At 58.2% G+C, this 57,671-nt stretch carries 50 protein-coding genes and 1 tRNA gene (1 of these 51 cut by a window edge); 18 read left to right on the top strand and 33 right to left on the bottom strand.

What is annotated here, in order from left to right; translation table 11 throughout:
• Both J2129_RS00730 and J2129_RS00725 read right to left on the bottom strand, forming a co-directional pair.
• On the bottom strand, positions 1–239 hold the 5' end (the start) of the coding sequence (locus J2129_RS00730; protein WP_209628681.1) for a glycosyltransferase. It extends 478 nt beyond the left edge of the window; the window shows 239 of its 717 coding nt (coding positions 1–239); its start codon is at positions 237–239; its stop codon lies off the left edge, out of view.
• A complete protein-coding gene (locus J2129_RS00725; protein WP_209628679.1) occupies positions 232–1,464 on the bottom strand; it encodes an NAD(P)/FAD-dependent oxidoreductase in 1,233 nt (410 codons plus the stop codon). The genes J2129_RS00730 and J2129_RS00725 overlap by 8 nt, the downstream gene beginning before the upstream one ends.
• Positions 1,465–1,597: 133 nt before the next feature.
• Between J2129_RS00725 and J2129_RS00720 the strand changes: the two genes are divergently transcribed.
• Both J2129_RS00720 and J2129_RS00715 read left to right on the top strand, forming a co-directional pair.
• Positions 1,598–2,779, top strand: a complete 1,182-nt coding sequence (locus J2129_RS00720) for a tubulin/FtsZ family protein (RefSeq protein WP_209628677.1) — start codon at positions 1,598–1,600, stop codon at positions 2,777–2,779.
• Positions 2,780–2,786: 7 nt separating this feature from the next.
• The gene (locus tag J2129_RS00715) at positions 2,787–3,932 is read left to right on the top strand and encodes a hypothetical protein (RefSeq protein ID WP_209628674.1); all 1,146 of its coding nucleotides are present in this window, start codon (positions 2,787–2,789) and stop codon (positions 3,930–3,932) included.
• Positions 3,933–4,369: 437 nt separating this feature from the next.
• Here the strand turns inward: J2129_RS00715 and J2129_RS00710 are convergent, their stop codons facing one another.
• The gene (locus J2129_RS00710; protein ID WP_209628672.1) at positions 4,370–4,930 is read right to left on the bottom strand and encodes a hypothetical protein; all 561 of its coding nucleotides are present in this window, start codon (positions 4,928–4,930) and stop codon (positions 4,370–4,372) included.
• Positions 4,931–5,459: 529 nt separating this feature from the next.
• Here J2129_RS00710 and J2129_RS00705 point away from each other — a divergent pair.
• Positions 5,460–5,756: a hypothetical protein gene (locus J2129_RS00705; RefSeq protein WP_209628670.1), complete on the top strand. Its 297-nt coding sequence runs from the start codon at positions 5,460–5,462 to the stop codon at positions 5,754–5,756.
• Between the two features lie 202 nt (positions 5,757–5,958).
• On the opposite strand, the gene J2129_RS00700 is transcribed toward J2129_RS00705, so the two are convergent.
• The 11 genes from J2129_RS00700 to J2129_RS00650 all read right to left on the bottom strand — a co-directional run bounded on the left by J2129_RS00700 (position 5,959) and on the right by J2129_RS00650 (position 17,756).
• On the bottom strand, positions 5,959–6,606 hold the full coding sequence (locus J2129_RS00700; RefSeq protein WP_209628668.1) for a DUF5803 family protein: 648 nt from the start codon (positions 6,604–6,606) through the stop codon (positions 5,959–5,961).
• Positions 6,543–7,748, bottom strand: a complete 1,206-nt coding sequence (gene thrC / locus J2129_RS00695; RefSeq protein ID WP_209628666.1) for a threonine synthase — start codon at positions 7,746–7,748, stop codon at positions 6,543–6,545. The genes J2129_RS00700 and thrC overlap by 64 nt, the downstream gene beginning before the upstream one ends.
• Before the next feature lie 219 nt (positions 7,749–7,967).
• Positions 7,968–8,681 carry a metal-dependent hydrolase gene (locus J2129_RS00690; protein ID WP_209628664.1) on the bottom strand — a complete coding sequence of 238 codons (714 nt, stop codon included), beginning with the start codon at positions 8,679–8,681 and terminating at the stop codon, positions 7,968–7,970.
• Positions 8,678–9,418, bottom strand: coding sequence for a carbon-nitrogen hydrolase family protein (locus J2129_RS00685; RefSeq protein WP_209628662.1), 741 nt, complete (start codon positions 9,416–9,418; stop codon positions 8,678–8,680). Before J2129_RS00685 ends, J2129_RS00690 begins: the two co-directional genes overlap by 4 nt.
• Positions 9,419–11,056: 1,638 nt before the next feature.
• On the bottom strand, positions 11,057–11,941 hold the full coding sequence (locus J2129_RS00680; protein ID WP_209628660.1) for a thiamine pyrophosphate-dependent enzyme: 885 nt from the start codon (positions 11,939–11,941) through the stop codon (positions 11,057–11,059).
• Positions 11,942–13,099, bottom strand: a complete 1,158-nt coding sequence (gene porA / locus J2129_RS00675) for a pyruvate synthase subunit PorA (protein ID WP_209628658.1) — start codon at positions 13,097–13,099, stop codon at positions 11,942–11,944.
• Positions 13,100–13,102: 3 nt separating this feature from the next.
• Positions 13,103–13,363 carry a pyruvate synthase subunit PorD gene (gene porD / locus J2129_RS00670; RefSeq protein WP_209628656.1) on the bottom strand — a complete coding sequence of 87 codons (261 nt, stop codon included), beginning with the start codon at positions 13,361–13,363 and terminating at the stop codon, positions 13,103–13,105.
• Positions 13,363–13,905, bottom strand: a complete 543-nt coding sequence (locus tag J2129_RS00665; protein WP_209628654.1) for a pyruvate ferredoxin oxidoreductase subunit gamma — start codon at positions 13,903–13,905, stop codon at positions 13,363–13,365. The genes porD and J2129_RS00665 overlap by 1 nt, the downstream gene beginning before the upstream one ends.
• 343 nt (positions 13,906–14,248) lie before the next feature.
• Complete coding sequence (locus tag J2129_RS00660; protein WP_209628653.1) at positions 14,249–15,121, bottom strand: methanogenesis marker 12 protein; 873 nt, start codon at positions 15,119–15,121, stop codon at positions 14,249–14,251.
• Positions 15,122–15,635: 514 nt separating this feature from the next.
• A complete protein-coding gene (locus J2129_RS00655; protein WP_209628650.1) occupies positions 15,636–16,793 on the bottom strand; it encodes a cofactor-independent phosphoglycerate mutase in 1,158 nt (385 codons plus the stop codon).
• Between the two features lie 24 nt (positions 16,794–16,817).
• A complete protein-coding gene (locus J2129_RS00650) occupies positions 16,818–17,756 on the bottom strand; it encodes an NAD-dependent epimerase/dehydratase family protein (protein WP_209628648.1) in 939 nt (312 codons plus the stop codon).
• Between the two features lie 148 nt (positions 17,757–17,904).
• Between J2129_RS00650 and J2129_RS00645 the strand changes: the two genes are divergently transcribed.
• From J2129_RS00645 to mch, 5 genes are all read left to right on the top strand, one after another.
• Positions 17,905–18,771, top strand: coding sequence for a DUF368 domain-containing protein (locus J2129_RS00645; protein ID WP_245320525.1), 867 nt, complete (start codon positions 17,905–17,907; stop codon positions 18,769–18,771).
• Positions 18,772–19,181: 410 nt separating this feature from the next.
• Positions 19,182–20,726 carry a beta-ribofuranosylaminobenzene 5'-phosphate synthase gene (locus tag J2129_RS00640; RefSeq protein ID WP_209628644.1) on the top strand — a complete coding sequence of 515 codons (1,545 nt, stop codon included), beginning with the start codon at positions 19,182–19,184 and terminating at the stop codon, positions 20,724–20,726.
• Between the two features lie 47 nt (positions 20,727–20,773).
• The gene (locus tag J2129_RS00635; RefSeq protein WP_209628642.1) at positions 20,774–21,382 is read left to right on the top strand and encodes a hypothetical protein; all 609 of its coding nucleotides are present in this window, start codon (positions 20,774–20,776) and stop codon (positions 21,380–21,382) included.
• Positions 21,383–21,441: 59 nt separating this feature from the next.
• A complete protein-coding gene (locus J2129_RS00630) occupies positions 21,442–22,575 on the top strand; it encodes an ORC1-type DNA replication protein (RefSeq protein ID WP_209628640.1) in 1,134 nt (377 codons plus the stop codon).
• Between the two features lie 62 nt (positions 22,576–22,637).
• Entirely contained in the window at positions 22,638–23,582 is a 945-nt protein-coding gene (gene mch, locus J2129_RS00625; protein WP_209628638.1) for a methenyltetrahydromethanopterin cyclohydrolase, read from the top strand.
• Between the two features lie 660 nt (positions 23,583–24,242).
• On the opposite strand, the gene J2129_RS00620 is transcribed toward mch, so the two are convergent.
• Positions 24,243–24,902 (bottom strand): nitroreductase family protein, encoded by a 660-nt coding sequence (locus tag J2129_RS00620; protein ID WP_245320523.1) that lies wholly within the window; start codon positions 24,900–24,902, stop codon positions 24,243–24,245.
• A complete protein-coding gene (locus tag J2129_RS00615; protein ID WP_209628637.1) occupies positions 24,899–25,234 on the bottom strand; it encodes a hypothetical protein in 336 nt (111 codons plus the stop codon). The genes J2129_RS00620 and J2129_RS00615 overlap by 4 nt, the downstream gene beginning before the upstream one ends.
• Positions 25,235–25,267: 33 nt before the next feature.
• On the opposite strand from J2129_RS00615, the gene J2129_RS00610 reads away from it, so the two are divergent.
• The 3 genes from J2129_RS00610 to J2129_RS00600 all read left to right on the top strand — a co-directional run bounded on the left by J2129_RS00610 (position 25,268) and on the right by J2129_RS00600 (position 27,507).
• Positions 25,268–25,873, top strand: coding sequence for a PH domain-containing protein (locus tag J2129_RS00610; protein WP_209628636.1), 606 nt, complete (start codon positions 25,268–25,270; stop codon positions 25,871–25,873).
• Positions 25,874–26,070: 197 nt separating this feature from the next.
• Positions 26,071–26,144: transfer RNA gene (locus J2129_RS00605), tRNA-Val, on the top strand.
• Between the two features lie 985 nt (positions 26,145–27,129).
• Complete coding sequence (locus J2129_RS00600; protein WP_209628635.1) at positions 27,130–27,507, top strand: DUF1059 domain-containing protein; 378 nt, start codon at positions 27,130–27,132, stop codon at positions 27,505–27,507.
• A 42-nt stretch (positions 27,508–27,549) separates the two neighbouring features.
• Here the strand turns inward: J2129_RS00600 and J2129_RS00595 are convergent, their stop codons facing one another.
• Both J2129_RS00595 and J2129_RS00590 read right to left on the bottom strand, forming a co-directional pair.
• Positions 27,550–30,768, bottom strand: coding sequence for a PAS domain S-box protein (locus J2129_RS00595; RefSeq protein WP_209628634.1), 3,219 nt, complete (start codon positions 30,766–30,768; stop codon positions 27,550–27,552).
• A 224-nt stretch (positions 30,769–30,992) separates the two neighbouring features.
• Positions 30,993–32,786 carry a chloride channel protein gene (locus J2129_RS00590; RefSeq protein WP_209628633.1) on the bottom strand — a complete coding sequence of 598 codons (1,794 nt, stop codon included), beginning with the start codon at positions 32,784–32,786 and terminating at the stop codon, positions 30,993–30,995.
• A 1,251-nt stretch (positions 32,787–34,037) separates the two neighbouring features.
• On the opposite strand from J2129_RS00590, the gene J2129_RS00585 reads away from it, so the two are divergent.
• The 3 genes from J2129_RS00585 to J2129_RS00575 all read left to right on the top strand — a co-directional run bounded on the left by J2129_RS00585 (position 34,038) and on the right by J2129_RS00575 (position 35,825).
• Positions 34,038–34,178 carry a hypothetical protein gene (locus tag J2129_RS00585; protein ID WP_209628632.1) on the top strand — a complete coding sequence of 47 codons (141 nt, stop codon included), beginning with the start codon at positions 34,038–34,040 and terminating at the stop codon, positions 34,176–34,178.
• A 239-nt stretch (positions 34,179–34,417) separates the two neighbouring features.
• A complete protein-coding gene (locus tag J2129_RS00580) occupies positions 34,418–35,290 on the top strand; it encodes a formate/nitrite transporter family protein (protein WP_209628631.1) in 873 nt (290 codons plus the stop codon).
• A 25-nt stretch (positions 35,291–35,315) separates the two neighbouring features.
• Positions 35,316–35,825, top strand: a complete 510-nt coding sequence (locus J2129_RS00575; RefSeq protein ID WP_209628630.1) for a nucleotide-binding protein — start codon at positions 35,316–35,318, stop codon at positions 35,823–35,825.
• Between the two features lie 821 nt (positions 35,826–36,646).
• Here the strand turns inward: J2129_RS00575 and J2129_RS00570 are convergent.
• Genes J2129_RS00570 through J2129_RS00555 form a run of 4 tightly spaced genes read right to left on the bottom strand, consistent with a single transcriptional unit; the run spans position 36,647 to position 43,556 of the window.
• Positions 36,647–38,245 carry an ATP-binding protein gene (locus J2129_RS00570; RefSeq protein WP_209628629.1) on the bottom strand — a complete coding sequence of 533 codons (1,599 nt, stop codon included), beginning with the start codon at positions 38,243–38,245 and terminating at the stop codon, positions 36,647–36,649.
• Positions 38,220–39,245 carry a DNA double-strand break repair nuclease NurA gene (locus J2129_RS00565; RefSeq protein ID WP_209628628.1) on the bottom strand — a complete coding sequence of 342 codons (1,026 nt, stop codon included), beginning with the start codon at positions 39,243–39,245 and terminating at the stop codon, positions 38,220–38,222. Before J2129_RS00565 ends, J2129_RS00570 begins: the two co-directional genes overlap by 26 nt.
• Positions 39,242–42,421: an SMC family ATPase gene (locus J2129_RS00560; protein WP_209628627.1), complete on the bottom strand. Its 3,180-nt coding sequence runs from the start codon at positions 42,419–42,421 to the stop codon at positions 39,242–39,244. Before J2129_RS00560 ends, J2129_RS00565 begins: the two co-directional genes overlap by 4 nt.
• On the bottom strand, positions 42,408–43,556 hold the full coding sequence (locus tag J2129_RS00555) for a DNA repair exonuclease (protein WP_209628626.1): 1,149 nt from the start codon (positions 43,554–43,556) through the stop codon (positions 42,408–42,410). Before J2129_RS00555 ends, J2129_RS00560 begins: the two co-directional genes overlap by 14 nt.
• A gap of 116 nt (positions 43,557–43,672) precedes the next feature.
• On the opposite strand from J2129_RS00555, the gene J2129_RS00550 reads away from it, so the two are divergent.
• Both J2129_RS00550 and pscS read left to right on the top strand, forming a co-directional pair.
• Positions 43,673–43,855: a hypothetical protein gene (locus J2129_RS00550; RefSeq protein WP_209628625.1), complete on the top strand. Its 183-nt coding sequence runs from the start codon at positions 43,673–43,675 to the stop codon at positions 43,853–43,855.
• The gene (pscS, locus tag J2129_RS00545) at positions 43,852–45,036 is read left to right on the top strand and encodes an O-phospho-L-seryl-tRNA:Cys-tRNA synthase (protein WP_209628624.1); all 1,185 of its coding nucleotides are present in this window, start codon (positions 43,852–43,854) and stop codon (positions 45,034–45,036) included. The genes J2129_RS00550 and pscS overlap by 4 nt, the downstream gene beginning before the upstream one ends.
• Before the next feature lie 1,211 nt (positions 45,037–46,247).
• Here pscS and thiI read toward each other — a convergent pair.
• Genes thiI through J2129_RS00530 form a run of 3 tightly spaced genes read right to left on the bottom strand, consistent with a single transcriptional unit; the run spans position 46,248 to position 48,546 of the window.
• Complete coding sequence (thiI, locus tag J2129_RS00540) at positions 46,248–47,435, bottom strand: tRNA uracil 4-sulfurtransferase ThiI (protein ID WP_209628623.1); 1,188 nt, start codon at positions 47,433–47,435, stop codon at positions 46,248–46,250.
• Position 47,436: 1 nt separating this feature from the next.
• Positions 47,437–48,165, bottom strand: coding sequence for an ATP-dependent sacrificial sulfur transferase LarE (gene larE, locus J2129_RS00535; RefSeq protein WP_209628622.1), 729 nt, complete (start codon positions 48,163–48,165; stop codon positions 47,437–47,439).
• Between the two features lie 42 nt (positions 48,166–48,207).
• Positions 48,208–48,546, bottom strand: a complete 339-nt coding sequence (locus J2129_RS00530; RefSeq protein WP_209628620.1) for a NifB/NifX family molybdenum-iron cluster-binding protein — start codon at positions 48,544–48,546, stop codon at positions 48,208–48,210.
• Positions 48,547–48,698: 152 nt separating this feature from the next.
• Here J2129_RS00530 and J2129_RS00525 point away from each other — a divergent pair, with 152 nt between their 5' ends.
• Both J2129_RS00525 and J2129_RS00520 read left to right on the top strand, forming a co-directional pair.
• Positions 48,699–49,292 (top strand): DUF2150 family protein, encoded by a 594-nt coding sequence (locus tag J2129_RS00525; protein ID WP_245320522.1) that lies wholly within the window; start codon positions 48,699–48,701, stop codon positions 49,290–49,292.
• Positions 49,289–49,741 (top strand): DUF5814 domain-containing protein, encoded by a 453-nt coding sequence (locus J2129_RS00520; RefSeq protein WP_209628616.1) that lies wholly within the window; start codon positions 49,289–49,291, stop codon positions 49,739–49,741. The genes J2129_RS00525 and J2129_RS00520 overlap by 4 nt, the downstream gene beginning before the upstream one ends.
• 5 nt (positions 49,742–49,746) lie before the next feature.
• Here J2129_RS00520 and J2129_RS00515 read toward each other — a convergent pair whose 3' ends face one another.
• The 8 genes from J2129_RS00515 to J2129_RS00475 form a co-directional block, all read right to left on the bottom strand.
• The gene (locus tag J2129_RS00515) at positions 49,747–50,166 is read right to left on the bottom strand and encodes a DUF86 domain-containing protein (RefSeq protein WP_209628614.1); all 420 of its coding nucleotides are present in this window, start codon (positions 50,164–50,166) and stop codon (positions 49,747–49,749) included.
• Entirely contained in the window at positions 50,159–50,575 is a 417-nt protein-coding gene (locus J2129_RS00510) for a nucleotidyltransferase domain-containing protein (protein WP_209628612.1), read from the bottom strand. Before J2129_RS00510 ends, J2129_RS00515 begins: the two co-directional genes overlap by 8 nt.
• Positions 50,576–50,667: 92 nt before the next feature.
• A complete protein-coding gene (locus tag J2129_RS00505) occupies positions 50,668–52,050 on the bottom strand; it encodes an ATP-binding protein (RefSeq protein WP_209628610.1) in 1,383 nt (460 codons plus the stop codon).
• A gap of 360 nt (positions 52,051–52,410) precedes the next feature.
• Positions 52,411–52,557: a type II toxin-antitoxin system HicB family antitoxin gene (locus J2129_RS12960; protein WP_348632270.1), complete on the bottom strand. Its 147-nt coding sequence runs from the start codon at positions 52,555–52,557 to the stop codon at positions 52,411–52,413.
• A 416-nt stretch (positions 52,558–52,973) separates the two neighbouring features.
• Complete coding sequence (wecB, locus tag J2129_RS00490; protein ID WP_209628604.1) at positions 52,974–54,035, bottom strand: UDP-N-acetylglucosamine 2-epimerase (non-hydrolyzing); 1,062 nt, start codon at positions 54,033–54,035, stop codon at positions 52,974–52,976.
• Between the two features lie 207 nt (positions 54,036–54,242).
• Positions 54,243–54,560 (bottom strand): DUF86 domain-containing protein, encoded by a 318-nt coding sequence (locus tag J2129_RS00485; RefSeq protein WP_245320520.1) that lies wholly within the window; start codon positions 54,558–54,560, stop codon positions 54,243–54,245.
• A complete protein-coding gene (locus tag J2129_RS00480; protein ID WP_245320518.1) occupies positions 54,553–54,879 on the bottom strand; it encodes a nucleotidyltransferase family protein in 327 nt (108 codons plus the stop codon). Before J2129_RS00480 ends, J2129_RS00485 begins: the two co-directional genes overlap by 8 nt.
• Before the next feature lie 941 nt (positions 54,880–55,820).
• Positions 55,821–57,266 (bottom strand): flippase, encoded by a 1,446-nt coding sequence (locus tag J2129_RS00475; RefSeq protein ID WP_209628600.1) that lies wholly within the window; start codon positions 57,264–57,266, stop codon positions 55,821–55,823.
• Positions 57,267–57,671: the final 405 nt, after the last annotated feature.

Raw genomic sequence — 57,671 nt, 5'->3', positions numbered from 1 at the left:
TTCAGGGCCTTGCCGCGGCCAAGTCTCTCGTCGGCATGGAGGAGGCGGACTCTCGGGTCTTTCCGGTGCCAGGCCTCCACGAACTCAGGGCTCCCGTCGGTGCTGCCGTCCTCTGCGACGATCACCTCGAAAGCATCGGTGATCTCTGCAAGGGCGGTGGCAGATCCTGGGATTGCCTTTTCAAGTGCGGTTCTGTCATTGAAGACGGGGAGAATGACTGAAACTCCTTCTTCAGTCATCGTGGCCTCCCCTGATCCGGTCGGCCACCTCAAGCCCGGCAATGATCGACCCTTCCATCGAGCGTTCAGGGTAGTTGGGACGCGAGAACATCCCGGCAAGGTACAGCCCGCGCCCCTCGTAGGCCGGGATGAGCCCGGCAAATCCGGTGGTGTACACCGGGCCGGCAAAGTGTTCGACAGCAAGCTCGCTCCAGTGGATCGCCTCTTCAGGTATCGAGAACCTCCGCCTGAAGTCGGTGAGCATCCGCTCTTTCAACCCTGGCACCGGTTCGCCGGCAAAATACGAGGCAAGATAGACGATGTCCTCGCCGTAGCGTGATCGAGGCGCAAAGTTGGTGTGAGTGACCACGGCCCCGTACGGCGCCTTGTCCTTCATATTCAGCCAGTAGATCCCGTTGGTCACGTCCCGGTCAAGCCCGATGGTCATGCAGGCCGCGCCCTGGTACGGGATGGAGGAGAAGGTCTCGTCCCCGCTGATCCGCCTGATCTCCTGCGGGGGGATGGTGGCGAGCACGGCATCATATGCCTGGCCGTTCACCAGCCACTTCTCACCCTTCTGTGCAAGGGAGGTGACCGGGGTTCCCTTCTCGATCGTACACCCTTTCTCGAGAAGCCGCTCTTCAAGGCCATCGATGAGGAGGTGCCAGCCCCCGTTGAGGTAGCCGAGCCGCTCCCCCTCGACCCCGCGGTCAGACCTGATGGCAATCCTGGAGATGAGCCATGCGGCTGAGACTTCGTCGCGCCGGTCTCCGAATTTGCTACGGAGGAGCGGTTCGAAGAATGAGGTGTAGATGCGCTCGCCGAGGTGTGTTCTGATATATTCCCCGGCCGGGACATCGTCAAGGGGAGCGAGATCGATCCCCTTTGCCCTGAGGGTGAGCACCCCCAGACGGGCTTTATCGAGAAAGGAGAGGTGGGGGTAGCGCACGATCTCCATGGGACTTGTCAACGGGTGGACCTTGCCGTCCACATAATATCCAGTCGAGCCCTTGAGCCACTCAAGACGATCCTTAAGCCCGAGATCGTCCAGAAGGGAGAAGAGATGATGGTCGCCAGCAAAGCAGTGGTGATAGTACTGCTCGATCCAGTAGCCGTCTCTCTGGTACGACGCCATACATCCCCCGAGAAGTGGTTTTTTCTCAAGGATGGTAACCTCAGAGGTCTCTGAGAGGGGGAGGGCGGCGACAAGGCCGGTGAGCCCACCTCCTATGATACAAATATCCATATTCTGCAATACTGTGTATCATCAAAAGCGCATAAGAAAGTTTTTGAACTCTGGAGAGAACTGTACTATTAGCTAGATACCAGCTACATAGTGTCCTTGCATCTGTGGTAGCCGACTGGATGGTGTAAACTGAATGAGGGTATTTTTCATAGGATTCGGTCAGGCTGGCGGTAAAGTCGTTGACATGTTCATCGAGCAGGATCGAAGATCCGGCTCGAATAACTTCAGGGGTATCATCGTCAACACCGCTCGCACTGACCTGATGGGACTGAAGAACATCGAGATGAAAGATCGGATTCTGATCGGTCAGACCGTCGTGAAAGGGCACGGGGTAGGTACCGACAATGTCACCGGCGCCAGGATCGCCGCCGACGAGATCGATTCGATCATCAACGCGATCGATACGCGGGGCACCCATGACATCGATGCCTTCGTCATCGTCGCCGGGCTTGGCGGGGGTACCGGGTCAGGTGGGTCTCCGGTTCTCGCCCGCCACCTGAAGCGGATTTACCGTGAACCTGTCTATGCCGTGGGTCTTCTCCCGGCCCCTGAGGAGGGAAGACTGTATACTTACAACGCAGCCAGGAGTCTTTCGACCCTTGTCCATGAGGCAGACAACGTCTTTGTCTTCGACAACGCCGCCTGGAAGAACGAGGGCGAGAGTGTTAAAAACGCCTATTCCAGACTGAACGAAGAGATTGTCCGTCGTTTCGGCGTCCTCTTCCGTGCCGGCGAGGTTGGGAAGGCGGGCGTCGGCGAGATGGTCGTCGACTCCTCTGAGGTGATCAACACCCTGAGAGGCGGCGGGATCTCCAGCGTGGGATATGCCGTTACCGAGGTCGTGAGCGAGCGGACCAAGAAGAAGAAGGGGCTCTTCGGTGGTCTGCGCGACACGTTTGCGAAGGAAGAAGATACCGCTGAAGAGGTGCTGACCGGAGAAGACAAGTCGGCGAAGGTGATCGCCCTGGTCAGGCGTGCGATGCTTGGCCGTCTCACTCTCCCCTGCGATTATTCGACTGCAGAGCGCGCGCTCGTGCTGGTGGCGGGCAATTCGTCTGAGATGGACCGGAAAGGAGTCGAGAAGGCGAAGAGCTGGGTCGAAGAGAATATCGCAGGTGTCGAGGTGCGTGGCGGCGATTACCCCGTGGACAGCAACTATGTCGCGGCGGTCGTCGTCCTCTCCACCATCGGCGAGGCGCCGAGGGTGCGTGACCTCTTTGAGATCGCAAAGCAGACCAAGGAAGAAGTGATCAGATCAAAAGAGAAGCGTACCTCAATGTTTGACGATGCAGGGATAGACCCGTTGTTCGAGTGAGGGAAAGATGAAACAGATTGTCGGAGTGTTGATTGGACTGCTTGTTGCTCTCTGCTGTGTCCAGGGGGCAGCAGCATCGAGTTATGTCGATGGAGGAAATTATGACCTTAGCAGGGCGCCTGACGTGGACCCCGCGTCTGGCGACCTCACCCCCGGCCAGAAAGCAACGGCCGGAATGACCATCAACTTTGAGGGCAGCGGAGATGACACCTTCCCTGATGATGAGGTTCTTGAATTCTACTCTGAATTCGAAAACCCTAAGTGGACTTATTCCCTGGAAGTGGATGGAAGAGATGTTTTCCGTGATCCAAAGGTCTCTTCGTCCAGATATCTCCGTATCCTCGGATGGGATCTCGCCTATCCTAAAGACAACACAGATGTCGTTCTGAAGGTGACCTTTGAAGGAAAAGCTCCGACAGTGACCAGCAACCAGGAGAAGGTGCTGGTCAGGATCACCCAGGTCAACGATGAGGAGAAGGTCGTTTCAAACAGTGAATACACCCTGAAACGTAAGGTTGTAAGCCCTCAGAACGTAGATTCAAATCTCAAGACTTCTAAGGGCCGGCTTGATGCCCTGGGGACTGAGATCGAGGAGAAACTAAAACTCGGGGTCGACACTGCAACCGCCCAGAAAAAGTACGATGAGGCGAAGGCCGCGCTCAACAGGGCCGACGCCACCACCGACTATGCCGCAGCAGCTGCGGACCTGACCACCGCAAAGGAGGCAATGGATACCGCCGAGTCCGAACTCTCGAAAGCATGGGCCAGGACAGAGATCGACGATGCCCAGGCAAAGATCAATGAGATCGATGGCCTGGTCACCTACTTCGAGAACGAGAGAGGCATGAAGACTGACCAGCGGGTGGTCAGTCTTAAAACACAACGCGATATCGCGGCCCAGTCCCTGTCTGCAGCAAACGACAAGATGAATGATAAGAACTATGCTGCAGCCAGGATAAAGGGAGAAGAGGCCGACAAGAAGGCATCTGATACGCTGGACTTCGGGAACGCCCTCAAAGAAGAGGTCGGCGCGGGGTTCTCCCTTGAACTTGGTTCATGGCCCCTTTATATTGGAATCGGGGTGCTGGTGGTCCTGATTATCGTCGGGGTCGTGCACTTCAGGGGCCGGAGAAAGTGGGACGAACTGGGATAATATTTCATCCTTTTTCAGCTCCATTCTGCCATCCAGGCATTGATCTCTTTTTTTGGGCTCTGTAGAATCTGGCATGAACCTTCCGGGTTCACGCATATGAGATGAAAATTTCTTGTCGCGTGGTCTCTCTTTTTCAAGACTGAAGAGCAGGGGAGGATCATGTTCACTCGACGCAACCGTCTTTCTTCGTCATGGAAGGGGTCAGGGGGGTGCACCCTCGCCGGGGCGAGACGGCAGGAAAGATCCTACGAGTGGGGGCAGCACGTCGGATCATCATGCCTTCCCACACCCTCGTGCCGGGGGCACGTGCCGCTCAGAGGACCACAAGGATCAAGATTTAGGACCCAGAATCGCCCCCCTCAGCGCGTATGATGGGGAAGGCAGGGAGTCCACACTCACACAGAGAATTGGTGAAGGTCTCTACAGGGGCCATTTAATCAGAATATTCCATCTCCACTTTTCGGAGTGAGGAGCATACATAATTCTGAGAGTGACGAGAGACCTTCCATGGCGTCTCCAGACCGGCGCCACGGAGTTGTCCAGTTCATCCACTTATCATCATCGTCTTCTCTCTCTGGTTCAACTGCCTCTGCCGAATCATCAATAGCCGTCAGATGTACTGTATAGCCTTGAAAAGAATCTATTTTCATCCCCGACTCAAAGAAACAGAGACTTGCATTTTTATCGAGAACCACCAGCCCCGGGGTTCTTTCCACCTCTTCAGGACTCATCGTGTAATTGGGTTCTTCGATGATGATCTCTTTGTTATACATCGACATATCACGCGGTTCAACCCATTGATCAAAAGAATCAATCCAGCTTCCGCCAGACTTATCAGCACTGACCTGTGGAACAAAGATCGCTCCGATGAGGACTACTCCCAGAAGCACACCCCAAAATCGTGCTCCGATATGTTTTCTCATTGTTCTTTCTCCCACCTTTCCAGTGGAAAAATGATACCCTCTTCTGAATAGTGTTCTCTCTCCCTTCACCCCCATCTGGAACTCCCGAGTGTCTGGAGGATGCTGGCAGGATTTCGTTCAGGAGATCAATGACCTTCCTACACGAGGAGATATATCCACAGGCATATATCATTTATGGGCTCTGTAATAATCCTCAAAGTTGTTATCTCTGCGGGGGGTGCACCCCCAGGTTCCCGGCGTCACGATAGAACTGGGGAGCGCACCCCCCCTTCATGTCCATCGATTGTGCCTTCCCCTCAATCTTCATCCTTGGGGGTCCAGGGGTGGAGGTCCCAGGCGCGAGACGGCGACACACGTCTCGCGAAACGCATATCCATACACTCCCTAAAGCCTGAACATTCCCTCAAACCGAAGCACTCCTTTCCAGAAATTTTGAATGCATATCTTCTGCCGGGGGTGTGCCGCCCCCCAGTCCCCCTGCCTCACAATTGGGAGAATGAAGGTAACCTTGAAGCAGACGGCATGCACTCGATCCAGAATAGATGACCCTCGCCAGATCTATCCTTCAGCGATTCCCCTCCAATCGCCATTCCCTGGGGGTCCGGTGGAGGAGAGGGTTTCGAATTTCTGGAAGGATGCATTTCAGTTCGAGAAGATATTCACCCCAGGAGAGTTCTGGGATATGCTCATCGAGTGTATCGTACTTGGCCTTCTCATCGCAGCGATATCGGTCGTGGCCTACACCAGGAGGGGTGACGAGGAGGTAGTCGGGCACCGGTGCTGCTCAGGAAGAGCAGTGCCCAATACCTGGCGGGCTCCTGATCGGGATCGACCCGGCGATCTTCCATGCAGAGGCAAACTCCACCCACCAGGCAGAGATCAGTCTCTCGGCATCTCATGAGTGCAGGCCAGGCACCTATACCTGAAACAGGACGCCGGGATCGCGAAACGCTGGATCGAGGTCACGGTCGTCTGAAGATGTCCTGAATTGAAGGAGAAAAAAGAAACTAAGAACCCTGTATTGAAGATGCCCCAGGGCGGCGGCAGGCACGAGGGCGGTGGCCCCGATGAGCCCAGGGGTTCCAGGGTTGAGTCGGTCTTAGTTAGGGCTTTTCAGGCGGAGGGATCTCAGGCGGCCTCTGCCGGCGGAGGAGCAGGTACGGGAAGAGGAGCACCGCCGCAACCGCCACCCAGACAGAACCGAAGATATAGAGAAGTTGTTCCTGACCTGAGTCATAGAAACGGACTTCAGCGTACCGGGTATTCTCCCACTGGACCATAGTAGTCCCGTTTTCTTCCTCCTTTACCTCGGCACCGGTGCTTGTCCACCCGAGGAGGGGGTTGGAGACCATGAGATCTTCTGGCAGGGTGAGGGTGATATTGGAAGGTTCGGTCATGAGGACCTGGAGGTCTCTGCTCTTGACCTCGGCCTCATAGCCCACGGTCACGTTGCCCTGCTCGAAAGAGACGGTATTTTTATTCTCCCAGGTATAGGTGCAATTTGTCCCGCATTCCCCGGAGACCGTGACATTCTCCACCTCCAATGTGAGGGTCTCACCAAGATGCCCTGGTTTCCAGAAGGAGTATTCACTCTCGTTGACAAGGGTGACCGCCCCCTGGTAGGCATCGCCTCCAGGGAGCACCTCGACCGTTGCATTGAAGGCCGAGACTGGCACCGCAAGCGTGATTATAAGTGCAAGACAGAGAGCAAGGCCTGCTCGGTGGCCTCGATCTCGATCGGAGGCTGACATTGTTTGATCACCGTCTCTGGATCTTTGAGGAGGTGCCCGGTCACGACACAGACAATCCGCTCGTCCCTGTCGATCGCCCCTTCCTCAACAAGTTTCTTGATCCCCGCGACCGAGGCCGCAGAGGCGGGTTCGACCCCGATCCCCTCCTTCTGGGCAAGATCGCGCTGCATGCTGAGGATCTCTTCGTCGGTCACCGCCGCGGCCGTGCCGCCGGTCGCCCTGATCGCGGTCAGGGCCTTCTCGGCATTGACCGGTGCGCCGATCCTGATCGCGGTGGCCACGGTCTCAGGGTTTGCCTGGGGCACGACCTCAGGGAGACTGCCTTCGACGGCCTGCACCACAGGCTGCGAACCGGCCGCCTGGATCCCGGTCATCATCGGGAGGCGGTCGATGAACCCGAGACCTTCGAGCTCGCGCAGCCCCTTGTAGGCCGCGGAGATGTTGCCTGCGTTCCCGACCGGGAGGACGAAACGGTCGGGGACGTCGCCGAGCTGGTCGACGGCCTCGAACGCGATGGTCTTCTGTCCTTCAAGACGGTAGGGGTTGACCGAGTTCAACAGATAGATCCCGTGTTTGATACAGAGCTCGCGGACCAGTTCAAGGGCGCGGTCGAAGTTGTCTTTGATTGCGATCACTTTGGCGCCGTGCATCAGGGCCTGGGCGACCTTGCCGAGGGCGACTTTGCCTGCCGGGAGGAGGACGACTGCCGGGACGCCGGCTTTCGCCGCGTATGCAGACAGACTGGCCGAGGTGTTGCCGGTGCTCGCACAGGCCACGCTCTTCATCCCGAGCTGGAGGGCCATCGAGACCCCGACGGTCATCCCCCGGTCCTTGAATGAGCCGGTCGGGTTCATCCCTTCATGCTTGGCATAGAGGTGCGGGAGACCGAGTTCTTTCCCGATCCGATCCAGGTGGTAGAGGGGCGTGCCCCCTTCCTGGAGGCTGACCGGTTTGATGGTGACCGGGAGGAGTTCCCGGTAGCGCCAGACCGAGAGGGGGCGGCGGGCCCACTCGTCCTTGGTCACGGAGATGGTATTCAGGTCATATTCGACGGTGAGCAGGTGTCCACACTTCGGGCATGTATAGATGATCTCGCCGGGCGCGTATTCGGCACCACAGTGGATGCACGAGAGACGATACATAGGAGAATGTTGGTCGTCCGGGTAGATGAAAATTCGGCTTGGGGGAGGAGATCAGGATTGGTCTGGGTTGGTGCCAGTGCCGAAAATTTCGGCCGGGTGATGGACGATCCTGATCCTTCATGAAGACGATACAACCCTCTCCAATCTTCTCTTCTCCAGGAGAGAGGCGAGAGTGGTCTTGATCAAGGGGCCGTCGCACCCCAGGCGAAATCCATCACCCTATCTCCCAAACCGACTGACGATCAGGAAGACCACCCAGAGCACGCCGGCGGTCGCCGCCCCACTCCAGGGGACGAACTCTGCCGGCACCAGGCCCATGACAGAGGCCGCGAAGATACCGACCGCCCCCGCGCTCATCACCCCGGCATAGAGCATCGGGCGGCGGTCGCCGTTGCCGGTGGTGATCCCCCCCCGTGTCCGGTGCCCTGAGAAGGGGAAGAGCCAGGCAACCCCGCTCTTCGTGCACGAGTCCTCGAGGAGGTGGAAGACCGCTCCACCAAAGAGGCCGAGGAGGAAGGCCACGACGGTCTCGTTCCAGGGGAAGCCAAGCAGTGCCGTCCCGAGGAGCCAGGCATAGAACCCGACGACCAGGGTCATCAGGACGAGCCCGATCACAGAGTGGAGGAGCCCACGGTGCCTGGGCATCCCGCGCTCGCCGAGGAGAAGGATGAAGGGGAGCGAGATCGGGTAGTAAACAAGGTACTTGATCCCGTAGCCGAAGATCGGGAGGAAGTAGACCCGTCTGTTGCGCCTGCCAGGCATACGGGTGTGAAAGATCGCCGAGTCGTTAGCGTCGGCATCGGGAGCAAGCGCACCGATGAAGACCCCGAAGAGGGCGGCGACCGTCCACCCTGGCGGGATAGTGAGCAGGAGCGGGGCCAGGACCGTTGCGGCCGTTGCAAGGCTGATGCTGAGGTGTTCGTCACCTTTCACCGTCTGTCCTCCCACTGTGCATAGAGAGCAGGCCTCCGGTCTCTCATGATCGGGATCGAGGCGCGCATCCCGGCGACCCTCGACGGGTCGAGCGCACCATAGACTATTCTCCCGCGCCGCTCTCCGATCTGATCGCCATCAGGGGCGACGATGCACGACCCACCGTACGCGTTCGCGCCCGCCAGATAACATCCTGCATCAAGGGCCCGTGCCCTTGCCAGGACAGCCCATTGGGAGCGTCTCTCACGCGGCCATGCCGCCGGGACGAGGATGCACTCGACCCCGCACCCGGCATAATGAAGAAAGAGTTCAGGGAACCTGAGGTCATAGCAGATCGCAAGCCCGAAGCGGACGCCGCCGGCATCAAAGACCGCCGGACGGTCGCCTGCCGAGCAGGTCTGATCTTCACCCAGGGGGGTGAAGAGATGGACCTTGGCATAGCGGGCATGGACTTCGCCGTCAGGCCCGACGGCCCAGGCGGTGTTCTGCGGCATCTCCTCTCCTTCCATCGAGGACCCGACGACCCAGACCCCATGACCGGCCGCACTCTCTGCAAGGGCCGGGAGGAGGGAGGGGGCGGCCACCGGGTGCACCGGCGACCACCCCGTCGCAAACTGCTCAGGGAAGAGGACGAGATCGGCCCCGGCGCGGGCGGCGGCGGCGATGCACCGGGCGGCATGCACAAGGCTCTCGGCCACCGTCACCCCTGTCTCGACCTCGGCACAGCAGATCTTCATGACGCCGTCCTGAGATCGGGTCTATTTTCCGGTCTGGTTAAGATGGTCCCTGCGCGTGGGGGAGATGCCGCTGCACGCGACGTGACGACGATGGTCCCCGACGAGATCGCCAGGGATACACGACTCAGGAGGGCGCCGTTCATGGGAAATCAGTTGTAGTTCTGTGGGTTAATGTCTTTCGAAGGTCCGGGGTTTTGCAGAAGAACTCCTCTCTCTATCAGGTTCACCCGCAGATTGACCCGTCGAAAAGGGGAAATGGATGAGTGGTGATGATGGAGCGCTCCCTCCACCCGTCATAGAGCGAGGAGAGGAACCAGGCGGTGAAGCCTCACAGGTGGAGATGAACCCTGATCTCGGAGGGGCGAGCCCACCCCGTCTTCATCTTCCATCAATTGGCCCTGTAGAATTTAGCATGTGGTGAGCGGCCTCAAGCGCACTTGATGACAATGTAACTTTGTAGGGCTCTGTAGAATCGATCATGAACCCCCGGCTCACGCATACGCGATTGAACACGGTCGCGGGTCTCCAGGGCGTGTGGATCCGTACCCGCCCCTTCAGCACAGGACATTATGTGAGATCGCCGCCTCACTGCCGCCCCTCAGTTATCTTCGTCCGTGGGGGTCCGACGGCACCCCCTCAGGCGCGAGACGACGGTGAAGATATGGTGATGAGGGGGCTGATCATTCTGAGAGGATTTCTGGAGTTCGTAGATCAGGTCTGGAGGAACCCGGTGAGGAGAAATCATCATACAAACTTCCGGGTTCATCGTCAGGATCATTTTCATGGAGGTCATCCCAACACTCTCCTGCCCTCCCCCACGCTCCTGCCGGGAGCATGAAGGAAGGCGGTTGAATCATACTCGAACTAAGAAAAAGTGAGTTCTGTAGAAACCCTCACCTATTGTGTGGGGGATGTGTGTCACCTGCCTTCCCACCTCTTTGGCCGGGGGCGCCGCCCCCAGACCCCCGAGATCACGATGCGATCTGGAAGGCAGAATAGATAACCCTAACAAGTGCGTTGCAGTCCACAACCAATCGTGCTCGCGGGGGGTTTGGGGAGCGGCCAAGCCCCCGCAGAGAGAACTGTCCAAAGAGTTTCTACAGAGCCGAGTTTATCAAACCTCTTCAGGACTGATACACAGATTGCAGAGAGATCTCCTGAATGATCGAGCCTTTGCCTTACCGGCCCAAGAGAGAAGAAAGCAAGCGACGGGAAATTTTCATCCAGTATGCTTGAAGCGTGCCCTCGCTTCATGTCCGATTTTACAGAGAGCATATCCCAAAACCCTCTGAGGCCTGAATTGAAACACTCCTTTCCATGAATTTTGAATGCGTATCTTCCTTCCGCCGGGGCGCTGCCGCCCCCGGGGCCCCCCGCAGAAGATAGGGAGGAGGACAGTAATCCCTCTTTCGTGATTATCACAAAGACGCCATCCTCCTCCTATCGCCATCCCGGGGGTGTCCGGGGGCAAGAGCCCCCGGCACGAGTGTGCGGGAAGGCCATAGGTGTTTCTTTAGGTAGGCTACGAGAGGGTGAGGATCTTTCAATCATCATCCATCGCTATATTCTGTAAAGGTAAGGTTGGAGAGTTTGGGGATGAACTCAGAACCAAAAAATTCTACCTGATCAAAAAAGATATTATTTCCGGTCGACGCCAAACACTTCGGCGTTATGATCGGCGATCGCCTGGATCTTGGCGATCTCTTCTTCGTTCTTCTTGGGCCTGAAGAGATGACGGAACCGCTTCTGGACCTGAAGATACTCGTCGACCGATTTGCGGCTCCCGACCTTCCTGACATGCTCCAGTTCACCGTTCACCATCTCGTAGTTGACCCAGAGCCCGGTCTCGACGGCAAGACGACCGATGTTCATCGTCTGCGAACCATCAAAACCCCAGCCCGTGCAGCAAGGCGTGTGGACCTGGATGTAGTTGGGGCCATGGATCTCCATTGCACGCTTCACCTTCCTGATCAGGTCATTCGGGTAGGCCATAGAGGCCGTCGCCACATAACTTGCCCCATGAGAATTCAGGATGGCAGGCAGATCCTTCTTGGGCCGCGGGTTCCCGGTCGAGCACTTCCCCACCGGGGTGGTGGTGGTATTGGCGTCGTACGGCGTCGCACCCGAACGCTGGATCCCGGTGTTCATGTAGGCCTCGTTGTCGTAGCAGATATAGGTGATATCGTGTCCCCGCTCAAAGGCCCCTGAGATGCAGAGCATCCCAATATCAAAGGTGGCACCGTCACCGCAGATACAGACGACATTCTCGTCGCGCCCCTGCTTCTTGAGGGACGACTCGATCCCCGAGGCCACCGCCGCAGCATTCTCGAAGAGTGAGTGGATCCATGGCACGCCCCAGGCTGTCTCCGGGTACGGGGTCGAGAAGACCTCCATGCATCCAGTCGAGGCCACCACGATCGTGTTCGGGCCCGTGCCCTTCAGGATGAGTTTTGCAGCCAGGGCAGGCCCACACCCGCCGCAGGCGCGGTGACCGCACTGGAAGAGTTCTGATTCCTGGTCCATTTAGAGCACCTCCGTCCTCAGTCCATAGAACTGATCGCCGATCCCCTTCTCGGCAAGGTCAACGACCGCTCTGATATCGCGTTTTCTCACGTCACGTCCACCCAGGGCGATGATGTAGTCGAGCACCTCGGCCCCGCTGCTGCCGTAGAGGGCGTCCCTCACCTCAAGGGCGACCGCCCCCTTCTGCCCGATCGAGATGTTCTTGTCCAGAACCGCCACTGTCGAGACACCGGCAAGGGCCGCCTTCACTTCTTCAGACGGGAAGGGCCTGAAACTTCTGATCTTCAGGAGACCGACCTTCTTGCCGTCCTCGCGCATCTCGTCGACCGCGTCCTTGACAGTCCCGCAGATCGAACCCATCGCCACAAGCGCAACATCCGCGTCCTCGAGGCGGTAGCCCTCGATCAACCCTGAATAGTCGCGCCCGAAGGTCTCGCCGAACTCGGCACCGACCTCAGCAAAGACCTTCCGTGCCCGCTTCATCGCCTCCTCGATCTCGTACCTGAACTCTGTGTAATACTCAGGAGTCGCATACATCCCAAGAGACATCGGGTTCTTGGCGTCCAGGATGTTCACTGGCTGATAGGCCGGGAGGAATGCGTCGACCTCTTCCTGGGTGGGGATGTCCACCGGTTCGTAGGTATGGGTCAGGATGAACCCGTCGAAGCAGACCATCGCCGGCAGAAGGACGTCGTGGTTCTCAGCCACCTTGTAGGCGATATAGTGGAGGTCATTTGCCTCCTGGTTGTCCTCGGCATAGAACTGCATCCAGCCCGCGTCGCGCAGCGAGATCGAGTCCTGCTGGTCGTTCCAGATGTTGAGGGGCGCCCCCATCGCACGGTTGGCGATGGTCATCACGATCGGTTGACGCATCCCGGCCACATTGAAGCAGACCTCGAACATCAGGGCCAGTCCCTGGGAGGTGGTCGCGGAGTAGACCCTCGAACCCGCAGCGCTTGCACCAAGACAGGCGGAGAGGGCGGAAAATTCACTTTCAACACAGATATAGTCGGCATCAAGGTCGCAGTCCGCAACCATGCTGGCCAGCGCCTCGACGATATGGGTCTGGGGGGTGATCGGATATGCGGCGATCACCTGGGGGCGGCAACGCTTCACAGCCTCGGCGACCGCGTGGGAGCCTTCAAGAATTTCCATCATTGTTTACTTCTCCTCCTGGACCATCTCGATGTCATCCACTGGACATTCCTCAGCGCAGAGCCCACAGCCCTTGCAGTAGTCGTAGTCCGCGACATAGTATCCGTCTTCACGTTCATACACACACCCTTCGGGGCATACGACTTCACAGAGCCCACATTTCACACACTGTTCGTATTTGAAGACAGGCTTGAAGACGCGCCAGGACCCGGTCTTGTTGTCATGAGCGCGGCCCGGGGGGGCGGCGCACCCGACTCTCAGTGCCATCAGGCCTCACCCTTGATGAGGTTATAGGCATATTCAGCAGCTGCGACGTTCTTGTCGCCGAGCTTTCCAGGGAAGCGAGCCCGCAACGCCTTTTCAAGCGCCGGGAGGGCGATCTCACCTGAGGCCGCGGCAAAGGCGCCGATGAGCGTGGTGTTGGTGATCGGCACGCCGAGGTGCTGGAGGGCGATCGCGGTCGCGTCGATCACGATCACCTTTACCCCTTCGGGGACATCAACCGAGAGCTCCTTTTCTGTGTTGATCAGGGCGATCCCGCCCTCTCTCATCCCGCCAAAGACGTCCACGTCACCGACCAGGGTGCTGTCCTGCACGATCACATAGTCGGGTTCGTAGACCTCACTGCGCAGGCGAACTTTCCTATCATTGAAGCGAACAAATGCCTGCACCGGGGCTCCCCGCCGTTCGACGCCAAAGGACGGGAAGGCCTGGGAGTAGACACCGCCTTCAAACGCGGCGACGGCGATCAGTTCGGCAGCAGTGACAGACCCCTGTCCACCCCTGCCATGGATGCGTAACTCTCTCACTCAGAATACCCCACCTAATTTATCATGATTAATAAATAAGAATATTTTGCCAGCACGCAGCCGTCTGGCCAGAAGGCACCATCTGTGTACATAAGTGTGCCAGTAAAAATCATCATCATCTTCTATCAACTTTACGAAATAACCCGCCCAGACTCAAAATCGTGTAAAATACCCATATATATGGGATCTTTTCCCAGGACGACACACCCCATGACAGAGGCAGTATTGTGTACTATCCGGGAAATTTTCTGACATATTATACCCAAAAAGAGAGGGAATACGATCGAATGAGCCAGTTGCGTGAGAGCGCATCTATGGAAAGAGAGGAGATCTGGAGATATCCTCACCTGTCCAGGGGAAGTCCAAGAACAGGTGCATTTCCGGTAAAAACCGCCCTGGCAATCCCGGCAAGTCCGTGCGCGGCACACCACTCATCATAGACTGCCACCTCGCGACCGAGGAGGGCGCGCACTTCGTCTGCCACCACCGGCGCTTTCGATCCCGCAAGAGCCACCCGCGCATGGGGGTTGAGAAGAAGCATCGAAGCGCATTCCATCGCCGCAAACATCGCAAGGGCGCGGTCCTGCTCGTCAGGAGGAAGGGTGTGGGCAACGCCCGCGTGGAGGAAGGCCTCGTTCGCCGTCTCGAGGCCGACATCGACCCGCCGGATGGCATCGACGTCCAGCGCCCCGTGCTGCGTACCCGGCGCAAAGACACAGGCGTCAAAGGCCCCGACGACTTTTTCATCCGAGACCAGGAGGGTCACGGTGTTTGAAGAGACATCTGAGACCACGACGTCCCTCCCCAGGTCACGACAGACCGCATAGGCGATTCCCAGTTTTTCAGGGCTGGTCTGGTGCGAATATGCCTTAAAGCGCGGGTCGGTAGGGGAGCCGCGGTGGATACCAGGGACCACAACGGCTGGAAGACCGCTGGCGGCCACTTCGTCGAAGACACGCGTCCCGCCGCCGATATGTTTGCCCGCACCTTCCTGCGAGACGACCCCGCGGTGCGTCACCTTTCTGATATCAGTGAAGGCCGAGATCCCGTCACCCATTGAGTAACAGAGTGCGATCCCCTCGATCTCGTCCAGGGGACAGAGGCGTTCGAAGTCATGGACTGAGAACTCGCGCGCGGCCTCACGTGAGATCTTGAAATGCCCCTCCTCGGAGGCAAAGCGCATGGCCGTCGTGCCATGATCGATCCCGATAAACATGGTGTTTCCTGTACCTTTTGCACCTGCCTGCACAAGTACGTTTTCTGGCCTGTGGACTCTGGAGAAGTCCTCGTGTCGACGTTCTGTAGTGGGGGAGTGATCTTCACGATGTGAGTGATCGACTCTGTAGAAACCCATTTTAATGGCTTCCGGTGGGTTTCCAGGAGGCAAAAGCCCCCGGACCCCAGGGATGAAGATAGGGCCGGGAAGGCACACTCAATCGCCATGAAGAGCGTAATGCTGTCTACCGCCTACCTTCGCACGGTGGGGTCGGGGGGCGGCACGCACCCCGGAGAAGAAAACGATCAAGAGGATTTCTACAGAACCCCAAAAAGCCTTTTTTTTACAAAAAAAGATGTTCACAAGTCCTATGCGAATACCAAAGGTTCTCTCCACGATCTTCCCCCTCTCACTGTTGCAAAAAGAGGGCTGAAGACCATTAAGACGGTCTCAAGGAGTGAGCAGGCCACTGACCTGACGACCAAGAGGGGAGCCTTCGATCCCCCAAAAAACTCTACGCACTTCTTCGCCCGAAGAGGAGGGGCAGGAGGTCGGCCGAGGGGCGCAGGCCATAGGCCCCCTTTGCCGCCTCACGCTCTGAGTATTTTGTGGTGGCGTCTCTGCCATGCCCCAGGACCGCAAAGGGGACCGGGTCGCGGGTGTGGGTCTTGATCCTGATCGGCGTCGGGTGATCGGGGAGGAGGGCGAGCGCCCCGTCGAAGTGATCGAGGACCGTGCCGAGCATCCCGTCGACTCCCTCGATCGCCTTCACCTTCTCCTCGACGCTGCCCATGTGCCCGGCCTCGTCGGGTGCCTCCACATGGATATAGAGGAAGTCGAGGTGCTCGATGGCCTTGAGGGCATAGCGCGCCTTCGCCTGATAGTCGGTATCGATGAACCCGGTGGCGCCCGGCACATGGACCACCTCCATCCCGGCATAGGTCGCGATCCCGTTGAGGAGGTCGACCGCGGAGATCATCCCCCCTGCAAGTCCCCAGCGCCCTGTAAAGTCAGGGATCGCCGGCCGCTTCCCGCCGCTCCATGGCCAGATCGTCGTGGCTGGGAGTTTCCCTGCGGCCGTACGGGCGCGGTTCACCGGGTGGTCGGCAAACGCCACCTTTGCAGCCTGCATACATTGCGCAAGAAGGGGAGCGTCCCCGCCTTTCGGGAGGTACGGGGCGACCTCCTGCCCGACGATGTCGTGAGGCGGAGTGGTCTCAGAGCCCTCCCCCTCGTGGACGACCATCAGGTTGCGGTACGAGACCCCAGGATGGAATTCGGCACCAGGCACGGCAAGGGAGGTGATGAGGGCGGCGCCCTCCTCGCTTGTGATATGTCCGGCATTGAAGTCCTCCATCACCCCGTCCTTGAGTGTGACCAGGTTGAAGCGGTAGGCATAGTCTGAGGAGCCCAGGGGGACTCCCATACTTGCCGCCTCCAGCGGGCCCCGACCGGTATAACAGGTCCGCGGGTCATAACCCAGGACCGAGAGATTCGCGACATCGCTTCCTGGCTCATACCCATCAGGTACTGTCTTCAAGAGTCCGCATTGTCCGTCTCTTGCGACGAGGTCCATGTTGGGCGTATCTGCATATTCAAGGGGGGTCTGGCCGCCGAGTGCTTCAAGGGGCTCGTCGGCCATCCCGTCCCCCAGCACGACGATATACTTCATCTTTGACCTTCTCTTTTGTGTTCTTCAGCAGAGTTCTTTGATCAGGGCGCGGGCTGCCTGCCGCACCGCCTCCTCAGACCCGGTCCCGGCGCCCCAGCCTGTCGCCTTGAGTTTTTCAACCGAAAGCTGCATCTTTGGGACGTCGCCGACCCAGCCGCGGTCGCCGCCGGTGTACTTGAACTCCACATCAGAGAGCCCCATCTCGCCCGCGACGATCCGGGCGATCGTCGTGACGTCGACCCAGTCTTCAGACCCGATATTGAAACAGGAGAAGGGTTCGTCCGTGGCCCCGACCGCATGGATGACGGCCGCCACGCACTCTGAGACCAGGAGGTACGACTTGATCTGCTTCCCGTCCCCGAGGATCTCGAGTTCGGCCGGGTTCTCTTTCAGTTTGTGGGCAAAGTCCCAGATCACGCCGTGGTTGCTCCTCTCCCCGATGATGTTGGCGAACCTGAAGACCCATGCCTTCATGCCATAGGTATGGGCATAAGAGGAGATCATCGCCTCGGCGGCCAGTTTGCTCGCGGCATAGACCGAGATCGGTTCCATCGGGCTGTAGTCCTCAGGGGTCGGGATAACCGATGCTTCGCCATAGACCGTCGAGGTGGAGGTGAATACGATCTCGCCGACGCTGTACGTCCGCATCGCGTCAAGGACACGGACCGTGGCGGTGACATTGTTCTCGTATACGTCTGTCGGAGTGGCGGCGCTCCCCCGCACGTCGGGGTCGGCAGCAAGGTGGTAGACCCGGTCCGCCCCTTTGAAACGTTCCTGCCACCCGTCCTCAAGCAGGTCGGCCTGCAGGTACTCGACCTTCCCGGCATCGAGATGGCCTCTGATATTTATGAGATCTCCGGTGCGGAGGCTGTCGATGACCAGCACACGATCCCCCTGTGCCACCAGGGTATCGACCAGATGGGAGCCGATAAACCCGGCGCCGCCCGTGACGATCGAAAACATATATGATCCCATTGGCAGCGCGAGATAATATGGGTGACGGCGCCCCTTTCTCCCGCCTCTTCCAGTCAGGATACCGCCCCTCTCAGGCTCCCATCATAATCATTAATTACTCATCGCCCGCAGACCATAACCCCACGAGAGTATGAGCATGCGCAAAGGGATATGGGAACATGTCGGGATATATGTCCGCGGCCTGATGATGGGGGCCTGCGATATTATCCCGGGCGTGTCTGGAGGTACCATCGCTCTCATCACCGGGATCTACGAGCGGCTGATCAGGGCGATCGGGGCCATCGATCCAGGTTCCCTGAAGCATGTGCTGCACGGTGACTTCGACGCCTTCAGGGACGACCTCGAAAAAATCGATCTGCTGTTCCTGGTCGTCCTTGGTGCCGGGATCGCCACCGCCTTCCTGGCGATGTCGAGCATCATCCTGTACCTCCTCGGTGATTATGGTGTCGAGACCTATTCTTTCTTCCTCGGGCTGATCATCGCCTCAGCCGTGGTCCTCTTCCGGGGGATACGCGCTCCTGGCATGAAAGGTCTGGCCATTCTTGTGACCGGGGCGGTCGCCGGATTCCTGCTCACCGGTCTTGGCCATCTCGACCCCGGTCACTCCCTGCCCGTGATCTTCCTGACCGGCATGGTGGCGATCTGCGCGATGGTCCTCCCAGGGATCTCTGGCGCCTATATTACGCTTGTCCTCAACCAGTATGAGTTCATGCTCGCCGCGATCAAGGCGTTCTCCCTCCCTGAGATCTCCGTCTTTCTCATCGGTGCGGTCACCGGGCTTTTCCTCTTCATAAAGGCCCTGAAATATCTCCTGGAGACCCATCATACCGTGATGATCGCCTTTCTCACCGGGTTGATGCTCGGGGCGACCAGGACGCTCTATGAGAAGGCGGCGATGTCTGGTGACCTCCTCCCTGCAGGGGGAATATTCTTCATCGTCGGGGTTGTTTTCATCGGCGTTGTGGAGTATATTAAGCAGCGTTACGAGAAGAGCGGCGCCTGAAATAAGTGCGACAGCCCCCCCCAGGACGACGAACGAGCCCGGAGGCCAATTCAACGTTTTAAAGAGGATTTCTCGATCATGAGAATATCTCTGATCTTCAAACAACGCGTCCGGTCATCACCTTCCTTCCAGTCACCTCTCGGAGGTCAAACACAGGAATTCTACGGGGGCGTTCAAAAATCATCACTGAACTCCCTGGTGAAGAGAAGGGCGCAGAGACACCCACGGGATATGCTTTAGGAGAAAGTGTGCGGCATCAGAACCCTGCAATCATCATCAATCAGAGGGGGTAACTCTCATCATCTGCCGCGCTCAAGAGAGAGTTATCATACACTATTAGTGCTTCAGGGTATTATTCTTCCCTGACATCCATGCGGCCCCCCCAGGTGAGGGACAGCAGGTGAAGACCCATGACATCTTTTGCCATCACCAAAAAACTCCGAAAATTGGAGAAGGATATCGGCACCCTCTCGCCGATGCAGAAGATCCTTCTTGGTACCGACGGGTCGGTGACCACCCTCCTTGAAAATGTGCTGGGGTGCGAGGTGAGCGTGCACACCCTCACCCAGGAGGTGGTGCCCGCCGATGAAGGTGTGGCGGCGTCTCTTGACATCAGTGCAGGAGAACCGGTCAACCACCGTATCGTGACCTTGAACGAGCGCGAGAGCGGGAAGCCTCTCATGTACGCATCGTCAAACACCCCGCTCTCCAGGCTTGAACCTTCATTCAAGGACGACCTCATGCGGGCCGACATCCCGATCGGGCGGATCATGCAGAGACACCAGATCGAGGCGCGCCGCGAACTCGACGACGTGAAGGCATGCCGCGCCGGCACCGGCATCAGCGATATCTTCGGGATCGTCCGCCATGAACCGCTGCTCTCCCGTCGGTACCGGATCATCACGGGGGGCGCACCCCTCATCGCCATCAGGGAGACCTTCCCGTACTGCCACTTCACCGACGAGGCACGCGTGATCGTGGAGGCCCCCGCACGGATCCATATGGGCCTCATCGATATGAACGGGAGTTCAGGGCGAGTCGACGGCGGGATCGGTCTCTCGGTCGAGGACCCGACCATCGTGATCGAGGCAAAACAGGGGAGCGAACTCTCGGTGAAAGGAGATGAAGAGAGTGCAAAACGTGTGAAAAAAACAGCAGAGAAAGTCCTTGCCGCGCTCGGGGTCAGGGGCGGTGCCGAGATCACGCTCCACCATACCTATCCCGGGCACATCGGGCTTGGGAGCGGCACCCAACTCGCTCTTGCCACCGCCCGCGCCCTCTCGGCCCTCTACCGCCCCATGGAGACAGGAGAGATCGCGGCGATCACGGGGAGAGGCGGGACGTCGGGGATCGGGACCGCGGCATTTGAGTCAGGCGGCTTCATTCTTGACGGCGGGCATCGTTTCGGTCCTTCAGGAGAGAAGTCAGACTTCAGGCCCTCTGCAGCCTCAGGCGGGGTGAGGCCGGCACCGGTGCTCTTCAGGCATCCCTTCCCTGAGGACTGGCAGGTCCTCCTGGCCACGCCTGCCCTCCCAGAAGGTGCAAGCGGGAAGAGAGAAGTGGATATTTTTCGGCAGCACTGCCCGGTCCCCCTCGACGAGGTACAGGCGCTCTGCCATGCCGTGCTGATGCAGATGCTGCCCGGCCTCGTCGAAAAAGATCTCGACCTCTTCGGGACGGCAGTGAACACAATCCAGGGGCTCGGGCTCAAGCGGTGTGAACACAGTCTTCAGCCCCCCCTCATCCACGACCTGATCACGACCCTCAGGGACGCCGGCGCTGCCGGGGTTGGTCTGAGTTCGTTTGGCCCGACGGTCTATGCGATCGGGGATACCGGGATGCAGGACGTCCTCAGAGCCGCAGACGAGGCGATGAAAGAGACCGGAGGGACAGCACTCCTCACCCATGCCAGAAACTGCGGGGCACATGTCAGGGTCGCCCAGGGAATTAACTGACGAATATACACTGATATAGATATAGTACCCATATTCCTGTGAGAACCATGCCTGGAAAGAAGACGCTCACACTCGGGATCACCGTCAATCTTGACAACTACGAGAACCTCCGGCTTGAAGTGGCCGGAGAGGTGGAATCGCAGGAGGACGCCGACGAACTTGCCGGGTTCCTTGACGAAATGCTGGGACGGCTCGGCCGGGGCGACGACGCAACTGCCGAACGGGTGGATGCCTACCGCCGTCGGGTCTTCTCCACAAAGGAGACTGCAGAGCCCATACCGCATGCCCCTACGAAAGAACAGACCGTGCTTGTCCCGCCCATCGAAGTCGAAGAAGAGGAGAAGAGAGAGGTCGCCCCCGAACAGGCCCCTGAAAAACAGGGAGAACCCGCACCTGCACCCTCCCCTGAACCGGTGAGGGCAGAACCCGCACCAGAAAAACCCGCAGAGCCCGCACCCGCACCCTCCCCTGAACCGGAGAGGGCAGAACCTGCACCAGAAAAACCTGCAGAACCGACGCCGACCCAGGCCGCAGACGAGGCAGTCTGTGAGGAATGTGGGGCGGCAGTCCAGAAGACCCAGAAACAGATGAGCCAGCTCTTCCTGAACAAAACCCTCTGCAAGGGATGCATGGACAAACTGACTCATCCCCAGTGAATACCCGGGAAATGTGCAGATCTAAAGCCTATAAATAAAGACGAAACAAGGGATAGATGATGAAAAAGGATCTCCTCATGTGGGACGAGACGCTCTTCCGGGACCCCGAGGTCTTTGAGATCGATTATGTCCCAGAGCAGTTCAACCACAGGGAGACCCAGATGCGAGAACTCGCCTTCCAGATCAAACCCGGTTTCAGAGGGGGCAGACCACTCAACTCCATCTGCAGGGGCCTTCCTGGTACCGGGAAGACGACAAGCGTCCGAAAACTCTTCGCACAGGTGGAGGAGGAGGAGAGCAGACTTGTCCCGGTCTACATCAACTGCCAGATCGACAACACCAAGTTCGCCGTCTTCGCCCAGATCTACCAGAAGCTTGCCGGGCGTCACCCTCCTGCCTCGGGCACCTCGTTCAAGCAGATCTTCAACGCCGTCGCAAAACATCTCCTGAAAGAAGAGAAGGTGCTGATCGTCGCCCTCGACGATGCAAATTATCTCCTGTATGAGAACGAGATCAACAAGGTCCTCTACCCCCTCCTCCGCTCACACGAGTCCTACCCTGGCACGAGGATCGGGGTGATCTCGATCATCTCTGACATGAATGTCGACCTCTCCCGCGAGGTCGACCCCAGGGTCTTCTCGGTCTTCAGGCCGACCGAGATCTACTTCCCCCCGTACAGCGCCGACGAGGTGCACCACATCCTTTCTGAGCGCGTGATGACCGGGCTATACCCTGGAGCCCTCACAGATTCAATGCTCGACCTTGTCGTCGAACAGACGATGAAGAGCGGCGACCTCCGGGTGGGACTCGACCTCCTCAAGCGTGCCACCCTGAACGCGGAGATGGCGGCACGCCGGCAGGTCGAGGAGGACGACATCTGTCAGGCATACAAGATCTCGAAATATCTCCACCTTACCTTCACGCTCAGAACCCTGAAAAAAGAAGAGAAAGATCTGGTGCGGGTCATCGCCGAGATGAGTCAGGAGATTGACGAAAAAGAGGAGATGAACGCGGGAGGGGTGTACGAAGAGGCAAAAACGCATATGAAACTCGGCTACACCAGGTATTACGAGATCATCAAGAAACTCGATGCCATGCGCCTCATCAACCTCACGTACCGACGGGGGAGAGGACGAACGCGGGTCATCTCCCTGAGATATGAACCAGGGCGCATCCTCGAACTCCTGGTCTGAGAGATCGATTGACAAGTCTTATCTATTCTCTCCTCGTTCATTATGTGAACGGTGATAATTCCATGCTGAGCGTGAATGAACAGGCCCTTGATATTTTCAACGATATTTTCGAGTACCCAGAAGAGTACAACGTTGCGGCGCACGAACTGGACAATGGTGCCAGGATCGTCGATGCCGGTGTTTCGGTACCTGGCGGCTATCAGGCCGGACGGGTCTTTACCGAGATCTGTATGGGCGGGCTCGGCGACGTGAACTTCACGATGGGTCAGATCAAGGGGATCCCGATGCCTTTCATCGAGGTCTCTACCGACTTCCCATCGATTGCGTGCCTTGGCGCACAGAAGGCGGGCTGGACGGTCAAGGTCGGGAACTACTTCGCGATGGGGTCAGGCCCTGCGCGAGCACTTTCCCTCAAGCCCAAGCACACCTATGAAGTGATCGACTACCAGGACGAGTGCGAGTCTGCAGTGATCTGCCTGGAGAGCGACCATCTCCCGAACGGCGAGGTCATGCAGTTCATCGCCGACACCTGCAAGGTGGACGTCGCCAACACCTGTGCGATCGTCGCACCGACCTCCTCGATCGTGGGTTCGATCCAGGTCGCCGGCAGGTGTGTCGAGACCGCGGTCTACAAACTCAATGAACTCGGTTTTGACACGAAAAAGATCGTCGCCGCCATGGGCACCGCCCCGGTCCCGCCGGTCCGCGGCCCGAAGCTGGCCATGGGGGTCACCAATGATGCCACCATCTACCACGGCCAGATCAACCTGACGATGGACGCCCCTGAGATCACCGAGTACCTCGAGAAGATCCCGTCCAACAAGTCGAAGGGCTATGGCAAGCCTTTCAACGAGATCTTCAAGGAGGCAGGCTACGACTTCTACAAGATCGACACCTCCCTCTTCTCTCCGGCCGAAGTGGTCATCAACGAGCTCTCCAAGGGTGCGGTCTACCATGTCGGCGAAGTGAACCCCGATGTGACCCTGCAGTCCTTCGGGCTCCAGTAATATTTTTTTCGCGCGGTAAAGACGCTCATATTTTCGCCGGGTCCATGGACAGCCTAGCCTCCACCTAGGAACATACCCTGGTGCCGTCTCCATCCCAGCGACCCCTGGATCCGGACCATACCAGATCAAAAACTTGTTTTCTCGGCTCTGTAGAAAGCTTGGCCGCCCCCTGAACCCCCCGCAACACGATAGGTCGAAGACGGCAGCACTCTCTTTATAGTCATCTATTCTGCTTTCCCGACCCGGGGGTCCGGGGGGCAGCGCCCCCGGCCAAAGGGGGCGGGAAGGCGGGTGACACATGTCTCACCCACACAAGAGGTGAGGGGTTCTACAGAGCCGTTTTCTCAGAGGCCATTTGGAAAATTCGGTATGAGACGATATCACACCTCATCCATACGAGATGAACATTTTCTGTTGCTGGATCATCTTTTTTCAGACAGGAGTATCGGTGAGGACTTTGTTCCATCGTCACCCCCGCCCCTCCTCATCGTGGGGGTCCAGGGGGCGAGTGCCACCCTGACTCCAGGGATGGCGATGGGGGCGGACAAAAACCCCCATACAAGACCTGAACACTATCGTGGGAACTCACGCACTCGAACGGCCCATGATCTTCATAAAGGCGATACAGCAATCATCCTTCCTATCTTCTGCGACCTTTACTCAAATCCAGGTAATCATTGGCTCAGCCCGCACCGGCATCTCTGGACGCTCCCCTGGATACCCAAAGATCAACGGAGCGATGATCGCATAACCGGACGGCACCCCCAGTCTCTTCATCAGTTCAGTGTTCCCCGCAACCGGCCTGGCAGACCCGATCCAGCAGCTCCCGATCCCCATCGCATGAGCGGCGAGCATCATGGTGCCGGCACAGAGGGTGCAGTCATGAGTGCTGTACGGGTTCTTCTCGTCACCAAGCACCAGGACGAGCACCGGGGCACCGTAGAAGATCTCAAAATCTTCCCTCGAGAGGAGGGCTCGAAATACCACGGCCATCTCATCGGTGGCCCCCTCCAGCATCCCGCGGAGGACCGGTTTGCAGTAGTCTGAGATCTGTTTCATCAGCGCACGGTCCCTGACGACGATAAACCGCCAGGGCTGAAGCCCCATGGCAGTCGGGGCGTGGACCCCGGCCTCGATGACCGCGGTGACCGTCGCCTCGTCGAGGGGGCGGTCTTCATATGCCCTGATGCTCCGCCTCTCCTTGATGGCCGCAAGGACCACCTCCACCTCAGTTGGCATGGCCGGTCCTGTGTCGCATTGCTGGATAAAATCGTTTGGTTCAGGAAGAACCTTCACCCGCACACCATCAGGTCGACTCATGAGGCGTCCATTATGAGGAGATGGCGGCCCAGGAGAGGGGTGCCATCTCTGGTCCTGTCCTGGTGCCGGGCGTGACCAGAGCGAGCATGTGAATATCTTTCCCTGTCAAGGGCCAGGAGGAAACGACCCGAAAGAGAAGAGAGTACAATCACATGCTCCACTTTCTTGACTATGGGAAGGCGGGTGACACACCCCCTTTCCACAATAGGTGAAGGGTTCTGCAGTGCCACAATATCGGCTTTGTAGAATTCCTCTAGAGAGCCATCTCGACGGGTGACGCCACGCCCCTCACAGAAGATTTCCATCCAGAGGGGTTCTACAAAGCCCGGCATACCTTTATTGTATTATAGAGAGGAGTATCGCATATGACAGACCCTGTCACCATAGGGAGAGATTTCAAACCCGCCTCCCAGTTCAAGAGATATTATTTCCTGTCTCTTGTCTTTACAGGGGTTCTCTGTGCTCTCTTCATTGTGCTCCCGGTCTCCCTTGCCGGAGAAGAGTGGCTCACCCTCCTCTTCGGTGGAGGGGTGCTCGCCCTCCTCATCTTCGTCGCCGTCTGGATCCCCCTCTACTACCGGAGCATCGTCTATCATCTCACCGATACTGAGATGACCTGGAAGCGAGGAGTCTGGTTCAGGAGCACCGGGATCGTCCCGTACAACCGGATCACCAATGTCGATATCATCCAGGGCCCGGTGATGCGAATCTTTGGCATCTCCAACCTCCGTATCCAGACTGCTGGCTACTCGGCCCAGGCCCAGGCCGAGATCAGGATCCTGGGCATCGAGGAACCAGAACCCTTGCGAGAACTGATCATGGCGCAGGTGCGCGGACGCCCGCCGGTGGCGGCAGCAACAGGAGGCGAGGAGAAAGAGATCGCGCCGGCCCATGGAGAGGCAGGGCAGGCGGCGGTCGTCGCGGAATTGCAGGCGATCAAAAGACTGCTTGAAAAGATCGCCGAAAAATAACCGACAAAAGTCCCTGGAGATACCCTCCTGGTGATGCGCCCCGCCTGGAGGGGACGTGTTGCCCCTACCACGAACGATAGATGAAGGTGAGTGAGGCACGCTCATACCAGGAACAAGTGAGACTCTCTAAAATGACCGGCACAGAGCGAGGGAGCAACACGTTTAATACCGACCAATGAGAAACATTTATGAACACTGGGCTTGTGGTCTAGTCGGTTATGACGTCGCCCTTACACGGCGAAGATCTCCGGTTCGAACCCGGACAGGCCCACTCATTACCGACCCTGTTTTTAAAATGATTATAATAATGACTCTATAGAATCGGGCATGAACCCCTGGTTCACGCATATGGGATGAACATGATCATGGGTCTCCAGGGCGTGTGGACCCGTGCCCCCCTTTAGAGCGGGACACCACAGGGAGAACCCCGCACCGACCTCTTCTCGTCGTGTGGGAGGGGTTCTGGGGTGCACCCCCCGGCGCGAGACAACAGTAAAGAGTCTGCGATGAGGGCGGCCGATCAGGTAGACATCCCTTCCCGCACCCCCCGCACCGGGATGGCGATAGGGACGGGAAGACAGAGGCCCGATCATTCGGGAGATGTATCCGAAATCGGCGTATCGGTCAAGAAGGGGTGTGGTGGATTCAAACCATTATGAAAACCCGGAAAGATGACATTAAGGATCATTTTCATGGAAAAATGTCATATTCATCTATTCTGCTTTCCCTGCCCCATCGTGCTCCCTGGGACCTGGGAGGCACTCGTCCCCAGCACGAAGGGTGGGAAAGCGGGTGCATCACACTCATACTCAGAACTGGCGGAAGTATCTACAACGCCATAATAATCGGGTCAATCATGTTTTTAGAACTCAGAATTAAAAATTAGACTTTGTAAAATCCCTCATCTTTCCCGGGCGCAAGTGCAAACCATCCACCTTCCCCCACCCCCATGCCGGAGCGAGTGCCGCCCGCACCCAGGAAGGAAGAGAGGGCCGGGACGGCAGAACCAATGACCATGAAGAAGGGGTTGCCGTCCTCGACCTATCATATGGCAGGGAGACCAGGGGCAGCACGCCCCCTGCCACCAGAAGACATAGATCCCTGTAAGAATTCATACCCCTCTTCACACAGGATACTGTGCCTCAGAAGGCGTTTCACCCGTTTTTCTCTCCTTTCGGCTCTGGAGAGTCCCTCACCGATTCAGGGAGCGACACCTCAGAACAACATACCCTCCCACCACTCACCCAGGCGGTGCTTTGAAGATTGTCGCCATTTCGTATTTCTTGTGGTTGCAAAAACTCCTTTTCAGGAAGATCTTCGATTTCCCGGGGGTCCAGGATCTCTGTTCCAGTGCTCAGGGGACATCTAAGAAAACATCACATCGAAAAAGCGAGGAGATTGCCCTGACCGATCGGATAGGATCATCATATATACCAGGTCGATATATCCCCCCTCCGGTGATGGCCATGCCGTCGTTTAAGTGCAAAGACATCGGGATGAAATGTGATTTCGAGACCAGAGCTGAGAATGAATTTGACCTCGAACAGCAGATCGCCGATCACGCCCGCGAGGCGCACGGTAAAGAGCACCTTTCTGCAGAGGAATGGGTACAGATCAAGAAGGTAATCCACTAAGCACCAACCAGTGCCCGATCTCGCCCTTTTTTTGCCCGGGGTTTATTCCTGTCCTCCTTCGCCGCACCGGTAGACGCCCCCAGGGAGAGTGATCTCGAACCTGGCGCCTTTTCCCTCGACACCCGTCTCCTGGATCGTCATCCCGGTGATCTCAAGGATCTCGCGGACCAGGAAGAGCCCGAACCCTGTGTGTTGCCCATAGCCGCGCTTGAAGATATAGGGTTTCTTCTCCTCAGGAACCCCAACCCCATCGTCTTCGATGACAAGAGTCCCCTTCCCTCCTCCTTTCCTGAACAAGACTATGACCCTCGTGATCCCCCCGCCATGCCTCACCGCATTCTCAAAGAGGTTGTAAAAGACCTTGCGAAGCATGGAATCGGCATAGACCTCCAGGTCCGCGGTCTTCACTTTCAGGTGCACTCCCGCCGGAAGAGCCGCCAGGGCCGCCCCTCGTGCGATCGCCTCGACCTGCTGCCATTCCGGCGATTTCACCCCCATCTCCTCATAGTCGCGGGTGAACGAGATCTGGTACTGGATCATCTCGGCGATGCGCCCGATCCGGCGCGCCGCGTCGCAGAGTCCGGGATATTTATCAGTCCGCCCCTCGATCTCCGACGAGAACCAGAGCAGCCCCTGCACCTGGTTGAGGATATCATGGCGGGTGACGCTCGAAAGGATCGTCAGTTTCTTGTTCGCCTCCTTCAAGGCCCCCTGGCTCAACTTGAAGTCGGTAATGTCCTGGTTGATCCCGACCATCCGTATCGGCTTCCCAGTCGCGTCCCAGGCCACCACCTCGCCGACCGAGAGCATCCAGACCCAGTGCCCGTCCTTTGCCTGCATCCGATATTCGACATGATACTGAAGGGTCTCCCCTACAAGATAAGAAGCAAGGGCCGAGCGGGCCTTAGGGGAATCATCAGGGTGGATCATTGCGTCCCATGCTGCAGAGACCGACCCCACTTCTGAGAGCGAATACCCGAGCATCCCGGCCCATCTCTCGTTCAGGACAAGGTGCCCTGACACCATATCCCAATCCCATACCCCGAGATTTGCTCCATTTATAACGAGACGGAGACGCTCTTCCCGCTCTTTGAACGCCTCTGCTACCTTATTCCGCTCAGTGATGTCGATCACCGAGGCAATGCTCTGCTCTGTCCCGGGGACCAGGGAGACGGTCAGGAGAAGACAGAGATGACGGCCGTCCCTGGCAATCGCGGTGCACTCGTACCTCCTGGGGACCGACATCCACGCTTTTCTCCTCCTGGTGTGGTATTCCTGCATCTTTTCCAGGTCTTCCTGCACGACCAGGTCGGTCCACTGCATCCGACCCTCAAGCTCATCTCTCCGGTAGCCAAAGATCCGTTCCATCTCCGAGTTGACCAGGACAAATGTGGTGTCCTCATCGACCAGGACCATCGCCGTACCAGTGTTCTCAAAGATCGTCTGGTAGGTCTCCACCGACCGCCTGAGTTCCTCCTCCAGTCTCCTGCGCTCGGTGATATCTCGTGCAATTGAGAGGACCGCAGGCCGGCCCTCGTACTCGATGAGATGCCAGTTCACCTCGGTCGGGATCACCCGACCATCCCGGGCGAGATGATCGGTCTCATAGATGACCTGGCCGTTCTCAAAGAGAGTGCGGATCCGCCCGGCGATCCTCTCCCGGTGAACAGGGGTGTTGATCTCGGCCCTGTTCATCGTGAGCAGTTCGTCCCTTGAGTAGCCCAGACGTTCACACGTCACCCTGTTCGCCTCAAGGAAGCGCCCTTCGCGGTCGAAGATGGAGATCGCGTCGCTCGCCGTCTCAAAGAGCATCCGGTATTTTGCTTCAGAGGTACGGAGAGCTTCTTCGGCCCTTTTCTGTTCAGTGATATCCCTGCTGACCCCGACAAAGTACCCGACCTCCCCATGTTCATCAAGGACCGGGATTTTGGTGGTATCAAAGGTAAAAACACTCCCCCCCTCACTCTCCACCGACTCACGCGAAGCGACGATTGTCCGTTCTCTCAGGAGTCGAGTGTCGGTCAGGTCACACTGGACGGCAAATGCAGGGGGGAGAAACTCCGCACTCGTCCTCCCGACGATCTCTTCTTTTGGTATCCCTGCCATCTCAGCAAGGGCATTGTTCACGACAAGGTGCCTTTTCTCGCGGTCCTTGAAGTACACGAGTTCCGGAAGCGTGTCAAGGAGGAGGTTGAACCGCTGGTTTGCCTCCCTGATCTTCTTCTCATTCTCGACCCGCTCGCTGATGTCGCGCATCACCGAGAGGACGACCTCTGACCCGTTCTGTTTATACAGGTGAGCACTGACCTCGACAGGCACCTCTCTTCCATCTTCCCTGAGGACCATGACCTCGGCGGTGACCCGTCGCTCGTCCCTGAGGGCGCGAACGATTGAAAGGACTTTTTCCTCTTCTGATACCAGGAGGAAATCCTTGAAGGGCCGACCGGTGAGATCTTCCCACGAAGATCCAAACAGGGAACAGGCCCTCTCATTGAGATCAACGATCCGGCCTGGGAGACCATCCTCCTCGATCTCATGGAGGACGACAGCATCATTAACCCTGTTGAGGATGGCATGGAACCGGGCCTGGTCGGTTGTGCGGATGACCAGGAGATTGTGGGGCAGGCCCCCCAGCATCAAACCCCGTGCGGTGACGATACACTCCAGCGCGGTGCCGTCCCTGTGCAGGAGGCGCACCCCCATCTCCCTGAATGACCCCGACCCCCCCAGCCCGCGGACCAATGGGAAATAATCATCAGGATCAGTCCAGATCCCCAATTTTTCTGGGGTCTTTCCCAGAACTTCCGGAGAACCGCATCCAAGCAGGGTGGAAAACGCCCTGTTAACCATAACACACCTGCCGTCCCCTGCACTGGTTACGGCCATAGCCGTGGGACTGGTGTAAAACATCTCCCTGAAGACACGTTCACCCTGGTGGTCCTCCTGGATCAGGGAAAATAATCCGATGACAGCCACATCGTGCCCATTGCCGCAGCAGAGAAGACCGCCAGAGACCAAGACCTCCCCTCCCCCCGCACCCAGAAGAGACACCTCGACCTCACCAGGACTTTCCCCCTCTGCCGCCTGCACCAGGAGTCTGGAGAGGCATGTACGATCTGAAGGGGCGACAAGCGCATCAACAGTTGCAGGGATCTGCCCCCCCTCACCATACCCAAGCACCTCCCTGGCCGCACGATTGAGATGAAGAACCCTGCCATCCTGGGAGAAACAGAAGAAGAGATCGTCTCCATATTCGTGCAACTGGACCCAATCAGCACCAGGCACAGACCAGGGGGAGCGCATGGCATCATGTTCATGGGGGTCTGGAGGGGTCACGTCCAAGAAAGATGGCCTTCGTTTCCATATAATATCTCGTCATAATCAGAGCTAAATTTTTGCGTTTTATCCAGATCAGGCAAATAATATTGGAGCTATTTGATATGGCCAAAAGGATGGGGAGAGGGCCTGGTCCAGAAAAAATGTCTTCAGGCCCGCCCACCAGAGGCAAGGTGTCGGGTATGGGCCAGCATCAGGTCAGTCCTCGTGATGAACCCGACCAGGCGGCCGGGAGTCCCCTCCGCGACCACCGGGAGATGGTGGATATCATGCTCCATCATACGCTGCAACGCCTCCTCCAGCGTATGGTCCTCAGGGACTGTCACCACCGGTGCGCTCATCGCCTCATTGACCGGACGGGAAAGGTCACCGGTAGCAAGGAACGCCCTGACGTCCCTGGTCGTGATGATCCCGACGATCCGGTCCCCTTCAAGGACCGGATAACCGGTGTGCTCTGTGGAGTTGACCAGGTCGAGGACCCGCCTGCAGGTGTCGCCGGGGGCAAGGGCGATGAGGGAAGAGCGCGGGATCATGACGTCTCTCACCCTGATCCCTTCCAGGATGTCCACCTCGTACTCCCCGCGGTGGGCACGGGACTGTGCCTTGGTGCGCACCTGCTCGACAAAGATCGTCTCCTCGCCGGTAAGGACATAGGCGACCGCCACCGCACCCATCGCCGGGACAAAGAGCGAGAAGTTGCCGGTCATCTCCACGACCATGATCATCACGGCGATGGGGGCATTGGAGATGGCGCCGAAGAAGGCGATCATCCCGACCACCACACACCCGGGCACCAGTTCTGGAGGTACATAGGAGGGGGCCAGCAGATGAAACGCCGACCCGACTGCACCGCCGGTAGCGGCACCGATGACCAGGCCAGGTGCAAAAACCCCGCCGCTCCCCCCTGACCCGATGGTCAGCGAGGTGGTGAGGATCTTGACCAGGGGGATGAAGAGGAGGACCGAGAGAGGGAGCATCGAGTACAGGGCAAGCTGGATGAAGCCATACCCGGTGCCAAGTCCGGCAAGCCCGACGACTGCAGTCTCAGGAGAGAGATAGATGAGGCCGACGACGAGCAGGCCGGTGAGAAAGGCTCCTGAAAGGGGTTTGATATGTTTTGGGAGATGATGGCGCTCGAAAAATGTGGCAAAGACTCGTTTTGTCCCGTAAAATGTCCTGATGTACAGCAGCCCCGCCCCTGCACAGACCACGCCGAGGAAGAGGAAGAGCGGGATCTGGGCGACCGTCCACTCGACGCCAACCGGGAAAAAGACCGGTTCAAAGCCTTCGACACTCCCGAAGATCGCATACCCGATGACCGACGCCAAGAACCCGGGGACGATCGCCTCGGCCTCGAAGTCACGGGTGTACAGCACTTCGGCAGCAAGGATCGCCCCGCCGAGAGGGGCCTTGAAGATCGTACCGATACCGGCACCGATACCGGTGGCAATGGCGATCCGCCGCTCACGCTCTGAGAGTCCAAGATAATCCGCGACCATCGAACCAAACCCGGCCGACATCTGGGCGGTAGGCCCTTCACGTCCTGCACTCCCGCCGGTGGAGATGGTGATGACGGCGGTGAGCGCCTTGAGAAGAGGGATACGGTGCCGGATCCGCCCTTCCCCATGAAAGGCCTTGACCGCAGCATCGGTCCCGTGTCCCTCGGCTTCAGGGGCATAGGTATAGACGAGAAGACCGGAGAGAAGGCCACCCAGACAGATCACCGGGAGGATCAGCCAGGGGTCCTGGGGCGCAGACCAGAGGGCGATCTCGGCCATGGTTTGCCCTTCTTCAGGGATTTGAAACCCGACAATGGTGCCCATACAAAACCTGGTCCCGATCTTGAGGGCCTCGAAGAAGAGAAGGGCACCTACACCAGAAATTACCCCGACAATCACGGCAATCAGAAAGATCCGCTGAAAGGGGGTGGCGCTATCTGACATGCTGTAGGTACTTGCCAGAGAAAGGAGAAAAGAATTTCCTGAATTCAAGGGTTTGTAGAATTCTGGACTTTGTAGAAACCCTCACTTCCTCTCGGTGCAAGAGTGACTCAATCGCCTTCCCACACAATCACGCCGGGGGCTCTGCCCCCGGACCCCCAGGACCACCATAGAGCCGGGAAGGCACAAAATTGACCATGAAGAGAGGATTGCCGTCCACCGTCTATCATTGCGCGGGGGGTTCGGGGGGCGGCAAGCCCCCCTTCGAAAAGAACCATCAAGACGGTTTCTACAGAGCCGAATTCTGCATGAACCCTGGGTGGATACCCGTGGCAATGAGAATGATCGTGGTCTCTGGATTGGGCAGAACCCGTACTCCCCCTCTGGAGCAGGACAACAGATGGAAAGTCCACTGCATTGCCGCCCCCGCCTCTCCTCTCTCCGTGGGGGGTTCCGGGGAGCACGGCCCCCGGGCACAAGATGACACTGAAGATTCAACGATTGGGGGGTGCACCCCTGATCGACATGTCTTCCCCCACCATCATACGAGGGCGAGTGCCGCCCGCACCCAAGGAATGAAGAGGGGGCGGGAAGGCATCCCTGATGATCCTCTAAAAAGGGTTCTGTAGAATTCACCATGAAGCGAGCGCCCGCCCCAAGAATACGGGATAAAAATTTCATATCAAATTTGATCAATTCTTGACCCTCATCCTTACAAACGGGGAGCGAATCAGAGTCGAGCATCATGCCGCCCCTCGGCTATCTTCGTCATAGGGGGTCCGGGGGGTTTCCCCCGGCGCGAGATGGCGGGAAAGAATCTATGATGGAGGCGGCACGCCTGATCGACGTGCCTTCCCACATGTTGGGGCTCTGCCCCCGGACCCCGGGATGAAGATGGGGTGGGAAGGCAGAGAGTCTGATCGTTCAGAAGGTGTCTCTCTCCTCTACGTATCAGTTCTGGGGGTAATTAGTGCGTTCGAATTCTCATCCATAACTCCAGAATTGAACGACTGGATCATTTTCATGGTAAATCCTCTTGATGAATCTCTCTGGCCGGGGACGTGCCGCCCCTGGCAGGAGACTATAGGTAGGCGGATGAATAGGCATTCTCCCCACGATCAGTGAGGGGTTCTACAGAGCCCAAAAAAGGGATTGCCATCCTCCTCAAAATCTTCTGCGGGGGGCTCGCCGCCCCTTCGTTATGGTCGCCGATTTTGCCTTCCCGGCAAGAGATTATGGGACGGCAGGTGAGTCATGCTCATACCAGAAATGAGTGAAGGTTTTTCCAGAGCAAAAACCAGAGAAAAATATCTGGATCAGGGCATATGTCTCGCATATACAGGGGGTGAAGATCTGCGCGCCGTGATGGGCACAGGCCCAAAAGAGCAGGCCTGAGCATTCCTGTCTGCAGGATTTTTTCAGTTCAAAGGACAGAGATCGTTTACATTCCCATACTGTTAATGGAGAGAATTGAACATCTGAACAAGCCCATTAGGGGCCCAAAATTGGAAGTTGCTCCCCTTCACAGGATTATTTAGAAAGTCTTTAATAATATCTCACGAGAGTGTAGAATGACCTATACAGAAAGACTTTATAGAGTCGGTATAGGTCGGACGTTTAAGAGGTGTAAAGTAATGGTGTTCCATCCTCCAGTAGCGATTGTCGCAAAGGCAGGCGACACGGGAAAATACAAAGTATCCCTGCCGGCCTGGAACATGATCCTGAGAGGGTTCATGTCAGGCGCCTACATTGCCATGGGTGCCGGGCTTGCAACGGTTTGTAGTACAGGTCTCGGAGCTACCCTTGGTGTGGGTTTCGCAAAGTTTATTCTGGGTTCCGTCTTCCCCGTCGGGCTTATCATCACCATCTTGACTGGTGCTGAACTCTTCACCGGAGACGCGATGCTTGCCCCGATGGCCGCGTTCATCCACAAGGTCTCATGGGCCAGCGTGATCAACCTGTGGATCTGGGTCTACATCGGCAACCTCATCGGCTCGGTCTTCTACGCATTCCTGATGGCATATGGCCCGCTGACCTCCTGGACGGCTGCAGGCGTAGGCTCTGCGACCGCGTTCGGTGTGACCGCAGTGAATATTGCCGCAGGAAAAGTCGCATATAGCGGCGGCATGGCGTCCCTGTCACTCCTGCTCAAGGCTATCGGCTGTAACTGGCTCGTCAACCTGGCAATCCTTCTCGGGATCTGCGCAGACGATGCCATCGGCAAGATCGTCGGGATCTGGTTCCCGATCATGGCTTTCGTCTCCTCCGGGTTTGAGCACTGTGTCGCAAACATGTACTTCATCCCGGCAGGCATCATGACTGCCCCGTACCTGTCTGCTGAACAGATTGCGACCATCGGGATCGCAAAGGTACAGGGTCTCAATTGGGTGACGATGTGGACCAACAACATCATCCTCGTCACCATCGGCAACATCATCGGTGGTCTGCTCTTCGTGGGTGTGATCTACTGGGTCGCCTTCAAGAAGGAGATCGCAGCACTCAAGTGAGTGCAGCGCAGAAGAGTACCGTACAATGGAAATCGGGAAAGTAAATGTACGAATCTCGGCCCTCCCATTGGCCGTGTTCGTCTTTTTTTTGCTTGTGGTCATTGCAAGTGTCGTCATCACCGGAGACAATTCGATCCTTCTCTGGGCCGTCCCGTCCCTGGTCCTCCTGCTGATCATTCCTGCTGCCCTCAACTACATGAGCCAGAACCAGTACATCGACCTGGTCCCGGTCTATGAGCGTGAGGCAAAGAACTACTCAGTCAGGATGATCAACGAGAGTCTGCTCAACAAACCGGTCAGGATCAAGGGCGTCGTGGAACGTGCTTCATTCAAGTTCCTCAACAGACCCCAGTTCACCGTCGCCGACCGGACTGGGGCGATCTCAGCGAAGATGTTCACCTCTCCCCAGGAGGACATCAACAAGGACGATGTCGTCGAGGTGCTCGGCATGGTGATCCGCCGCTTTGTGGTGGCAGGAGAACCGGTGATCAACTGCGTCTCGATCAGAAAGATCGATGCAGAAACGAAGAAGTGATCGCCTCTCCTCCGGGACGAGGGATCACGTCTTCAAGATCTGTAGAATTTTTCTCACTTTTGCCAAAACGGCTCTTTTGAAATTTACGAGATGAGGCCGGGTCGGTGCTCTTCCCTCAGAGATCGCGCCTGGAGTTTCATCGCCTGAAAGGAAGATCGGGAAGAAAAGATCTTGAAGAGCGCGTTCTTTCAAATTACGGCTCTGTAGAATCTGGCATGAACCCCTCGCTCAGGCATACGGGATGAAAATGATCGTGGGTCTCCTGCTCGTGCACTCATCTGTGTTCCTCCTTTCGAGCAAGATACCACGTGGGAACATCATCGAATAGCCGCCCCCATCTATCCTCGTCTGGGGGTCCAGGGGGGCGGTACGCCCCCCAGCGCAAGATGACAGGACAGATCTATGATGAGGACGGCACCTCTGATCGGCGTGGTCTTCCCACACCATCATGCCGGGGGCCCTGCCTCCGGACCCCTGGCATGAAGATGGGCACGGGAAGGCAGAGGCTCGATCATTCAGGAGAGATATCTGCAATCTGTGTATCAATCCTCGAAGGTGTTCTGGAGAGATAATTTTCAGGATATTTTCATGGCAAATCCTCTGGATCGTTTTCTCTGGTGAGGGGCTCGCCGCCCCCCGCTCTCCCACCACAAGATTTGTCGAGGACAGTAGCCCCCACTTCATATCCGTCTATTATGCCTTCCTACCCTCATCGCCATTCCAGGGGGCCGGGAGCGCAACCTCCGACGAGAAGATGTGGGAAGGCGATTGAATCACGCCCATACCAAGGGATTGGCGAGAGGGTCTACAGAGCCCTCCCTTCAGACAAAACCCCGCTTCAACCCCTCATCGATCGGGCGCCTGGCCTCCTTGTTCAATCTCTGAATGTAGGGATCGAAGGCATGGATCTTTGTGCTCACCGGGAAGGGGATCTTCAGGGTGGAGATGACCGCCTCCCCGGTGTCCAGGGTCTGGATCTCGGTGTCCATCTTCGAGAGATCCTGTTTTGCACTGCTCGCGATGGTCTCGCGGTCGCCCCTGTCGCCAAGTCCCATCACCACGAAGGTGTTGAGCTGGGCAAGGACCCGCGGGTCGATGTTTTTGGGCTGCTGGGTGACGACACAGAGTCCGACCCCGAACTTCCGCCCTTCCATCGCCGCCTCGCGGAAGATCTGGGTCCGACGACCGCCGGTACCAAGGACCCGCTGCGCCTCCTCGATCGCAATGAGCACCTGCGGTGGCTCTTCCTCCTTGTCGACCCCCCACTCGCGGTGGCCAGCCATGATCTTGCGGGTGATCACCGAGAGGACGAAGAGTTCGCTCCGCTCACTCATGCCAGGGATGTCGATGAGGACCACTTTGTGCTCGTCAAGGGCCTTGATGATCTCAGGGAGGGCCGAGCCCTCTCTCCTGAAGAACGAGTCGTTCCTCTCAGTCAGGATCTCGAAGTGGCGCTTGAGGACGGTGAGCGGACCAGGCTGGGAGGTGCGCAGTTTCTCGGCGATCCACCTGAAGCGCCCTTCATAGGTGTGGGCGTCGAAAGTGTCAAAATCATTCTCCTCAAAGAAGGCGACGAGGTCTGACCCCCGCACCCCGCCGAGGAGTTCGAGGATGTCGTGCTGTGCCTCTGAATGATCGAAGAGGATGTTCAGGTCAGAGGCCCTGATGTCGTCGTACTCGAGCCAGAGACGGTTGAGGTGATATTTTTTCAATTTCTCCCTGTCGATGGTGAAGACCGCAAGCCCGTCCCTCCCTGCCGTATAATGGAGGAGCCCCTGGGTGGGATCGCCGGTGGACGAACGCCCCCCAGTCGCGTACTCGCCGTGCGGATCGACGATGAGCATCCCAAACTGCTGCGCCTTCATGCATGAGGCGGAGAAGACCTTCATGAAGTTGCTCTTGCCCATGCCGGTGGTCGCAAAGACGCCCATGTGCTGGGCCATCACCCTCGCGTGGAGGGCGACCGGGACGCCTTCGACGACGCCGAGCCCGTTCTTGAGAAGCCCGACCTCGATCTCGCCCATCTCACCTCTCAGGAAGGCGAAGTCTGCGGCATCAGGGTCGGCGACCACCTCAGAAAACTTGGAGGGCAGGGTGTTTGGCTTCCTGAACGTCCCGGCCTCGTCGACGTAGCCGAGCGGGACCGCCGCCACCTCCAGGAAGACGTCTTCTCCCATCTCGTAGAACCGGCGGCCATAGGCCCTCGTGTCCCACCTCGGGTCCGCAAAGTTGCAGGCATGCCGTATCTCGCTCACCTTCGCATAGAAGGTCAGGCCCTTGGTCTGGTCGACGATCTTGAGGAGGTCGCCGAGATAGACCCTTGCGTCATGCGGGACGATGAAGCGGTACGAAAGGACGCTCTCGCCGATGAGCCGGTACTTGGCCGAGTCGTCGTCATCGATAGGATGCAAATCTGTCATGGATATCACCAAAATATGCCTGGAATTCGTTCCCTGTCATGCCCTGCTCGCTCATCCCCATGATCAGGGCCTGCCGTACCTGGTCGACCTGGTCCTGTGTGATCGTCGCAAGGCGGTGGGCGTCGAAGAGGGGGAAGGGGTAACCGGTGACCCGGCCGTCGTCGGCATAGGAGGCGAGGGCGGCGAAGGTGGTCTCGACGACGTGGGGCGAGGTGCCTTCAGGCACCTCCACCTTGAAGGCCAGGGGGGCCCTGGGGTGGAGGGAAGCGACATAGGTGTCACCAAAATGCCACTCCTGGTAACGCTCGACGTCCATGACCTCAGGGGGCACCTCCAGGTACCACGGCCCCTTCACCCCCAGGTCACAGGCAAGGGCCGCGGCCGCAGGGACAAGGGGGATCCCCCCACCCCAGGTGGAGGCCGCCATCTTGGTCACCGCCGCGACGAGGATTCCGCGCCGCCTGGCTTCTCTCAGGACCCTGATGAGGACCGGGCGGAGGCTCTCGTGGTCCACCCTGAGGGCGCCGTCCAGCACAAGAATGTCTCCAGGGTCGAGGTGTGAGACAAGACGGTTCGCAGTGGCATACTCAAGGGTGTCCCTGAAGACAGCGGCGGCGCGGGAGCGGTCCTCATTTTTAAGGGGACTGATCGGGGCGTTCTCAAAACATTCGGTATAGAGATCGTGATAGGCCGGGTTCTCGGTCTCAGGCCCGATCCTGAAGGCACGCAGGGAGGTCTCCCCGGCATGGGCGCGCCTGGCCCCGGAAAAGGTCGTCTCGACCGCCCTGACAAGGGCGACAGAGAAACTGCCGCTCTCAAGGACCATGGCATTGCTCCCGTCCACCGCCGAGAAGTAACCGTCCCACCCGGCCGCACAGGGGAGAAAAGACGAGGCATCATACCCACCGGCCCTGGCAAACCGCGAAGGGAGATCGGCAGGACGGATCGTCCCAAGATATCCCAGCACCCCGGCAAGGTCGGTCCTGTCAAGGGGGATCACCAGGAGACCTCCTCGATATGACTCTCTGGACCAGGGCCAGGTTCGACCCTGAGGGTCGTCTCGAACTCCTCGTGGACCTCACCGATATGGGAGATCAGAAAGATCTGGGGGAAGTGGGCTTCCTGCGTCCTGAGGGCCCTGATCAGGTTGGCCCGCCGCCCCTCGTCCTGGCTCCCAAAGATCTCGTCAAAGATCAGAACCGCAGGGTCGCCCATCCCGCGCATGGCCGCAAGGTACCTGGAGAGGGCGATGCGCAAGGCGATGGCGATATCGTCCTGTTCGCCGCCAGAGAAGCGTGCGGCCGGATAGTCGGCCCCCATGTCGTTGACCATGAGGGTGAAGTCGTCGTCAAAGGTGACGGTGTCGTAGCGGCCGTCGGTGATCTCGCCAAGTACCTCGCCGACGACCCCCTCCAGGCGCCCGCGCACGACGCCGAGAAGATAGGCGGTGTACTCCGAGAGGAGAGAACGGGTCAACTTCAGGTTCTCCTCTTCCTCCTCGAGGCTCTCGATCTCTCTTCTGATTTCTCCAACCTGCTGCAATTTTTTCTTCAGTTCTTCCTCGCGCTCCTTGAGATGCACCATCTCGGTCTTGAAGCGGCTCACCTCTTCCCGCTGCGCCTGAGTCTTCTCGGCGATGCTGCGGGCGCGGGCACGCACCCCCGCAAGGCGATCGGGGTCGAAGTTCAGGGCCCCTCTCGCCGCCAGAGCCTCTGTGAGGTGTTCTTCGGCCGCATGGATCTCTGAAGCGAGCGCGGATCTCCGTCTCTGCAGGTCGGGGAGACGTGCCGCCTCCCCGGCAAGGGCAAGATATCTACGGTGCCGCCCCTCGGCCACCTCCCTCTCCTCGCCGAGACCCGCGTAGACGTCTGAGTCAAAGCCCACGGCCTCAATCCCGGCGGTGCAGTCGTCAAGAGTCCTGTCCAGACGGACGAGTTCCTTCTTCACCGCGTTGTAATCGTCCTCCACCTTCTGTCGCCCCTCACACCTGGCCCCGGCCGCGAGGTACTCCTGCCAGAGCACCTCAAGCCGCCCTGCTTCTTCTTCGAGCCTGGCCTTGCGGTCCAGGTCATAGGGGTGGGCCGCACAGTCGGCACGCGCCACCTCGACGGCAAGGAGGGCCACGCTCCCCTCGGCGTCAAGGGCGTCAAGGGCCTCGATTTTCTCGGGCATGGCCGCCGTCTCCCCTGCCAACCTGTCATATCGGACCTTGAGTTCTGAGAGGAACGCGAGTTCCCTGACGATCTCCTCATGGCGCCCGGGGTCGTAGGCACCGATACCGAGGACGGCGATCTTCTCCTCCTCAGTCTCATACCCGGCCGTAAGGAGATCGCATCTATGACCCTGTTCAGCGAGGCTTTCCTCTCTGGCAGCGATCCTGGCCTGCAGTTCCTGGAGAGTGCGGCAGCGCTCGGCGATGCCGGCGATATCCTCCTCTACGGCCGCACGCTCGCGCTCGATGCCAGCGATCCCGTCGTCCAGTGCACCGACCTCTCGCTCAGCCGCAGTGGCCTCCTCTTCCAGATCGGCAACCAGATCAGGATAGTGTGTCCTGAGAGGCTGGTGACAGGTGGGGCAGAGCGAGTCCGGACCAAGGGCCTCGATCTCTTGCAGGTGCTCTCTTGCCGATACCGCCCGGTTGGCGGCGGCCTCGCGCCCGGCCTTGGTGGCGACCAGGGACGAGGCGAGGGTCGCACGCTTCCTCTCCGCCTCCTCCAGCGCCGCAACCGGATCGCCGAGCCCCTCCGCATCGCGCCGAAGCCCCCGGATGACATCTTCCTGAGCGGCACACTCGTTCCTCACCGAGCGGGCCTCCTCACGGAGGCGGAGAGCCTCGCGGTGATGGCCCGCCGCCTCATCAAGCACCTCCTTGAGACGACGACAGTCGTCGTACCTCGCAACCTCTGGCTCAAATCCGGAGCGTTCGGCGTCCTTCTGCCTGAGCGCCGCCACCTCCCGACTGAGAGCGGCTGTCCTCCTCTCGATTCCAGAAAAATGCTGTTCAGCGGTACGAAGACTCTCACAGAGGTGACGGTGCTGCTCTTCCTCGGCCTTCAGTACCTCCTGTTCTCCTCGCACTTCCTCACGCCGCCTGACCGAGGGTTTGAGTTCCCGGCACCGTGCGGCGTCGACGTCGAGCCGCGCAAGGGTGGCCGAGAGAGCATCGAGCCGTTCAACTTCTCGCGCCTTCTCAGCGTGGAGAGACGCACGCCGTTCGACAAGGAGGTCGTGCTCATGCTTCTGTCCTCTCCACTCATCATAGGTGGAGACGATCCCTTCATACTCCTTCTCAGAGGTTGCGAGGGCATCGTAATCGCGGAGGTTCTTCGAGACCGCCTCGATTTCACCCTCAAGCGAGGTCGATTCGAACCTCAGGCGGTCGATCTCTCTCCTGCATGTTGCCTCTGTCTCCGAGAGCCTGATGACCTCCCGCTCAGCGGCCTCCAGAGTCTCACGCTCGGCCTCGATTTCCTGTGCCTCGACGTCAAGGCTCGAGAGACTCTTATGACAGGCCTCCACCTGCTCGCCGGTCCTGGCCACCTCGGCCCGGCATGCTTCAAGGGCCTCCTGCACCCTGTCCTCGTCAAGGACCGAGAGGGCGCCGCCCCCCCTCCCGATCTCATGCTCGACACCCTCAAGTTCTGCCTTCAGGACCGCCTGCCCCTCCTCCTTGAGATAGTCGATCCCGAGCATCTTCATGAACCATTCCTTCCGCGCTGCCGGGCGCTCGTCCAGGAGGGCGAGCAGGTCTTTCTGCGCGGCAAAGACCGTGCTCCTGAAGTCTGAAGGACCCATGCCAAGAACCCGCTGCACTTCAGAAGCGACGGCACTCACCCCCTCGGCCAACTGCTTCTCGCCGCCGAGCATGAAGAGCGAGGCCTTGTGCTGCGTCGAGTTGGCTGTTTTCCTGAAGGTCCGCTGGACGACATACTCCTCGCCAGCGGCCGCAAATTCGAGGCGCACTTCGCAGCGGTCCTTGGGACCGGCAAAGGAGGAGACAACATACTCGGCGTCCACCCCTCCCTGGACCCCATACAGCGCAAAGAGGATGGCGTCGGTGAGAGAACTCTTCCCGGCCCCATTGTTCCCGACGATCCCGGTGATCCCGTCGCAGAACCTGATCTCCTCGTCGCGGTAGCGCTTGAAGTTACGGAGGACCAGTCTATGCAGCAGCATCGTCGCCCTCCGCGTGCTCCCTGATCACCCGCTTCAGCACCTCCTGCCCCTTTTTGAGGGCATAGTCGTGTTTCGATCCGGGAAGATGTTTATCTGCAAGAAATCTCCCGAACTCCGCGACATAATCGACCCCTGAGAGGTCGTCGGCGCCGAGGCGGGGCCGGTCCTCCTCAGCACACTCGGCCCTGATCTTCAGGTCAAGGAGGTGCCCGGCACACTCGCCAGGGCCGATTCTGGCGGCGGCGTGGAGGGTCTCCCGCTCCACGCCGGCGATCGTGACCTGGCACATCGCGCGCGCCTCTTCGACCTTCTCCACCCTCGCGGCCACGGCATCGACGACTTCGCGGGCAGAGAGCCCGGCGCCCTCGATGGTCCCAAGGTCGTACATAGGGGTGTGCGGGAGGTCGAGATGCCTGACCTCCCCACTCTGCGTATCGACCACCAGTCCCCCTTTCTGGTCTCGCAGTTCTCCATAGGTGCAGTACTCGATGGAACCGCTGTACCAGGCATTTGCCCCGACCAAGAGTTGCCCATGGTAGTGACCAAGGGCGATGTACTCGAAGGCGTCTGAGATCATGGTGCTGTCGATCTCATGCTCGGCGATGGTGTGGAGTTTCTTATCCGCGACCATGCTTGCCAGCCCGTGGGTGACCATGACATTCGGGCCAGATGAGGAGAGCGCAATCTCGTCGAAGGCCCGGCGGTAGTCGCCGGCCTCAAGCATGTTTGGAATGAGATGGAAGAGGGTGTCGCCCAGTTCCACCGTCTCATATTGATATCTGTACGCGGCGTGCACCTCGGCGCCGTGATATTCAAGGACCGCAAAAGGGGACTGGGTATACCGCGTCTTGGCCATCGAGTGGTTGCCGGCGATGACGACCAGCGGGATCCCGGCCTCGGCCAGGCGGTCGAGTCCCTCCAGAGCGGTGGTGTAGGCCCTGGTCTTTGGCCTCACCTGGTGGAAGAGGTCGCCGGCATGCACCACGGCGTCAGGACGCTCGCGTATGATCACGTCGACGGCCGCCAGAAAATTCTCATAGACCAAACGTTCCCGGAGGTTCATCCCGGTATCAGGGTCGATCTTATGGAAGGCCGCAAGGCCAAGGTGTGTATCGGCGATATGAACGCATTTCATGCCCAGTGATCCCTCAGTCTGCTGTCATATATAGCAATAATCTCCGCACCCCGAAAGTAAAGGCGAGAGCGTCACCACTATTTATTGCGGAGGCACAATATGAGGGTGGTGATTATATGACGCAGCGGGCCGTGGACGCAATCTTTCAGGCCATGTTCCTCCTCACCGACCTGCGGGCGCTGATGCGGGAGACCGCGCCGACGCATGACCTCGATGAGGAGCAACAGGCATCTGTCGCAAAGAAGGTGGAGAAACTGCAAAAACAGGTAAAGATCATCGAGCAGGAGATGGTCAGGTGAGGTGCACCTCCAAGATCGAACTGCGTGATGTCGAGGAGATGTACATCAACATCGACCCCATCCAGGCCGGGGGACGCTTGACCGCCGACGCGATGAAGGCGGTCATCGCCTATGGCGATGGCTACTCGGTCTGCGACAACTGCAGGAAACCCTTCAGGCTCGACTACATCAAAAAACCGCCGATCGCCGATTTCCACCAGGACCTCGCAGAGTTTGTCGGGATGGACGCGGCGCGGGTGGTGCCCGGGGCCCGCCGCGGTTTCCAGGCAGTCGCAGGGACGTACGTCCAGAAGGGCGATCCCGTGATGCTCACCGGACTCTCCCACTACACCGAGTTCATCGCCGTCGAGAATGCCGGCGGGGTGCCGCTGGAGATCCCGAAGAACGAGGCAAATATCATCACGGCCGACGCGGCGGAGGCCAGGATCGAGGAGGCGGAGAAGACCTTCGGGCGCCCGCCTGTCCTGCTCTTTATCGACCAGGTCGACTACCAGTACGGCAACCTCCATGAGGTCAAAGAGATCGCCCGCGTCGCCCACAGCCACGACATCCCGGTCCTGGTCAACGGGGCCTATACCGTCGGGATCATGCCGGTGGACGGGAAGGCTCTGGGCGCCGACTTCGTCGTCGGCTCTGGCCACAAGAGCATGGCCGCCCCGGCCCCGTCCGGCGTCCTGGCGACGACCTCTGAGCGTGCTGAGGAGGTCTTTCGGACCACCAAGATCAAGGGCGACGTCACCGGCCGGACCTTCGGGATCAAGGAGGTAGAGATGATGGGGTGCACCCTGATGGGCGTCACCCTCATGGGGATGATGGCCTCGTTCCCGCACGTGCAGGAGCGGGTGCAGCACTGGGACGAGCACCTCGAAAACAGCCGTCTCGTCGTCGACGCTCTCAGGTCCATCGAGGGGACCGAGGTCAGGTCTGAGCTGCCGCGCCGCCACACCCTGACCAGGGTCGACACCACCGGATCCTTTGACAGGGTCGCCGAGACCCACAAAAAACGCGGCTTCTTCCTCTCCTCGGCCCTGAAGAAGAAGGGGATCATGGGCGTGATCCCTGGGGCGACGAAGGTCTGGAAGTTCAACACCTACGGGATCACCCGTGCCCAGGCCGAGTATGTCGCACAGGCCTATACCGAGATCGCCGAGGAGCACGGCCTCTCGGTCGTCTCGCCGTAAGATCAATAGTGCCGGCCCTGTGGATGGGGCCGGTGCAGGTTCTCTTTTTGTTCTGGAAAGAGTCACTAGACTCTGTAGCATTTTGCATGAATTCCGGGTTCAAGCATATGGGATGAACATTTCTCGTTGCTTGATCGCTCTTTTTCAAGACAGGAGAGTCGGTGGCGATCCTGTCCCATCGCCGCCCCCACCTATCCTCTTCGTGGGGGGTCCGGGGGGTGCAACCCCCCGGTGCGAAACTGCGGAGAAGAGTCTGCGATGCGGGCGGCACCTCTGATCGACGTGCCTTCTGGCACACTCGTGTCGGGGGCGCTGCCCCCGAACCCCCGGATGAAGATAGGGCCGGAAAGGCAAAGGAGAGAGTTATTCAGAAGATTTATTCTCTGTATATCACCCTGAAGAGATCAAATCATCATCCAAACATGGAGAGACGATCATCGGGATCATTTTCATGGTAACCTCAGAGATCTGTCAGAGATGATCTGAGAAGGGCTCATAAAGATGAATAAGAGACTTTCAAAGTCATATTTTTCTGCTCTGTAGAACCCCTCACCTCTTGTGGGGGTGAGACGTGTGTCACCCGCCTTCCCACCTCTTTGGCCGGGGGCGCTGCTCCCGGACCCCGGGATGATGATAGGGCCGGGGAAGGCATATTCGACCTCCCTGAAGAAGGATTGCCGTCCTCGACCTATCGTGTGGTGGGGAGTTCGGGGGGCGGCAAGCCCCCCCGCCAGAGAGATTCACCAAGAGGATTTCTACAGAACCAATTGATCTGAAAGTGTTTCTGTATTCTATGTTTCAAGTCCATGCAGGAGTGCGGTGTGGTACAATCTTCATTCAGCATTACAGAACCGATCTTTGGGATAAGTTTCATGGTTGTCTCACCTCCAGAAAATCCCCGCTCAATCCTGCCTCCTCTTCCACCCCTCCGGGGGGCGTACCAGAGAGGGGCCGAAGATTAACATTACTGGCAATCATACGGGACACTCTGGAGCCTTGAGAGGCCCGGTTTCCTCCCCGCATTCCACGAGCAAACGTCTCTATAGCAAGATCAAAAAAGAAGTCCGATCTGACCTCGGATTTGATGAGGTGATCCTGAAATGGGGGTCAATCTGGTCGTATTCAAGGATGAATGCCTCTCCTTTCCATGCCGACCATCACCTCCTGGGGGGCCGGAACCCCAACCTCCCGAAGAACAATCCAAATTTTGATCAGGCCCGGTCGTCCTCCCTGACGATCCGCCCGTTCTTCGCCCTGACCCGTCTCACCCCGGCGATGGCCTCGTCGACCAGTTCATCGAGACCGAACTTCGCCTCTTCCCCCTCGATCTTTGCGACCTTTGCCTGGGTCGCCGGCCGCTTCGGCACGGCCGCACAGGAGAGGTCGCCAGCGTCCTCGTCGAAGGTTCCGATCCTGCGCGCGAGGGCGACGGCCTCGTTCTTCTCATAGGTGAGGAGCGGGCGGAGGACCGGGAGGTCGGCGGCCGCCTCGATCACGCCCAGGTTCGCAAGGGTCTGGGAGGCGACCTGGCCGAGGTTGTCTCCGGTGACGATGGCGAGAGCCCCCTCATGCCTGGCGACGCCGCTTGCCACCCTGAACATAAAGCGTTTGCAGAGGAGGCAGCGGTAGTGGGGGTCGGCGGCCCCGGTCATCGCCTCGAAGAAGGGCTCCATGTCGGCGACGAGGAGGTCGAGGGGATGGCCCATGCACCAGGTCGAGAGGGCGGCATGGTGGCGGCGGACGGCGGCACGGACGTCCGACCCCTGCCACCGTCCGGCATCAAAGGTGAGGTGGGTGACCAGGCACCCGCGGCGCATCACCTGCCAGGTCGCCACCGGCGAGTCGATTCCAGCGGAAAGGAGAGAGAGCACCCGGTCCTGCGTCCCGTATGGGAGCCCGCCAGGCGCGGGGAGGCGCTCGTCGTACACCAGTCCCCCATAGGGCCGCGCCTCGACAAAGACCTCATAGTCAGGATGGGAGAGGTCGACCCTGAGGCCAGGGATCGCATCATAGATCACGCTCCCGACCTCGGCCCCGATCTGCTGGCTTGTCATCCCCTCGACATCCTGGCGCCTGGCCCGCACCGCAAAACTCATCCCCGCCCGCAGGTGTCGCTCTGCAAGGGCGAGGGCCGCTGCCCCCATCTGGGGAATGGTGGCCCCGATCTGGGTGCAGACCGCGGCGTCGACAAGCCCGAAGGTCCGGGCCGCCACTCGTACGATCGCCGCAGGGTCAGGGCCATGGACCAGGAGACGGTCACGGTGCACCTCGAACTCGTGCTCAACCTCACAGGCGGTGAGGGCCAGGTCCATATTATGATGAAGTTTTCTCAGGTACAGCCTGCGCACATTCTCGCTCTTAAGAAAGAGTTCTCCAAAACGCACCAACACCGTCCCCATCTCAGACCACCTCAACCTCGTCAAACCCAACCGTCTTTATGTCCGGCACGAGCGACCGCACCTGTCCCCTGTATCCTTCAGGCACCTCGACTCGTGCCGACCGCCCGGAAACCCGCACCCTGACCCTGCCAGGGATCCCGGCGCGTCGCAGGAGTTCCTCAGCCTCATACGCCCGGCGCATCGCCCCGGCAGTGACGGTGGCCCCCTCAGGGATGCGCGTGGCCATGCACGAGGAGGAAGGACGCACCTCGACCCCTAATATATCCGCGAGCCGACGGATCTCGTCCCGTCCAATCCCGCAGGCCGCAAACGGACTGAACACCCCGAGTTCGGCAAGGGCCCGCATCCCTGGCCTCCCTTCGGGAACGTCATCGGCATGGGTGCCGTCCGCGACATACTGGTAGCCATGCGCCCTTGCCCACTCGATGACCCGCTCCATCATCGTCCTCTTACAGACATAACAGCGCTCAGGAGTGTTCTCGCGCACCGCCTCCTGCGCACACATCTCGACAGAGAGCGTCTCGTGCCTCACCCCACACGCCCGGGCGGTCCGCGCCGCCACCTCAACCTCCTCAGCAGGGACAAGTCCGGTATCCACGGTCACCGCCGCCACCTTCACCCCGGCCGTCACCGCGACGGCCAGAAGGACGGCGCTGTCGGTCCCGCCAGAGAGCGCGACGACGAGTGGGGCGTGCGCCCTCAGGTAGGTCAGGAGACAGTCAGGAAGCATGCCCTGAGGGTGGGCGTTTTGACCAAAAGAAGATTGGGGAGATCACTCGTCGTCCAGACGGGCCAGGACACGCTCGACCGCCTCGCGCACCGTCACTTTCGGGACGAGGGCGATCACGACCCCTTCCTCACCCAGGATCTCCTGGGCATGAGGGCCAAAGTGCCCGGCGGCCGCCACTTCGACCCCTTCTCTGGCCACCTGCTCGGCCGCGACGATTCCCGCCCCCTCCGCGACCCGGTGTCCGGCATTCTCGACGACCCTGACTGCGCTGATCTCCCCCTCCGCGGCCGTGACAAAGGTGAAGGTCTCGCCCCGGCCAAAGTCGGTGGCAGCGACGGCATCAAGCCCTCCAGCCCCGTCAGTTGCGACAACGATTTCCATGCAACCCCCTATCCCTCGCATCAGATATAGCACTTTTCCCCCAACCTGCCTGAAAGAACCCCGGTCCGCTCTTCACTGATAGAAAGTTCTTTAATTCGAGGTATTCTACCTCTATTGCAATGGCCAAAAAGAGGGGAAAAAATCAGGAGCCCATGAAGTTATTCTATATTTTCTACAGTGAAGAACGCTGGAATAACTGGCTTGGAACGCTCAGGGAATCCGACTTCGAAGGAGACCCAGAATCTGAGGAGATGCCTGAGGGGTTCCAGGTCCTCAAGAGTTTTGTCGAGGACATCACCATCTCGGTGCTCAAGATCGTCAAACTCCACCAGAACGGCCGGTTCACCCAGGAGGAAACGCTCGAAAAACTGGAAGGCGTCGAGACCATCGTGATGCAGCCGCTCGCTGAAGACGACGAAGTTGCCGAGATCGTCGATGGCGTGCAGCTCTCCCTGATCACGCTCTTCGCCGCGTGCAAGACCTTCCTTGCAGGAGAGTTCGAGGGCGAGACGAAAGAACTGGTGAAAGAAGGACGGAAAGTGGCCGCAGAAGACCCCGAGGCGGCGCTCGAGATCGCCGCCACGATCGGGGCTCAGGTCATCGACGGCGGGAAGTGGAGCAAGACCTATCTGAAGAGCAAGGCCGAACCGACGATCTTTGACGAGTGGCTTGCCGAGATCGAGACGATGGTCGAGGCGGTGAAGTCGCTCAAAAAGTTCGACGAAGTGCCTGGAGAAACGGCGTGATCGCAGAAAAGGCGAGGTTCCGTTCGTCCAGAAAGATCGAGCGGGTGATCAAGGTCAGGGTCCCTGACCGCGTCTTCAACTCGGCGTTTCTTGAGGTGATCCCCCTGGCGATGACCACCCGGTCCCTTGACCACCATATCAGGGAACAACTCCTCAACATTCACCGAGACTTCCTCGCCTGCAAATGCAAAGACAACCCCAACTGCGGGTGTCCAGAACGAAAATTTGCGAAGACGATCCTTGAATACCGCGAGACCGGGCTCGACCACCGCCAGATCAGCGAGACAATCCTGGAAGAATACGGGATCGAGGTCTTCCCGGCAGATATCCTGGGTTTTCTGGAGGAGTCGGTCCATGCCCTTGAGGTGGTGCGCGAGGTCGCACGGATCGAGGGGAAAAAAGACCTGGCCAAGAAGACCGAAGACCATATCAGGGCCGTGGAGCGGTAGACTGTTCACAATCTCTTTTTTACGATCTCGCGGGTGCAGGCGACAAACCGGGTGATCTCAGGGAGATGCGAGATGACCGCCATGAGGTCGTCGCGTTCGAAAGTATGATACTCGTGCGAGAGCAAATTTCGATAGTAGACAAGAGACGAGAGAGAGTGAGCCATCTTTCTGTCGATGTACCCCCCTTTTTCAAGCAGACGAAATATGTCCCTATAGGTTGCAGGAATCCCAAGATCCGCACCCATGACGACCTCGCTGCCGAGATCGATCACTCTATTGAGGAGAGAGAAGAGAACCATCGAGACGGCATAATAGGTCTTTTTATCCCGGAGATCATCTGATGATGCAATCCCAAATTCCTTAAGGTCAGCGCAATAGGTCTGAATATCGGCAAGTATCACAGCAATGCGCTCGTGATCAAACATCGCGCTCCCCCAGTACACGGGCACAACATCGTCTCAGAAGATGAGAGAAGTCCAGATACCTGCTGACGGTGGCACCCTGGACGCGCTGTAACTGCAGTTCATCACGGCAGAAGAGTACTTTTCCCTCTCTGAAGATGCGGTACCTGATATTCAAGGGCAGGTTCTCGAAAAAAGAGATGTCAAAGCCAGGTGCGGCATGGCTGAACAGATCCTCCTTCTCAGCCCTACTCAGATGGCGTGAAGAGATGATACAGAGATCGACGTCTGAGAAGGGCCTTCTGGTACCCCGGGCCGAAGAACCAAAGAGATAGACAGCAAGGACAGCAGGATGTCTGGCACAGGCCCCGAGCATCTCGGACCATGCCTCATCAGAGATACCAAAGTGCTGCCCTATTGTTGTTCCTGGCATGCTCAACTCTCATTGAGGTTTCGCAGTAGATATACCTTAGGCAGTGGTCTCTCATACACTCCACACATGATTCTATCAGGAAGAAACATCCATCACTGCGCAAACTCGAAGTCCGAGAGTTCTCTGATACAATACCCCTCCTCTCTCAGCGTCTCTTTCTCCTGAACCGCCCGACAGACGAGCCCCAACCTCGTCGGGCCCGACAGTCCTTTCACCAGAGGGATCTTCTTTTCGAGGGCGGAGAGGATGCCCCGTGCCTCTGGAAGTGTCAGGTCGCGGTGTTTGATCTCCACCGCAAGGTTCCCCTCCGGCCCCAGGGCCAGGAGGTCGATCTCGTCCCCGCGCCGATTCCACCACGCGCCCATCTGCTCATACTGCGTCTTCAGTTCTACCGCGAGGAGAGCCTTCACCATCTCCTCAAAGGCCCAGCCCGAAAATCCTTTCCATTCCGAGAGGATCCTGGCCTTCAGGAGGTCGTAGCGCCCTCCCTCATACAGGCTCATATTCCGATAGATATAGCGCGCGTAGAACCGGAAGAAGTTGTCTGAAAAGACATATCTCCCCATTTTCGACCGCCGCCCTTTTTCGGTGACAGGAACCCGGTATTCCAGAATCCCGATGAGATCGACAAGGTCACGCAGGTACGGCGGGAGGGAGGTCGGGGCGCGATGGATGACGTCGGCGATCTCCTTCTGGGACTGCTTCCCCTCTGCGATCGCAGCGAGGATCTCGTAATAGGTGGCGTGCTCGCGCCCGAACTCCTCGATCATCACGTCGCTCATCTCCCGCCTGAGCGGGGCGAGGTCGTTGAGGATGAGACAGTCAAGGGCACTGGAAAGATCAGTGCACCCGTACTTCTCCAGGAAGGTGTAGTAGTAGATCGTCCCGCCAAAGAGAAGATAGAGGTCGAGCCGTGCCGCAGGATCCCTGACACCAAGGTCTTCGAGGATGGAAAGACAGTCTCCCGGCCCGAAGGGACGGAGCGTGAGGATGTTGTCGGCCCGCCTGAAAAGGGGGGCGTCGCCGTCCAGGAAGATCTTCCTGATCATCCCGACCGACGACCCCGAGACGATGAGAAAGAGGTTTGATTCCCTACCTTTGAGGTCCCAGAACCGTTGCATCTGGGAGATGAACGAGGGGTAAACCTTCTGGAAACGCTGGAACTCATCGAAGACGACAACGAGGGGTTTTTCATAGGAGAAGAGGAATTCGAGGAAGTCTTCAGGGGTTTCGGGCCTGATGTATCCGGGCAGATCGAGCGTCCTCGCCATCAGACGTCCAAACTCCTCGATCATAACGTCGATGCTCTTGTTCGCATCCACGTAGAAATAAAGGGTTTGTTTTCCTTTGCAGAACTCCTTGATCAGTTCGGTCTTCCCGACCCGCCGTCTGCCGGTGATGACCAGAAATGAGGGCGCGGTGGCATACAGGTGCTCCATCAGCCCGAGTTCCGCCTCCCTGCCGTAGAACCTCATAGTGATTATGAATATTATTATTATGAATATAATCATTATTGTAGAGGATCTCGATCCTCCCGGGGAGATGAGGATCAGTGTAGACCTCGCCCCCTATAATGCCCGTAACTTCATTGCAGCAGGGCGGAAAACTCTTCAAGGCTGATCTTAGCATCTTTCAGAAGTTTCCTGAGCAACCCTTTCCCGAGAACGGCATGCCGCGGGATGGTCAACGGGTTCTTGCTCCGATCGGGATGGATCATGCAGACATGGCTGCCTTTCTGCCACAACCTGATATCCCAGTTTTTCAAAACATCGTATCGCACTGTCCCCTGAGATAACAGGCAATCCGGTCATATCTCTAGCGAGATGACATGATAACTATAGATCCCGGATGGATTTCAGATGCCTGATGGCCTCTTCAGGCTGCTCCTCAAGATAGAGTTCGATGACCTCATGGATGTTCTTCAATGCTTCGTCCAGGGTCTTCCCCTGCGTATAACGCCCAGGAAGGAGGGGACACTCCACCACATAGAAGCCATCTTCATCTTTTTCGACAAGAACCGGGAGATGAATCTGATCGGGTCATTTCACGCTATCCTGATAGTCGGATCTACCCTGCACATCATCAAAAATCGGCCCTGTAGAAACCCTCACCTTTTCTGGGTGCGAGCGCGATTCAACCGCTTTCCCCCATCTTCTCGCCGGGGGCTCTGCCCCCGGACCCCCGGGATGAAGATAGGGCTGGGAAGGCAAAATCAATCGCCATGAAGAGCGTACTGCCGTCCACCGCCTATCTTCGCGCGTGGGGACCGGGAGGCGGCTAGCCCCCCGCAGAGATATTCATCAAGAGGTTTTAATGCCTGAGGCGTGCTCTCGCCCCATGCCCGATTCTACAGAGCCCAAAAATCTATCCTTCTCCTGACTGGAGAGAAAAATGTTATTCAGATCTCCATCTCCCTGATCACCCTCGCGATCACCGCTGCGGCGTCCCCCTTCCCGAAAACATCTGAGCGCTCCTTCTCAGGCACAAACTCACGGGCGGCCCGCACGATCGCCCCGTAATCGCTCCCGACCAGCACGTTCCATCCGTCCTGCACGGTCTCGACCCACTCGGTGCTCTCACGCATGGTGATGCACGGGACGCCGAGGACATAGGCCTCCTTCTGGACGCCTCCCGAGTCGGTGAGGATCTGAGCTGCGCCGGCCTCAAGGGCAAGCATCTCCAGGTAGCCGACCGGCGAGATGATCCTGATGCCTTCGTTCGCCTCCTCCCAGAGCCAGAAACTCTTGAGCATCTTCTCGGTCCTCGGGTGGCAGGGGAGGACGATATTGCCGATCTCGGTCAATGCCCTGACGATCGCAGTGAGTTTTTCAGGATCGTCGGTGTTCTCGGCGCGGTGGACAGTGGCGAGGCGATATTCTCCGGCGGTCAAGCCGAGGTCGTCGAGGAAGGAGGAGCGACGCGCCTGTTCGGCGTGGTCGAGGAGGGCATCGACCATCACGTCGCCGGTGAGGTGGACGCCGCGGGTGATCCCTTCAGAGGCCAGATTCTCCACCGCGGTTCTCGTCGGGGCGAGGAGGAGGTCGGAACAGTGGTCGGTAAGGACGCGGTTGATCTCCTCAGGCATTCGCCGGTCAAAACTCCGCAACCCAGCCTCGACGTGCGCCACCGGCACGTGGAGTTTGGCCGCCGCGAGGGCACCTGCCAGGGTGGAGTTGGTGTCGCCGTACACGAGGACACAATCAGGTTCCTCTTGCAGGATCAGGTCCTCGATGCCTGCGAGCATCGCCCCGGTCTGGTGGCCATGGGTGCCTGAACCGATCCCGAGGTTGTGGTCAGGGCGCGGGATCCCAAGTTCCTCAAAGAATAGGTCTGACATCTCGCGGTCATAGTGCTGGCCAGTGTGGACGAGGACTTCTTCGTGCTCTTTCCGGAGGGCGCGTGAGACCGGGGCGCACTTGATGAACTGGGGGCGGGCGCCGACGACGGTGAGGATCTTCATGCTGAAGATGGTTTGGGCGGGGGGAGGATGAGGGTTGCGATACTGTGGTGCGGTGTAGGGCACAGGAGGGACGGGCTACAAAACAGTAGAGAACATGTGTCGAGCGTTCTGACAGAGGGCACCTTTCATGAAGATCATCTGGGTGACAGTGTGCGGATCGATCACTCACTCAGCGGGGACTCCAGTGCGCAACGCATCTTCTCGATTTCACGTTTCAATCCAGGGAGTTGCCTGGTGACGATAAACCAGACAGACCGTGCCAGGGTCGACACCAAAGTAATGATGGATGACCACATTCCTGAGGCCGACGATTTTTCGCCAGGGGATCTGGGCGTATTGCTCCCTGAGATGAGCAGGAATATTGCTACACGCCTCACTGATCACCTCAAGGTTCCTGATCACGGCATCAAAGGTCTTTCGATCGGCGGGAAATTCCTCTTCAGAGAGGCCGTGAGTATATTCCTCAATGAATCCGATGCCTTCCAGAATGTCGTCGAGGAAGAAGACGACTTCACGTTCAGACATAGACGATATCTCTGGAGACAGATCTGACGAGGTTCCTGCGCTGGCGGATCCCTCCCTTCAGGACAAGGTCGACCTTGAGGCCAAGAAGATGTTCCAGGTCATCCCGCAGATCCACGACATCCCACCCAATAGGAGAGGCAAGATCGACCAGAATATCCACATCACTCCCTTCGACCTGCTCATTCCGAGAATAAGATCCAAAGACACCAATCTCTCTGACGCCATACTCTCTCTGGAGATCAGGCTTTGCCTGCCTGAGGACGTCAAGGATCCACCGTACTTCCCACGTCTCAGGGATAGTTTCGACGGTGCCAACCATGCATCCCATTCTGTTGCTAGAATATTAACCATTCCGGTGGTATCTCACCATGTTCATCATGGTCTCTGGATCTGGTTCAATCATATCCTGACCTTTATGTCATCTCAAAAACTCTCCTCCCCCACCCCCACAGAAGATAAAAAAAGGAGATAGTGACTCTGTAGAATCCCTCACTTCCTCTCGGTGCAAGGATGACTCAATCGCCTTCCCACACAGTCACGCCGGGGGCGCTGCCCCCGGACCCCCGGGATGAAGATTGGGGCGGGAAGGCTGAATAGAAGATCTTGAAATACGGGATGCCGTCCTCGACCTATCGTGTGGCGGGGGTTCGGGGGGTGCAACCCCCCCGTCTGAGAGATTCGATCAAGAGGATTTCTACAAAGCCGAAAAACCTTCATTTCTTCACAACATGAACACACACTCATCGCCTTCTCATCAGATCGCACTGGGGACGTTATCGAAAATCACGGATTTTCTCAAGTTCGCCGTCGCTCACATCCCCCAGACCCCAGGATAGCGATAGGAACGGGAAGGCGAAGACGGAGAGATGATCATGAAGAGGTGGTGCCGTCCATCACCACTCTCCATCCTGAGGGTGACGACCGGAGGTAGTCGAGATAATCTTTGATTTTTGAGTTCAGAGGGGCATTCGACCCCTGATAATCATTCTCCAGGAGCATGAATGGTAGGCGTCAGTCATTCTTGAGATCAATGATTGCCTGAGTAGATCGGGATAGGCTCTTCAACGTGGTCTACCTCGCCTAATCTCCACACAGGAGTCCGGCGGTCCCAATCACTAGCCCCTGAGAAGAGCCCTATGGGCAGGAAAAGTTGAGAGATCTTCTTATGGAGAAGAGTGCCCCGTGCAAGCCGCGGGAAACTACCTGAATATTTCTGGCACCAGCAGCAGATCAACTCTTTTGCACTCTATTCTCCAGCCTTCACAGCCACCGCGGCCAGGGCACCCCGAGTTGCACGACTAGGTCGCGGAGTTCGTCGTGGATACCGCGGTCGGCTTTCAGGAGCACCAGGCCGTAGATAATCCCGCCGAGGGCGACGGCGGCGAGGACGACGAAGACGTTGGCGAGGGGGACGAGCAAACGGTACAGGAGGATTACGAGGGCCATCAGCCCGGCCGCGAGAAGGATGTGGAAGGTGGGGCCGCGCTCGAGGTGCACCGAGATCTGTTTTGCAAGATAGTGGCGGGCGATTGCGGCATTGACGAGCATCGTCACGAGCGTGGCGATCGCCGCCCCCTCGATCCCGAGGGTGGGGATGAGGGCGAGGTCGAGGACGATGTTCACGACCGCCGCCGTCCCGGTGGCATAGAAGGATTCGCGGGGGCGGTCGATGGCATTGAGGGCCATCGTCTGGAGGTACATGAAGACGTTGACCACCTGCACCAGGAGGAGGATCCCGAGCACCGCCGCCCCTTCGGCAAACCCTGCACCATAGAAGAAGTAGAGGAGGCGGTCGCCGAGGATCCAGCCGCCGACTGCGACGGGGACGGCGAGGAGGAGGGAGTAGGTGAAGGCACGGGAGAGGGAATTGGCGATCCAGGTGGGGTGCCGGTCGGCGTGCCAGCGGCTGATCTTTGGATACAGAGTAGTACGGAGCGCTGTGGTGGTGAAGGTGGCGGCCGCGGTGAACTGGAAGGCGATCCGGTAGACCCCGACGTCGGCAGTGGACATGAAGTAGCCAATGAGGACCGTGTCGGCGTACGAGAAGATGGTAGCACCGCTGGAAGCAAGAAAGATCCAGAAGGAGAAAGTGATGAGGTTCCGCAAGTGGTGCCCGGTGAACCGTGCCAGTTTGAGAGAGAGGAACCTGAGGTTGAAGAGACCCCCAGCAAAAAGACCAGCGACGAACCCGCCGGCAAGTCCGGCGGCACCATACCCAAAGAAGACGGCAACAACCTGGAGAACAATTTTTACAAGGTTATTCAGGAAAGCCCCGCTCTGGTTCACGCCAACCTTCCCTTCGCCATAGATACCATTTGCAGTAACTCCCAGGAACACAGCAATGATAAGTGCAAGCATCACCCAGAACACTATCCCTTCACCCTGAAGATCGTCGATGAACGAGCGGAGGGCAAGGAGCGCGGTCACCGAGAGCGCAAGAAGGATCACCCTGAGTACGAGAAAAGCTGTGAAATACTCATTCTGTTCTCTTCCTTCAGAAATCCGCTTTACTGCTGCGCCACCAAAGCCCCCATCTCCGATAAGATTAAAAATACCATAATAAGCAAGAAAAAGGGCATAGACCCCATATGCAGCCTTACCAAGTACGTGAGCAAAATACATCGTGGCAAGGAATCCAAAAAAAGTAAGCCCTACAGCAGAGGCGAGACTGATCAGGCTCTGCCGACGGACTGGATCGATACCCATGATGCGAGAGAAGTAGCGAAATCGAGAAAACACGGTTTGATATATGAGGGAATCCCAATAATAACTTGGCCCTCTAGAAACTCTTTGTACACACTATTTACTGCATTCAGTAAATAGTCCTGCGTTCCTCTCAGTGGATATAGGAGATATCTGAAGGGAGAACACAAACTCTAGAATACTTAGTGTTCCTCAAGATAACCAGAGAACAAATTCCCCCCCTCAAAACAACATATGACATATCATTCTCTTTTTCCCAGACATTTTGATCACCCAAACTTCTGTTCCCCAGTACCCCGTTAAGAGGATTTTTACCGATTCAATCAGATGTGCAACATCTCAAACTCAATAATTTCAAAAAATCAGAAATTAGGATATAAAGCACCAAATTTGGGCAACTCAATTATT

Source organism: Methanofollis sp. W23 (assembly GCF_017875325.1).
Lineage (GTDB): Archaea > Halobacteriota > Methanomicrobia > Methanomicrobiales > Methanofollaceae > Methanofollis.
Note: the sequence above shows the minus strand (reverse complement) of the source record. Positions and strands in the feature narration are given on the sequence as shown.

Excerpts from the sequence above, each read along its gene's own strand:
- J2129_RS00475 (WP_209628600.1), bottom strand. The coding sequence starts at position 57,266 with ATGGGTATCGATCCAGTCCGTCGGCAGAGCCTGATCAGTCTCGCCTCT.
- J2129_RS00640 (WP_209628644.1), top strand. The coding sequence starts at position 19,182 with ATGACATCTTTTGCCATCACCAAAAAACTCCGAAAATTGGAGAAGGAT.
- porA (WP_209628658.1), bottom strand. The coding sequence starts at position 13,099 with ATGATGGAAATTCTTGAAGGCTCCCACGCGGTCGCCGAGGCTGTGAAG.
- J2129_RS00710 (WP_209628672.1), bottom strand. The coding sequence starts at position 4,930 with ATGGGGGTGAAGGGAGAGAGAACACTATTCAGAAGAGGGTATCATTTT.
- porD (WP_209628656.1), bottom strand. The coding sequence starts at position 13,363 with ATGGCACTGAGAGTCGGGTGCGCCGCCCCCCCGGGCCGCGCTCATGAC.
- J2129_RS00645 (WP_245320525.1), top strand. The coding sequence starts at position 17,905 with ATGCGCAAAGGGATATGGGAACATGTCGGGATATATGTCCGCGGCCTG.
- J2129_RS00650 (WP_209628648.1), bottom strand. The coding sequence starts at position 17,756 with ATGTTTTCGATCGTCACGGGCGGCGCCGGGTTTATCGGCTCCCATCTG.
- J2129_RS00700 (WP_209628668.1), bottom strand. The coding sequence starts at position 6,606 with ATGTCAGCCTCCGATCGAGATCGAGGCCACCGAGCAGGCCTTGCTCTC.
- J2129_RS00635 (WP_209628642.1), top strand. The coding sequence starts at position 20,774 with ATGCCTGGAAAGAAGACGCTCACACTCGGGATCACCGTCAATCTTGAC.
- J2129_RS00485 (WP_245320520.1), bottom strand. The coding sequence starts at position 54,560 with ATGTCTGAACGTGAAGTCGTCTTCTTCCTCGACGACATTCTGGAAGGC.
- larE (WP_209628622.1), bottom strand. The coding sequence starts at position 48,165 with ATGCTTCCTGACTGTCTCCTGACCTACCTGAGGGCGCACGCCCCACTC.
- J2129_RS00515 (WP_209628614.1), bottom strand. The coding sequence starts at position 50,166 with ATGTTTGATCACGAGCGCATTGCTGTGATACTTGCCGATATTCAGACC.
- J2129_RS00570 (WP_209628629.1), bottom strand. The coding sequence starts at position 38,245 with ATGACAGATTTGCATCCTATCGATGACGACGACTCGGCCAAGTACCGG.
- J2129_RS00525 (WP_245320522.1), top strand. The coding sequence starts at position 48,699 with ATGAAGTTATTCTATATTTTCTACAGTGAAGAACGCTGGAATAACTGG.
- J2129_RS00580 (WP_209628631.1), top strand. The coding sequence starts at position 34,418 with ATGGTGTTCCATCCTCCAGTAGCGATTGTCGCAAAGGCAGGCGACACG.
- J2129_RS00615 (WP_209628637.1), bottom strand. The coding sequence starts at position 25,234 with ATGCCGGGCTTTGTAGAACCCCTCTGGATGGAAATCTTCTGTGAGGGG.
- J2129_RS00560 (WP_209628627.1), bottom strand. The coding sequence starts at position 42,421 with ATGCTGCTGCATAGACTGGTCCTCCGTAACTTCAAGCGCTACCGCGAC.
- J2129_RS00685 (WP_209628662.1), bottom strand. The coding sequence starts at position 9,418 with ATGAAGATCTGCTGTGCCGAGGTCGAGACAGGGGTGACGGTGGCCGAG.
- J2129_RS00480 (WP_245320518.1), bottom strand. The coding sequence starts at position 54,879 with ATGGTTGGCACCGTCGAAACTATCCCTGAGACGTGGGAAGTACGGTGG.
- J2129_RS00725 (WP_209628679.1), bottom strand. The coding sequence starts at position 1,464 with ATGGATATTTGTATCATAGGAGGTGGGCTCACCGGCCTTGTCGCCGCC.
- J2129_RS00510 (WP_209628612.1), bottom strand. The coding sequence starts at position 50,575 with ATGCCAGGAACAACAATAGGGCAGCACTTTGGTATCTCTGATGAGGCA.
- thrC (WP_209628666.1), bottom strand. The coding sequence starts at position 7,748 with ATGTATCGTCTCTCGTGCATCCACTGTGGTGCCGAATACGCGCCCGGC.
- J2129_RS00655 (WP_209628650.1), bottom strand. The coding sequence starts at position 16,793 with ATGAAGTATATCGTCGTGCTGGGGGACGGGATGGCCGACGAGCCCCTT.
- J2129_RS00660 (WP_209628653.1), bottom strand. The coding sequence starts at position 15,121 with ATGTTTATCGGGATCGATCATGGCACGACGGCCATGCGCTTTGCCTCC.
- J2129_RS00630 (WP_209628640.1), top strand. The coding sequence starts at position 21,442 with ATGAAAAAGGATCTCCTCATGTGGGACGAGACGCTCTTCCGGGACCCC.
- thiI (WP_209628623.1), bottom strand. The coding sequence starts at position 47,435 with ATGGGGACGGTGTTGGTGCGTTTTGGAGAACTCTTTCTTAAGAGCGAG.
- J2129_RS00585 (WP_209628632.1), top strand. The coding sequence starts at position 34,038 with ATGCTCATACCAGAAATGAGTGAAGGTTTTTCCAGAGCAAAAACCAGA.
- J2129_RS00680 (WP_209628660.1), bottom strand. The coding sequence starts at position 11,941 with ATGGACCAGGAATCAGAACTCTTCCAGTGCGGTCACCGCGCCTGCGGC.
- J2129_RS00530 (WP_209628620.1), bottom strand. The coding sequence starts at position 48,546 with ATGGAAATCGTTGTCGCAACTGACGGGGCTGGAGGGCTTGATGCCGTC.
- J2129_RS00590 (WP_209628633.1), bottom strand. The coding sequence starts at position 32,786 with ATGTCAGATAGCGCCACCCCCTTTCAGCGGATCTTTCTGATTGCCGTG.
- mch (WP_209628638.1), top strand. The coding sequence starts at position 22,638 with ATGCTGAGCGTGAATGAACAGGCCCTTGATATTTTCAACGATATTTTC.
- J2129_RS00610 (WP_209628636.1), top strand. The coding sequence starts at position 25,268 with ATGACAGACCCTGTCACCATAGGGAGAGATTTCAAACCCGCCTCCCAG.
- J2129_RS00715 (WP_209628674.1), top strand. The coding sequence starts at position 2,787 with ATGAAACAGATTGTCGGAGTGTTGATTGGACTGCTTGTTGCTCTCTGC.
- J2129_RS00575 (WP_209628630.1), top strand. The coding sequence starts at position 35,316 with ATGGAAATCGGGAAAGTAAATGTACGAATCTCGGCCCTCCCATTGGCC.
- wecB (WP_209628604.1), bottom strand. The coding sequence starts at position 54,035 with ATGAAGATCCTCACCGTCGTCGGCGCCCGCCCCCAGTTCATCAAGTGC.
- J2129_RS00555 (WP_209628626.1), bottom strand. The coding sequence starts at position 43,556 with ATGAAATGCGTTCATATCGCCGATACACACCTTGGCCTTGCGGCCTTC.
- J2129_RS00620 (WP_245320523.1), bottom strand. The coding sequence starts at position 24,902 with ATGAGTCGACCTGATGGTGTGCGGGTGAAGGTTCTTCCTGAACCAAAC.
- J2129_RS00720 (WP_209628677.1), top strand. The coding sequence starts at position 1,598 with ATGAGGGTATTTTTCATAGGATTCGGTCAGGCTGGCGGTAAAGTCGTT.
- J2129_RS00505 (WP_209628610.1), bottom strand. The coding sequence starts at position 52,050 with ATGAGGTTCTACGGCAGGGAGGCGGAACTCGGGCTGATGGAGCACCTG.
- J2129_RS00550 (WP_209628625.1), top strand. The coding sequence starts at position 43,673 with ATGACGCAGCGGGCCGTGGACGCAATCTTTCAGGCCATGTTCCTCCTC.